Raw genomic sequence first — 54741 nt, 5'->3', positions numbered from 1 at the left:
AAACGCGCTAATGAAGCAATACACGGCCCCAGCAGGAACCGTGTATCCGAAAAGTCTACCACCGGACCGACCGGCAGTTTTCATGGTTTCGCAGTTCGCCGTTGGTTGCGCGGCCGGCTTTCAGGGCGCGACGAGGTACCCGGGCACGTCGGTTCCGCAGCCGTAGATATCGCCGACGAACGGCCGCTTGTACGACTTGACAGTGGTGGTGATCTGCACCGTTGCTGCCTCAGCGGGGGCAACCAGGATTTCGCGGCGGCCGGTCTCGGCGCCGTCGTGGGAGCGCACCCGCACGATGCAGTGCGCGGGACGCGACGGGTCCTTTCGGGTCACGCTGATCGTCACCGCAACAGTCTCGTCGTCGAGTACTTGATACGACGCGATCGTGCCCTCGACGGCGTTGCCCTCGAACCGCTGGTAGGCGATCAGTGCCAGCACGACACCGGCGGCGAGAACCAGCACACCCAGCGCAAATGCCACCCGCCGGCGGGTGGCCGGCGGCATCCCCTGGCGCCCGTACCGCGATTCGGGTAGCTGGGGCGGGCTTTGGGTCATGGTGTGCAGTGCATCTCTCGTGTGCGGGCGCAATTACGGGTATCCACGCCCCGGATGGAACTATTGGACTATAGGACGTGCTGAGAGCGTTACAGCACCACGTAAGGCACCTAACAGCGCAGACAAGTACAGGGGAGAAGTGACCGAACTGCGGTTGATGGCCGTCCACGCTCACCCGGACGACGAGTCCAGCAAGGGCGCGGCGACGCTGGCGCGTTACTCCGACGAGGGTCACCGGGTGATGGTGGTGACGCTGACCGGCGGCGAGCGTGGCGACATTCTCAACCCGGCGATGGACCTGCCGGAGGTGCGCGGACGCATCGCCGACGTGCGCCGTGACGAGATGGCCAAGGCGGCCGAGATCCTCGGCGTCGAACACCACTGGCTGGGCTTCGTCGACTCCGGACTGCCCGAGGGCGACCCGCTGCCACCCCTTCCGGAGGGCTGCTTCGCGACGGTGCCGCTGGAGGAGTCGGTAGCCGCGCTGGTCAAGGTGATTCGCGACTTCCGTCCGCACGTCATGACGACCTACGACGAGAACGGCGGCTACCCACACCCCGACCACATCAGGTGCCACCAGGTTTCCGTCGCCGCCTACGAAGCCGCCGCCGACTTCCGGCTCTATCCCGATGCGGGTGAGCCGTGGACGGTCAGCAAGCTCTACTACAATCACGGTTTCCTGCGCGCCCGGCTGCAGCTGCTGCAGGACGAGTTCGCCAAGAACGGTCAGGAAGGCCCGTTCGCCAGCTGGCTGGAGAAGTGGGATCCCGAGATCGACGTCTTCGCCGGCCGGGTCACCACCAGGGTTGCGTGCTCGGACTACTTCCAGCAGCGCGACGAGGCGCTCAAGGCGCACGCCACCCAGATCGACCCGAGCGGATTCTTCTTCGCGACGCCCATAGAGTGGCAGCAGCGATTGTGGCCCACTGAGGAGTTCGAATTGGCGCGCTCCAGGGTCCCTGCCCAAATACCTGAAGACGACCTGTTCGCCGGAATCGAGATCTTTGAGTGAATGACCTGCTGCTGACGGCCGTGTCGGTGCTGGCCGACGCGCCTAAGAACACCGGCCCGGACTTTGGCAAGGCCAGCCCGCTGGGGCTGCTGGTCGTGGTGATCCTGCTGATCGGTGTCTTCATCCTGGTGTGGTCGATGAACCGCCACCTCAAGAAGCTGCCCAAGAGTTTCGACTCCGAACCCGTCGAGGTGGCGTCCGAAGCGACCGACGACGCCGGCCCCGGGAAGTCCGCGGGTGAGTCCGGCGAGTAACGCACTGGCCGGGGCCACCAGCCCCTACCTGCGTCAACACGCCGACAATCCAGTCCACTGGCAGCAGTGGGCACCCGAGGCGCTCGACGAAGCCGTCCGCCGTGACGTGCCGATCCTGCTGTCGGTGGGGTACGCCGCCTGCCACTGGTGCCACGTGATGGCTCACGAGTGCTTCGAAGACGACGAAGTGGCTGCGGCGATGAACGCCGACTTCGTCTGCATCAAGGTCGACCGGGAGGAGCGCCCGGACCTCGACGCGGTGTACATGAACGCCACCGTCGCGATGACCGGTCAGGGCGGCTGGCCGATGACCTGTTTCCTGACCCCGGACGGCCGGCCGTTCTTCTGCGGCACCTACTACCCGAAGCCGCAGTTCCTGCAGTTGCTGACCGCGGTGGCCGGCACCTGGGCCACCCAGCGCGACGAGGTGGAGCAGGCCTCCGACCAGGTGGCCAGCGAACTTCGCCGGATGGCCGCCGGGCTGCCCGGCGGCGGGCCGGACATCGACCCCGCGCTGTGCGATCACGCCGTCGCGGCGATCCTGCGCGACGAGGACACCGAGCGCGGCGGCTTCGGTCGCGCCCCGAAGTTCCCGCCGTCCGCAGTGCTGGAAGCGCTGCTGCGCGCGCACGAACGCACCGGTTCGCCGGTGCCGCTGGCGGCGGCGGTCCGTACCGGCACCGCGATGGCGCGCGGTGGGATCTACGACCAGCTGGCCGGCGGCTTCGCGCGCTACAGCGTCGACGCCGACTGGGTGGTCCCCCATTTCGAGAAGATGCTCTACGACAACGCGCTGCTGTTGCGGGCCTACGCGCACTGGGCGCGGCGCACCGGTGATCCGCTGGCCCGCCGGGTCGCGCAGCAGACCGCGAGGTTCCTGATCGAGGACCTCGCCGACGGCGCGATGTTCACCTCCGCGCTCGACGCCGATGCCGCAGGTGTGGAAGGTTCGACCTATGTGTGGAACCCCGCGCAGCTCCGAGAGGTTCTCGGAGACGACGACGGGCTTTGGGCCGCAGAGGTTTTCGCAGTCACCGGAGCCGGCACCTTCGAACGCGGGATGTCTGTGTTACAACTGCCGGCCGAGCCCGGCGACGCCGAGCGCTTCGAGCGGGTGCGCGCCGCGTTACTGGCGGCCCGGCTCACCCGGGTGCAGCCCGTCCGCGACGACAAGATCGTCACCGGATGGAATGGGCTGGCGATTACCGCGCTAGCCGAAGCCAGTGTGGCCCTTGATGATCCGTCGCTACTGGCCGCCGCGGTGCGCTGCGCGGAGGCGTTGGTGGACCTGCACGTCGTCGACGGCCGGCTGCGCCGGGCCAGCCTCAGCGGTGTGGTGGGTGACAGCGCGGCGATCCTCGAGGACCACGCCGCGCTGGCGACCGGGTTGCTGGCGCTGTACCAACTCACCGCGGACGCGTCGTGGCTGAACATCGCCGCGGACCTCATCGGGGTGGCACTCGAGCACTTCGCCGACCCCGCTCAGCCGGGCCGCTGGTTCGACACCGCCGACGACGCCGAGCAGCTCATGGTCCGCCCCGCCGACCCGCTCGACGGTGCTACGCCATCGGGTGCGTCGTTGATCGCCGAGGCACTGCTGACCATCGCCCACATCGCTGACGGGGACCGTGCCGCCGAGTACGGGCCGGCCGCGCATGCCACCCTGGCGGTGCATTCGCCGCTGTTGGCGCGTGCGCCGCGTTCGGCCGGCCACTGGTTGACGGTGGCCGAGGCCGCGGTCCGCGGGCCGCTGCAGATCGCCGTCGCCGTCGACGGTCCGGACTCCGAATTGCTCGCCGCGGCAAGGCGAATGGCGCCCGGCGGCACGATCGTCGTCGGCGGCCCCGTCGACTCTGCGCCGCTGCTGGCCGGGCGCGACCGCATCGGCGGCCGCGACGCCGCCTACGTCTGCCGGGGCCGCACCTGTGACCTTCCGGTCACCGGCGCCGGGGAACTCGCCGACGTGCTCGGGGTGTCCGTGTAGCGTTCGGCGCATGAGCGATGCCCTCGATGTCGAAGCCCTCGTCAGGCGCTACCTGAACACCGTCGCTGCCGGCAATGCGGCCGATGTCGCCGCGCTGTACGCCGAGGACGCCACGTTGGAAGACCCGGTCGGCGGCGGTGAAGTCCACATCGGCAGGCACGCGATCGAAGGCTTCTACAAGGCTGTAGAGGGCGCGCCGGTCGAGGCGGAGCTGCTCACCTTCCGCTCCGGTGGACAAGAGGCGGCTTTCCTGTTCGCTCTGACGGTCGCCGGGGCAATGCGGATCGAGGTCATCGAGGTGATGACGTTCGACGGCGAGGGACAGGTCACGTCGATGAAGGCCTACTGGGGCCCCGAGAACGTCACGCAGCTGTAGCGCGGCCCCCGAACGTCGGGGACCTAGAAGACCGCAAACCACATCGCGATGTAGTGGCAGATCGCCGCCACCGCGGTGCACGCGTGGAAGAACTCGTGGTGGCCGAACGTGGTGGGCCACGGGTTGGGCCACTTCAGGGCGTAGAGCACGCCGCCGACGCTGTAGAGCGCGCCGCCGACGATCAACAGCACCATCGCCGCGACCCCGGCGCCGTTCATGATCGGCACGATGAACCACACCGCCACCCAGCCCAACAGCAGGTAGAGCGGAACACCCACCCACCGCGGCGCCGAGGGCCAGAAGCACTTCAACAGCACGCCGGCCAGTGCGCCGGTCCAGACGATGGACAGCAACACCGCGCCGCTGCGCTCCGGCAGCGCCAGCACCGCGAACGGCGTGTAGCTGCCGGCGATAAAGATGAAGATCATCGAGTGGTCGAGGCGCTTCATCCACTTACGGGCGTTCGGCGACGTCCAGTTCACCCGGTGATAGGTGCCGCTGACGGTGAACATCGCCACGATCGTCAGCGTGTAGATCAGGGTGGCGATACCGGCGTGGGTAGATTTCACCGACCACGACACCGACACCAGCGCCGCACCGGCGATGGCCGCGATCACGGCGGCGTAGACGTGAATCCAGCCGCGTAGCCGGGGTTTCCCGAAGAACTCGACCGCGGCGCCTACGACGGCCTCGGGGAAGTCTTCGGCGTCGCGACCCGAGGACTGCGACCGACGGGGATCGGTGGTGTCGACGCCTGCGGTCATGTCACCTCCATGTGCGCCCGGGGGTACCTGTTGGCCACAGTAGTCTGGATTTTCGTGGAGATCATTCCCCCGCGACTCAAGGACCCGGCCTACCGGCTCTACGAGATGCGGCTGCGTCACGAGCTGACGCGCTCGACGTCCGAGCTCCCGCGGCACATCGCGGTCTTGTGCGACGGCAACCGGCGGTGGGCTCGTGACGCTGGTCACGACGATGTCAGCTATGGCTATCGGATGGGCGCGGCCAAGATCGCCGAGATGCTGCGGTGGTGCGCCGAGGCGGGGATCGAGATGGCCACCGTCTACCTGTTGTCCACCGAGAATTTGCAGCGCGACCCCGATGAGTTGGCGGAACTGATCGAGATCATCACCGATGTCGTCGAGCAGATCTGCGAGCCGACCAATCACTGGAGCGTGCGCACTGTCGGCGATCTCGAGCTCCTGGGTGAGGAACCTGCGCGCCGGCTGCGCGACGCCGTCGACAGCACCGCCCTCACCGCCGCCACCGCACGCTTCCACGTCAACGTCGCCGTCGGCTACGGCGGCCGCCAGGAGATCGTCGACGCAGTGCGTGCCCTGCTCAGCAAGAGGCTCGCCGACGGCGCTACCGCCGAACAACTCATCGAGGCCGTCACCATCGACGGGATCTCGGAGAACCTCTACACCTCCGGCCAGCCCGACCCGGACCTGGTGATCCGCACGTCGGGGGAGCAGCGGCTGTCCGGATTCCTGCTGTGGCAGAGCGCCTACTCCGAGATGTGGTTTACCGAGGCGCACTGGCCGGCGTTCCGCCGCGTCGACTTCCTGCGCGCCCTGCGCGACTACAGCCGCAGACACCGCCGATTCGGCATGTAATTCCTGGTCGCCGCCGTGCCACACTGATGGGATGGCAGCGCTGTCGGCGGTGGTCTTCACGCTGAGCTGGTGGCTGGGCCTGTACCTGCTGGCCCGCGATCCCCGCAAGCTGGTGCTGGCGCTGGCCTCGGTCGGGCTGTGCGGCTTCGCCGCCGTGGTGGCCCTGGACGCGGTCCGGGTGGTCAGCGTGGCCCATGCTGAGCTGCTCAGTCGGGTCGAGGTCTACCTCGTCGCGGTGCCCGGGGTGGCGTGGTTCGCCGTCGTCCTGGAACTGGCCCGGGCCCTCGACACCTGGCGCAGCCGGGCCACCGAACTGTCACTCGTCGCGGTCGTCGCGGCGCTGACCCTGCTCGGTGCCGGCATGGCGGGCGGCGTCGACGGCCCGCTGCGGGCCGGGCACTGGGTGATGTTCGGCGCCATCTCGTTGTCGACCCTTGGTGCGATGGTGGTCGCGGTGCGCCGGCCGTGTCAGCCGGTGCGGGTCGCCGGGGTGGTGATCATCGCGACGCTGTTCTTCGCCCTGGGCAACGCGATCCTGGTGATCCCGCTGGGGCTGGTCCCGAGCTGGCTGGCCCTGGCCTCGACGGGGGTCGACGTACTGCTGCTCGGTGTGGCTGTCGCGTTGTGGGATGCGTTCGACGAGGGGCAGGCGCTGCGCTCGGACATGCTGCGCTCGATCGCCGGCACGCTGGTGGTCGCGGTGCTCTTCGGCGGGCAGGCGCTGATCGGGATGGCGGTGACCGGGACCGACGGGCCAGGGCGTACCGCACTGACCGTGCTGCTGTTCACCACCCTGGCCGTCGCCATCTCGATCAACGTGCTGGCCGATCCGCTGGCCGGCCTGCTGGACCGGTTGGCGTTCTCCCGCTCGCCGCGGCTGGCCGCCGAGCGTGCCGCGCTGCGCAGCACCGAGGCGGCGTTGCCGTTGGTCTCGCCCAACCCGCTTGACGATCTTGACGAGGAGACCTTCGTCCGGCTGACCCGCCGCGCGCTGGGCCACTACGGCGACCTGTCCAAGCTCGTCGCCAGCCCGCTGACACAGCTGCCGGAGATCGACCGCAGGCTGGTCGCGCGCGGGGGGCCCGACCAGCCGTTGGAACGGGCCAACGAACTCAAGGCTCTGCTCGCCGATCGCATCGGGCGGCTCAAGCCCCGCGACTCCGGGGAATTCGGCACCACCGAGCAATGGCGCTACTACAACTCGCTGTACTTCCCGTACGTCGTCGGTGTGCGCGCCTATGCGCAGAACGCCACCGCAGCCGGCCTCGACCCGGTGGCCAAGCAGGCCTGGCAGTGGTTCGTCACCGAAGTCCCGCAGCGCTCGCTGCACAACTGGCAGAACGCAGCGGCCCGGCTGATCGCCAACGATCTGCGGTCCCAGGAAGCCGTCACCCGCTCCTGAGCTGCGGTTGGCAGCAACTGGCAGCGCCGGGCGTCGATCTGGCAGTGCACCCTGAGCAGCGTCGAGGGTGTCCCACCCACTGCTCGACGAGGAGCCGCTCCCATGACCGCCGTCATCACCACCAGACCACTATCGGATTCCACCGATTCCCTGCTGCGCTTCGCGATGCGCCTGGACGCCACTATCACCGGCGTCCTGGGCCTGGGCATCGCCACGACGGCTGACCCACTGTCCCGGCTCAGCGGGTTGAGCGCCGTGCAGGAGTATGCCGTCGGTGCGGCGTTCGTGCTCTACGGACTCGTGGTGTACGCGTTGGCCGCCGCGCCCGAACTGCGCCGAGTCGGCACCGCGCTGGCGCTGTTCAACGTCGTCGGCACGGTCGGTTTCGTCGCCGCGGCCACCGCGGGGGTGTTGCCGCTGACCGCGTTCGGCGTGCTCGCCACGTTGGCCAGCGCGCTCTACTGCGCCGCGTTCGCCGCTGTGCAGTACCTCGGGCTGCGACGGCTGCGGACCTGACCGTGCGCCGCGTGCGCGACGACGTGCTGGCTAAGGTTGGCCGTACACAGGGGACGGTCATTAGGGAGGCAGCATGCAGGTCGTCGCATTCGCGCCAGCACGCAAGGCAGCACTGGAAGAGGCCGGCGGTGTCACCGCGGAGGGCTTCCCGATGACCAGCTGCTATGTGGAAAGCCTGCCGGCGCAGATCACCGTTCCGCTGGTGCTCGCGGTGCACACCCAGGGCGGCACCGACTACGAGCCGCGTCGCTACATCATTGCCAAGTCGCCGGAGGGGGAGCGGGTCGGGCTGCTGGAATTCGCCTGGCAGTGGCCCGACACCCCGGGGGTGCCGGTGAAATTCCGGGTCTTCGCCCACCACCTGCCGATGACGGTCTACTCGGCCGGGGTGTACTCGATCGGTCTGTACGACCGGCCCGAGGCGCCCGAACCCGAATTCTCGTTCCCGATGCCGGTGTCGCGGCTCAACCCGCTGACGGGCGCGCCGACCAACTGAATTGCCGCTAGAGCTTGCGCAGTCGCAGCCGGTTGATCGCGTGGTCGGCGTCCTTGCGGAGCACCAGCGTCGCGCGCGGGCGGGTCGGCAGGATGTTCTCGATCAGGTTCGGGCGGTTGATGGAGCGCCAGATGTCGCGGGCCGCGGCCACCGCCTGCTGATCGGTCAGTCCGGCGTAGTGATGGAAGTGCGACGCGGGGTCGGCGAAGGCACCGGCACGCATCGCCAGGAAACGCTCGACATACCAGTGCTCGATGTCCTCGATGCGGGCGTCGACGTACACCGAGAAGTCGAACAGGTCCGAGACCATCAGCGTGGGGCCGGTCTGCAAGACGTTGAGCCCCTCCAGGATCAGGATGTCGGGGTGGGTGACGACATGCTTCTCGCCCGGCACGATGTCGTAGATCAGGTGTGAATACACCGGGGCGCATACCTGGTCCGAACCCGACTTCACCGACGTAACGAACCGCATCAGCGCCCGTCGGTCGTAGCTTTCTGGAAAACCTTTGCGGTGCATCAGGTTTCGACGGGCCAGCTCGGCGTTGGGGTAGAGGAATCCGTCGGTGGTGACCAGGTCGACGCGGGGGTGATGCTCCCAGCGGGCCAGCAGCGCCTGCAGCACACGCGCGGTGGTCGACTTCCCGACCGCGACGCTGCCGGCCACCCCGATGATGAACGGCACCGGACGGTCGGGGTTGTGCTGCGGCTCGCCCGCCGAATCCCCGAGGAACTCCGCGGTGGCGGCGAACAACCGCTGCCGGGCCGCCACCTGTAGATGGATCAGCCGTGCCAGCGGCAGGTAGACCTCTTCGACCTCGAGCAGGTCGATCTGCTCACCGAGGCCGCGCAGCCCGACCAGTTCGTCCTCGGTGAGTTTCAGCGGGGTCGCCATGCGCAGCGAGCGCCATTGCCTCCGGTCGAACTCCACATAAGGGCTGGGTTCACTCAGCCGCGCCATGCTGTCAGTGTTGCAGTTAGCTTGGTTGCCATGCAGCCCGGCACCCTCATCCGCGACTACCTGACGCTCGGCCTGCGGTTCGACCGCATCGAGGAGGGGTACGTCGACGCCTTCACCGGCGACCCCCAACTGTGGCGCGCCGTCGCCGACGAACCCGCGCCCGAACCGGCCGAGCTGGCCCGACAGGCCGACCGCCTGCTCGCCGAACTGCCGAATGTTCCCCGCACCGAGGGGTTCACCGACCAGCGCGCCGACTTCATCGGTGCCCATCTGCGGGCGCTGGGCTTCTCGGCGCGCAAGTTCGCCGGTGAACCGGTCGGTTTCGTCGACGAGGTCCGCAACTACTTCGACGTCGAGATCTCCCGCGGTGACGAGGAGCGCTATCGCGCCGCCCATGCCCGCCTCGACGAGGTTCTCGGCGGGACCGGGCCGTTGGCCGAGCGGATGGAAGCCCACCGCCGCGCCGACGAGATCCCACCGCAGCGCCTGGAGGAGTGCATCCATGCCTTCTCCAGCGCGCTGCGCGACATCGTGCGCGCGACATACCCTCTGCCGGACGCCGAGACGATCACTTACGAAGTGGTCACCGACAAGCCCTGGTCAGGCTTCAACTACTACGAGGGCGACTATCGCTCGACGGTGGCGGTCAACGCCGACCTCAAGCAGCAGATGGCCAACCTGCCCCGGCTGGTGGCCCACGAGTCCTACCCGGGCCACCACACCGAGCACTGCCGCAAGGAGGCCGGCCTGGTGGCGGCGGGCGACCAGCAGGAGCAGACCATCTTCTTGGTCAACACGCCACAGTGCCTGATGGCCGAGGGGCTGGCCGACCTGGCGCTGCACGCCGCGGTCGGGGCCGGAGCGACGGGGGGAAACGGAGGTTGGGGGCGCTGGGCCGGCGAGATCTATGCCGATCTGGGGCTTCGGTTCGACGGGGAGCGCGCCGAGATTTTGGCGGACGCTGGGCTTCTGCTCGCTGATGTGCGTCAGGACGCGGCGCTGATGCTGCACGACGAACACCGCGACGTCGACGACGTCGTCGCCTTCCTGAAACGCTGGCTGTTGGTCGACGACACCCGTGCCCGCCAAATGCTGCGGTTCCTGTCCTCCCCGTTGTGGCGGGCCTACACCTCCACCTATGTCGAGGGCTACCGGTTGTTGCGGGCCTGGCTCGACGCCAGGCCCGCGGAGGTGGGTCTCACCGAGCGGTTCGGCCGATTACTGGACGAGCCGCTGATCCCGTCGGCATTGCGCGTCTGACCGGGCCGGACCGGGCAGTTCAACGGCGGTTGGCAGGGCCGATACGCTTGTGTCATGACCGCTGACTCGACGCTTTCCCCTTCGGCTGCCGCCCCGGGTGCCGACTACGCCGCTACCGCCAGCGAGGCCTACCGCGCGGCACTTCAGGTCATCGAGTCCGTCGAGCCGAGAATCGCCGCGGCCACCCGCAAAGAGCTTGCCGATCAACGGGATTCGCTCAAGCTGATCGCCAGCGAGAACTACGCCTCCCCGGCTGTGCTACTCACCATGGGCACCTGGCTGTCGGACAAGTACGCCGAAGGCACCGTCGGGCACCGGTTCTACGCCGGCTGCCAGAACGTCGACACCGTCGAGAGCCTGGCCGCCGAGCACGCGCGCGAGCTCTTCGGCGCCCCGTACGCCTATGCCCAGCCGCACTCGGGTATCGACGCCAACCTGGTCGCGTTCTGGGCGATCCTGGCCACCCGGGTCGAGGCCCCCGCCCTGAGCGATCTGGGCGTGAAGAACGTCAACGACCTCTCCGAGGCGGAATGGGAGCGGCTGCGCGCCCGCCTCGGCAGCCAGCGACTGCTGGGCATGTCACTCGACGCCGGCGGTCACCTGACCCACGGGTTCCGGCCCAACATCTCCGGCAAGATGTTCCATCAGCGCAGCTACGGCACCAATCCGCAGACCGGGCTGATCGACTACGACGCCGTCGCCGCCACCGCTCGCGAATTCAAACCGCTGGTCCTGGTCGCCGGCTACTCGGCCTATCCGCGCCGGGTCAACTTCGCCAAGATGCGCGAGATCGCCGACGAGGTCGGCGCCACGCTAATGGTCGACATGGCGCACTTCGCCGGCCTGGTCGCCGGCAAGGTCTTCACCGGTGACGAGGATCCGGTGCCGCACGCGCACGTCACCACCACCACCACGCACAAGTCGCTGCGCGGCCCGCGCGGTGGTCTGGTGCTGGCCACCGAGGAGTACTCGGCGGCCGTCGACAAAGGCTGCCCGATGGTGCTGGGTGGCCCGCTCTCGCATGTGATGGCGGCCAAGGCCGTGGCTTTCGCTGAAGCGCGCCAGCCGTCGTTCCGCGATTACGCCCAGCGGGTGGCCGACAATGCCAAGGCGTTCGCCGAGGGCCTGATGCGCCGCGGGGCCCGACTGGTCACCGATGGCACCGACAATCACCTGGTGCTGCTCGACGTCCAGTCGTTCGGGTTGACCGGGCGGCAGGCCGAGTCCGCCCTGCTGGACTCCGGCATCGTCACCAACCGGAACTCCATCCCGGCCGACCCCAATGGCGCCTGGTACACCAGCGGCATCCGGTTCGGCACCCCGGCGCTGACGACACGCGGTTTCGGGCCGGCCGAATTCGACCGGGTCGCCGAGCTCGTGGTGGAGGTGCTGTCCAACACCCAGCCGGACGGCAGCTCGAAGGCCAAATACGTGCTTGCCGACGGGACGGCGCAGCGGGTGCACGCCGCGGCCGCCGAGCTGCTGGCGGCGAATCCGCTATACCCCGGACTGACGCTGTAATCCGCGAAACGCCGGGCCTCACGGTTTTTCAACAGCCGTGTCGGTGAGTTACAGTAACCGCATGGCACAGAAACCTGTCCCTAATGCGCTGACCCTTGAGCTCGAGCCGGTTGTCGCCGACAATCTGGCCCGCTACCTGGACACCGCGGACGAGTGGTACGCCCACGACTACGTCCCGTTCGACCAGGGTGAGAACTTCGCCTTCCTGGGCGGAACCGACTGGGATCCCTCTCAGGTGACATTGCCCTCCGACGTCGTCGACGCCTGCGAGATCGTCCTGGTCACCAAGGACAACCTCGCGGGTTATCACCGCGAGCTGGTCGAGCACTTCATCCTCGAGGACAAGTGGGGCCGCTGGATGGGCCGGTGGACCGCAGAGGAGAACCTGCACGCCATCGCGATCCGCGAGTACCTGGTCGTTACCCGCAACTTCGATCCGACCGCCAACGAGGACGTCCGCGTCGCGCACGTCATGCGCGGCTACCGGGCCGACAACTACACCCAGATCGAGACGCTGGTGTTCATGGCGCTCTACGAGCGGGCGCACGCGGTGTTCCTGCGCAACCTCGAGGCCAAGGTCGACGAGCCGGTCCTCAAGGGCCTGATCGGCCGGATCGCCAACGACGAGGAGCGGCACGAGGAGTTCTTCCACAACCTCGTCGCGCACTGCCTCGAGACCCACCGCGACTCGACGATCTCCGCGGTGGCGCGCCGGGCCGGCGGACTCGGTGTCGTCGGCGGCGACATCTTCGAGTATCAGGACAAGCTGCACAACGTTGCCCAGGCCGGCATCTTCAGCTTCGACGACGCCCGCCAGGTGGTCTCCGACCGCATCAAGGCGTGGGGCCTCGACGGCGAGTCCGTACTGAAGAAGTTCGTCCTCGCCTGACACGGCGGCGCGCCTGAGCGGCGCGCGGGCGGGGACCGGAGTAGCGTCCCTGGTGATGGCTAGCGACATGCTCTGCTGTCCGGGCGGCACCTTTCGTTTCGACTACGACAGGACCGGCCCCGGTCCTGGTGCCGCAGTGTCCGCCGAGGGATTCGTGCGGGGCCGCGCGGGTCTGAGGAGCGCCCAGTGATCGATTCGCAGTCGCCCATTCGGACTTATGTGCTCGACACCTCCGTCTTGCTGTCCGACCCGTGGGCGTGCACCCGGTTCGCCGAACACGAAGTGGTGGTACCGCTCGTGGTCATCAGTGAGCTGGAAGCCAAGCGCCACCACCATGAGCTGGGCTGGTTCGCCCGACAGGCGCTGCGGCTCTTCGACGACCTGCGTCTGGAGCATGGTCGCCTCGATCAGCCGATTCCCGTTGGGACGCAGGGCGGAACGCTGCATGTCGAACTGAACCACAGCGACCCTGCGGTGCTGCCGGCCGGATTCCGGACCGAGAGCAACGACGCGCGGATCCTGACGGTTGCCGCCAACCTCGCCGCCGAAGGCAAGGCAGTCACGTTGGTCAGCAAGGACATTCCGCTGCGGGTGAAGGCCGGCGCGGTGGGCCTGTCGGCCGACGAATACCACGCCCAGGACGTCATCACGTCGGGCTGGACCGGGATGTCGGAACTCGACGTCGCCGCCGAGGACATCGACGCGCTGTTCGCCGAGGGGGAGATCGATCTGGCCGATGCCCGTAACCTGCCCTGCCATACCGGTATTCGGCTGCTCGGCGGCAGCTCCAGCGCGCTGGGCCGGGTCAACGCCGACAAGAAGGTTCAGCTGGTACGTGGGGATCGCGAGGTGTTCGGCCTCCGGGGAAGGTCGGCCGAACAGCGCGTAGCCCTGGATCTGCTGCTCGACGAGTCCGTCGGCATCGTCTCCCTCGGTGGTAAGGCAGGTACCGGTAAATCGGCGCTGGCGCTGTGCGCCGGATTGGAGGCGGTACTCGAGCGACGTACCCAGCGCAAGGTCGTGGTGTTCCGCCCGCTGTATGCCGTCGGCGGGCAGGAGCTTGGCTACCTGCCCGGCAGTGAGAGCGACAAGATGGGCCCCTGGGCGCAGGCCGTGTTCGACACCCTCGAAGGGCTGGCGAGCCCAGCAGTGCTCGAGGAAGTGCAGTCCCGCGGCATGCTCGAGGTGTTGCCGCTGACCCACATTCGCGGCCGGTCCCTGCACGACTCCTTCGTGATCGTCGACGAGGCGCAGTCGCTGGAGCGAAACGTGCTGCTGACCGTGCTGTCGCGCTTGGGCAGCGGCTCGCGGGTGGTGCTCACCCACGACGTGGCCCAGCGTGACAACCTGCGCGTCGGTCGCCACGACGGTGTCGCGGCGGTCATCGAGAAGCTCAAGGGCCACCCGTTGTTCGCACACATCACCCTGATGCGCAGCGAACGCTCGCCGATCGCCGCCCTGGTCACCGAGATGCTCGAGGAGATCAGCCCCGGCGCTCTGCCGTGACGCTGCTGCGGTCACCACGCCGCTAGCCGTACATCGCCGGTAGTGCCAACCCCCACTGCGCCGGTGCCAGGGATCGGTCAGCTACGGCCGGTAAACTCGGCGGCGTGCCACGCCGACAAGACAGCCCCTCCTGGTCTTATCTGCGGACCGTGATCGGCGTCTGCGCCGGCGTGGCCGTCGTCGTCATCGGGGGCTTCACCGGCCATGTCAAGGTGGCCAAGGCGGATTCGGTCGACTGTTCGGTGGTCAAGTGCGTCGCGCTGACTTTCGACGACGGCCCGACGCCCTACACCGACCGGCTGCTGGGCATCCTGAACGACGCCGACGCCAAGGCCACCTTCTTCGAGATCGGCAACAAGGTCGCCGCGAACCCGGCCGGCGCCAAACGGGTGGTCGACGCCGGTATGGAACTCGGCAGCCATACTTGGGAACACCCGAACATGACGACGATCCCGATCGAGGACGTTGCCGCCCAGTTCAGCAGGGCTAACGACGCGATCAAGGCCGCCACCGGGCAGACACCGAAGCTGTGGCGCCCGGCCGGTGGCCTGACCAACGACGCGGTCAACCAGATCGCCGCCCAATACGGCCTGGCGGCGATCCTGTGGGATGTCATCCCGTTCGACTGGATGAATGACTCCAATACCGCCGCTACCCGCTACATGCTGATGAGCCAGATCAAGCCCAACTCAGTGGTGCTGTTCCACGACACCTACTCGTCCACTGTGGATCTCGTGCAGCAGTTCATCCCGGTGCTCAAGGCCAACGGCTATCACATGGTCACGGTCAGCGAGATGCTCGGACCGCGCGCACCGGGCAGCGTGTACGGCTCGCGCGACAACGGGCCCCCGGTCAACCTGTTGCAGGACATCCCGGCCGCCGACATCCCGACGTTGCCGGCGACCCCGTCGCCCAAGCCGATGCCGAACATTCCGATCACCGACATCCCGGGGGCCAATTCCGGTGGCTCCAACAACGGTGCCTAGAGCCGCCGCTTAGGTGCATACCGCCACCTCGTTCGTCCTCACCCTGCTGATGCTCGGCTACGCGGTGGTCTCGGGTCTGGTCAGCCGCTGGTATGTCGCGCCGGCGCTGATCTTCGTCGGCCTTGGAATGGCATTGGGCCCATTCGGTTTCGACCTGCTCGACGCCGGGCCGGGCCCCCAGGACTACACCGTGTTGGCGCAGCTGGCGCTTACCGTCATCCTGTTCAACCAGGCGGCCAAGCTCGACCCAGCCAAGGTCTTCCGCCGCGGGCACGTCACCCGGGTCACCGCGACGGACTGATCACCCTGGAGGCGGCCCGCACGGCGGCGGCACGGCGACGTTCTCGCGTCGCAGCGTCGGCGGTCATTGCCGCGGGATCGGGCCAGTGCGCCCAGGCCAGTGCAATCCCGAACAGCACCACCAACAGCTCCTCGGGGTCCCACGACGGGTCGACGTGTCCGGCTGCCTGGGCTTCGATGATGGTGGCGAAGGCTCGCTCGGGGATCAGTTCGCCGTCGGCGGTCGGGGGGTCGAGCGCCAGACCTTCCAACCGGGCCCAGGTGACCATCCGGTGGTGCTCCGGTCGGCGGGCGGTGAGGTCGAACAAGTCGCCGACGAACTCGGCCACGGCGTCGGAGCGCATTGGCACGGCGTGGAAGAACTCGGTGACGTTGGCCGCAACCACGTCGCGGAACAGGGTCTCCTTGTCGCCGAAGTGGGCGTAGAGCCGTTCCTTGCTGGCGTTGGCGGACTTGGCTATGCGGTCGATGCGGGCACCCGCGAGACCGTATTGCGCGAACTCGGCGCGCGCAGCGGACATGATCTCGCCGCGAAGCTCATCTGTGGTCCGCACAGGACAATGATAGCCTGACGAACTAGTTCGTTTGTTAACCGGGTCTCGAGAACAGGGGAATGTCTCATGGACGATCGGTCCCAGCTGGAAGCGGTCATGCAGCACCCGCCGCGGGTCGAGGCTTTGCGCCGGGTTCTTGCCGCCTCCGGCAGTGTCGCCGATCTGATCGTCGACGGCATGCGCCCCTACGTCGACGGCACCGACAACCTGCCGGCAGACGGCCGATTCTTGTTGGTGGGCAACCATACTCAGGCCGGAGCCGAGATCTTCCTGATTCCGTACGCCGTCAACCGCGCGATCGGCGTGCGGGTCCGCCCGCTGGCCGACCGCAATCTCGGGCGGATGCGCGGACTGGCCGCCGATCTGGCCGCGGCCTACGGGGCGGTGGTCGGGGCGCCCGACGCGGCCGACGAACTGATGCGCCACGATCAGACCGTCCTCGTCTTTCCCGGCGGGGGCCGGGAAATACCCAAGTTCAAGGGCGAGGAGTACGCGCTGCGCTGGCAGGGCCGGGCCGGGTTCGCCCGGGTGGCGGTCGCCAACGGCTATCCGATTGTCCCGGTCGCCCTGGTCGGTGGTGATGACGTGTACCGCAGCGTGATCTCGCGCGACAGCGCAATGGGACGGCTCAGCGAAGCGATCGGCGGCAGGCTCACCGGCCGGTCCGGTATGGCGATGCCGTTGATGCGCGGCATCGGCCCGACGCTGATTCCCCGGCCGCAGCGGATGTACCTGCGCTTCGGCTCGCCCATCGACACGTCGACCCCGGTCGGGGTCGATACGCCGGGCTGGGTGACGGCGGTCAAGCAGAGTACCCAGGCCGCTCTCGAGGAGGCGTTGGCCGACCTGTTGGCGTTGCGCGAGGACGACCCGTTCCGCGACCTCAACCCGTTGGCGCGCCGCAGGGCGCGCCAACCGGCCTGAGGTCAGTCGCCGTCTGGCGCGTCACTCTTCGCGCAAGCGCTCATCGACCACCTTCGCCATGGCCAGCACGTCGAGGCGTTTGTCGAGTTCGGCTTCGGAGAGCTTGTCGCCGATCAGGCCGCGGTCGATGACCGTCTGGCGGATCGTCTTCTTCTCCTTGAGCGCCTGCTTGGCGACCTTGGCGGCCTCCTCGTAGCCGATCGCCGAGTTCAGCGGCGTGACGATCGACGGTGAGGACTCGGCGAGCTCGCGCAGGTGTGCTTCATTGGCGATCAATCCGTCGATGCACTTGGCGGCAAACAGCTTTGACACATTACTCAGCAGCGTGAACGACTCCAGCAGGTTGCGCGCCATCATCGGGATGTACACGTTCAGTTCGAACGCCCCGGACAGGCCGCCGACGGTGATCGCGGCGTCGTTGCCGATGACCTGGGCGGCCACTTGGGTCACGGCCTCGGGGATGACGGGGTTGACCTTGCCCGGCATGATCGAGCTACCCGGCTGCAGGTCGGGCAGCTGCAGTTCGCCCAGTCCGGTCAGCGGGCCCGAGCCCATCCAGCGGATGTCGTTGGCGATCTTGGTCAGCGAGGCGGCGATGGTCTTGAGCGCCCCGGAGGCCTCGACCAGTCCGTCGCGTGCCGCTTGAGCTTCGAAAGAGTCCTTCGCCGTGCGCAATTCGGCCAGGCCGGTCTGCGTGACGAGCACGTCGACGACCTTGGCGCCGAAGCCCTCGGGGGCGTTCAGTCCGGTGCCGACAGCCGTGCCTCCGATGGCGAGCTCACCCAGGCGGGGGAGGGTGGCCTTGACCCGTTCGATGCCTGCCTCGACCTGGCGGGCGTAACCGCCGAACTCCTGGCCGAGGGTCACCGGAACCGCATCCATCAGGTGGGTACGGCCGGACTTGACCACGGTGCGCCACTGACGAGCCTTGTTGGCCAGCGACTCGTGCAGCACCTCCAGTGCCGGAATCAGATGGCGCACAGCAGCTTCGGTGGCGGCGATGTGAGTGGCGGTGGGGAAGGTGTCATTCGAGCTCTGCGACATGTTGACGTCGTCGTTCGGGTGCACCGTCACGCCGTTGCGCTCACAGATCGAGGCGATCACCTCGTTGGCGTTCATGTTCGAGCTGGTGCCCGAGCCGGTCTGGAACACGTCGATGGGGAACTGGTCGTCGTGCAGCCCGTCGGCGATCTCACCGGCGGCGGCGATGATCGCGTCGGCCTTCTCCGCCGACAGCTTGCCCAAGTCCTTGTTCACCTGGGCGCACGCCGCTTTCAGCAGGCCCAGTGCGCGGATCTGGGTGCGCTCGAGGCCCCGGAACGAGATCGGGAAGTTCTCGACGGCCCGCTGGGTCTGCGCGCGCCACAGTGCGTTGATCGGAACCCTGACCTCGCCCATGGTGTCGTGCTCGATGCGGTATTCGCCCTCGACGCCGTTGCCAACAGCACTGTCGGTCATCAATTGCCTTTCTTAGGGAAGCGGGTAGGCCGCGGACTTGTCCCCGGTGAAGTCCACCGCGGAGTACTCGTTCAGTTTCGAAAGCCGGTGGTAAGCGTCGATCATCCGGACCGTGCCAGACTTCGAGCGCATCACGATCGACTGGGTGGTGCATCCGCCGCCGAAGTACCGGACACCCTTGAGTAGGTCCCCGTCGGTGACGCCGGTGGCGCAGAAGAACACGTTCTCCCCGGCCACCAGGTCCTTGGTGGTCAGCACCCGGTCAAGGTCGTGACCGCGGTCGATGGCCTTCTGGCGTTCCTCGTCGTCGGTGGGCGCCAGCTGGGCCTGGATCTCGCCGCCCATGCAGCGGATCGCGGCAGCGGTGATGATGCCCTCCGGGGTGCCGCCGATGCCGGCGAGCATGTCGGTGCCGGACTCGGGCCGGCAGGCCGAGATGGCACCGGCGACGTCTCCGTCGGAGATCAGCCGGATACGGGCACCGGCGTCGCGAACCTCGGCCATCAGCTTGGTGTGCCGCGGCCGGTCCAGGATGCAGACGGTGATGTCGGAGACTGATGCCTTGCGGACCTTGGCGAGGCGCTGGATGTTGGCCGCGATCGGCGAGGTGATGTCGATGAAGTCGGCGACGTCGGGGCCGGCGGCGATCTTGTTCATGTAGAACACCGCAGACGGGTCGAACATCGCACCGCGTTCGGCCACCGCGAGCACTGAGATGGCGTTGGGCATGCCCTTGCTCATCAGCGTGGTGCCGTCGACGGGGTCGACGGCGAAGTCGCAATCCGGCCCGTCGCCGTTGCCGACTTCCTCGCCGTTGTAGAGCATCGGGGCGTTGTCCTTCTCGCCCTCGCCGATCACCACGACGCCGCGCATCGAGACTGAGTTCACCAGCTCCCGCATGGCGTCGACGGCGGCGCCGTCACCGCCCTCCTTATCACCTCGGCCCACCCAACGGCCGGCGGCCATGGCGCCCGCTTCGGTGACCCTGACCAGTTCCAGGGCGAGGTTGCGATCGGGCGCTTCACGGCGACGGGCGTCTGGCATGGCTGAGATTGTCCCAGAAGCCGGTCAGCAGTCCAGACCTGGGATACTGGCAGTCGTGACGACCCCTCCACCAGCGGCTCCGGTTCCGAATGTCGCCGGCCCAGCGGCTCCGGTTCCGAATGTCGCCGGCCCAGCGGCTCCGGTTCCGAATGTCGCCGGCCCAGCGGCTCCGGTTCCGAATGTCGCCGGCCCAGCGGCTCCGGGCCCGAAAGAGGCCAAGCCGCGCCTGTTGCAGGACGGCCGCGACATGTTCTGGTCGCTGGCCCCGCTCGTCGTGGTCTGCATCGTGCTCGCTGGGCTGGTCGGGATGTGTTCGTTTCGGCCCAACGGCCCTGGGGACGGCGCGGTGCCGTCCTACGACGCTCCTGCCGCGCTGACGGCCGACGCGGCCGCGCTGGGCATCCCGATCCGGTTGCCGCAGGTACCGCAGGGGTGGCAGGCCAACTCCGGCAGCCGCGGTGGCATCGAGGCAGGCCGGGTCGATCCCAAGACCGGGCAGCGGGTCCGCGCGGTCACCTCCACCGTCGGCTACATCGCGGCGTCGAAGATGTTCGTGCGCCTGACGCAAAGCAACGCCGACGAGCAAGCGCTGGTCGGGTCGATCCATACGTCGATGTATCCGACCGGCGCCCAGGACATCGACGGGGTCAAGTGGATCGTCTACGAGGGCGGTGAGGACACCGAGCCGGTGTGGACCGCTCGGGTGGACAGTGCGGCCGGGCCTGCTCAATTGGCGATAACCGGTGCCGGAAGCAGTGCCGATTTCCGTACGCTGGCCGTCGCCACGCAGACCCAGCAGCCGCTGACGCCAAGCCGATAGGAGACGCCAATGCCCGCACCCGAAGCCGATCTCACCGGATGGAGGCGGGAGCCGTTCTCCGCGGCTGGCTTCACCCACGACGTGTACCGCAAGGGCGAAGGACCCGGAGTGGTGCTCATCCCCGAGATGCCCGGCGCGCATCCCGGTGTCCTGGCGCTGGGAAACTACTTGGTGGACAACGGTTTCACCGTGGCGAGTCCATCACTGTACGGAACGCCGGGAGCGCCGGCGATCAGAGTGGGCTCAATCGGCACGCTGGCTCGCGGGTGTGTGGCCAAGGAGTTCGCTGCCTTCGCCACCAACAGGGAGCGTCCGGTCTCGCACTACCTGCGGGCGCTGGCGCGCGATCTGAAACAGAAGACCGGCGGCAGGGGCGTCGGGGTGATCGGGCAGTGCTTCTCCGGCGGGTTCGCGCTGGCGGCCGCCGTCGACGACAGTGTGCTGGCACCGGTGCTCAGTCAGCCGTCGGTGCCGCTCGGGCTCACCGCCAAACAGAAGCGCGATCCCGGCTTGAGTGAAGGCGAGATGAGGGTCATCGAGAAGCGTGTCGCCGAGGACGGGTTGTGCGCGTTGGGCCTGCGGTTCAGCGCTGACCCGATGTCGCCGGCCGAACGGTTCAAGACGCTCAAGGACCGCCTCGGCGACGCCTTCGAAGTGATCGAGTTGGATTCTTCGCCGGGCAACAAGGACGGATTCGGGCGGATGGCGCACTCGGTGCTCACCCGCGAGGTCCGCGAAGTGGACGGTCAACCGGCCTACGAGGCGCGCAAGCGTGTAGTGGAGTTCCTCAAGGAACGGCTGACGTAACGCGGCCCATCCGCCTGTCTCTTGACGTCACTGTTCTCCAGGACGCGATATCACCGGCGATATCGCGTCCTGGAAAAGCCACCCATCCCCTGGTGAGGGCATCAGACTCCGCCGCCCTGCTGATCGGCGGTCGCGCCGGCCTCGGCTTTGGTCCGCCGTGTGAAGAGGCGACGGCGTTGCTCCGGCGGTTCGTGCGTGGTCATCTCCACGCCCTTATAGACGGCCAGGTACACCGAGATCGTGGTGACGATGATGATCATCAGCACCGGCCCCAGCACGATGCCCCAGAAGCCGAACATCGCGATCCCGGAGAAGACTGCCAGCAGCATCAGCGCGGGGTCCAGGCGTGCCTCGCGCGGCACCAGTATGGGTCGCAGGAAGTTGTCGACGTTGGTGACGGCGATGAGGTGGAACAGCACCACGAACAGGCCGCCGGGAATGTTGCCGAAGAACATCATCCCGATGCCGAACGGGATGGTGACGATCCCGCTGCCCAGCGGGATCACCGACAGCGCGGTCAGGAAGATCGCGAAGATGAAGAACCCGTTGTGGAATCCGCCGATATAGATCGACACCGCGCCGAGCACACCCTGAACCATCGCAATGATGAACTGCCCCTTGACGGTTCCCTTCACCATCGCACCCATCTTGGCCAAGTACAGGTCGGTGACCTCTTCGCCGAGCGGGTTGAGCCGGCGGATCAGCGTGAGCACCGACTCCTGGTTGGTCAGCAGTGAGACCAGGACGTACAAGAAGATGATCGCCGACGTGATCACCCCGATTGCCCCACCGGCCGCACCCTGAATGGCGTGCAACAGCCACTGTCCGACGCTCTGCGAGACGTTCACCATGGTGGTGCGCAGCGAGTCCGTCGTGACACTGAAATGACCGAACGGCAGCTTGGCCAGCAGCTGGTTGGTCAGGGCCAGCGACTTGTCGCCGAGGGTCGACAGGTCGGCGGTCTGCACCCACTCGGCGACGTGCACGACCATGTGCGAAATCTGAAGCACCGCAAGTGTCACCAGGGCGCCGATCGGGATGATTACCGTCGCCAGCGCGGCGAGCACCGTCAGCGTCGCCGACAAGCCGCTGCCGAATCTGTTGCGGCACCGGTTGTACAGCGGAGTGAACAGATACGCCACGATCGCCGCGATCACCACCAGGATGAAGTAATGCCGCAGGAAGTAGGCCCCCAGCAGCAGGGCGATCACCGTGATGATCGCCAGTGCCCGCTTCTGGGGCTGGGTGAACTCGGTGTTCAGAACGACCTCATTGGCTCATCAATCGGGTCAGGTGATCGTGGATGTTGGGATAGCGCTTGAGGTGCGCGCCGCCGTTGAGGTCGAGAATCTCCCCGGTCAGCCAGGACGACTGCGGAGAGCACAGGAAAGCGACCGCCTCGGCGATGTCCTGGGGGGTCCCCGGCCGGCCCAGCGCGGTGTTCTCGACGTACTCCTCGATCACGCCGGGAATCGCCGCCGCACCCTCGGTCAGTGGAGTGTGCACGAACCCCGGCGCCACCGCATTGACCCGGATGCCGCGCGGCCCCAGTTCCAGGGCGGCGACCTGGGTCAGCATCGACAAGCCCGCCTTCGCGGCGCAGTACGCGCTCATCCCGATCGCCGGCTGACGGGCGTTGAGCGACGTCAACGACACTACGGCGCCGCCGTCGCCGAGATGTCGCCCGGCATGCTTGATCACCAGGAACGCCCCGTTGAGGCAGACGTCGATCACCGAGCGGAACTGCTCGGCATCCAGCTCCGTGATCAACCCGAATCCGCTGAAGCCCGCGCAGTTCACCACCACGTCGAGCCTGCCGTTCTGAGCCACCACACCGTCGAAAAGAGCGGCGACCGTGGCCTCGTCGGTGACCTCCACCTTCGCCCAGGTATGCGGATCACCCAGTTCGGCGGCCCGCTGACGGGCCAGATCGATGTTGCGGTCTGCGATCGTCACCCGGTGGCCCCGGTCGGCCAGGGTCTGCGCCGTTGCCCAGCCGATACCGGAGGCGCCGCCGACGATGACGGCCACCGCCTCAGTCATGTTGTCTTTGCATCGGATTCGGGGGCGCCCCACTTGCTGCGCACGGCCTCCCACGGATCGGCGTACTGACCCGGCTGGCCGTAGTAGGGCGACTGGCGGCGCAGGTACTCGCGGGCCAGCGGTGCGACGAGCCGGAACACGTAGCGTTTCCAGCCGACGTTTTCCGCCGTCTCTTTCAGCATGTCCGGCCACGAGTGGTGCTGGTGCTTGAGCACCTCCTGAGCCGTCGCGGAGTCCATCCAGTCGGTGGCGAACCACGCGTTGTCGTCGTCGGGATTGCCCTTGCGCCCGGGGGGCAGAGCGCCGACCAGACCCATCGCCGCCGCGGTGGACGACGCGATGTCCCCCTGCACCAGTCGGTGCGAACTGTCGCCGCCGATCAGCAGCGTCCGGCCGACCACGTCGGCGGTGGTGGCTGCGCCGAAGGCGTGCGCGACGTCGCGGACGTCGACGGTCTGCAGCCGCCCGTCGGCGGGCAGCACCCCCTCGAAAAAGATCAGGTTGGGGTCGATGCTCAGATTGAGCGCGGTGGTCAGCACCCCGCCCAGCCGAAGGATCACCCAGTCCAGGCTGGATGCCCGGACGACGGCTTCCGCTTCGACCTTGTGCTGGCCGTAGATGTCGTAAGGGCTGACCGGGGTATCCGCGGTCAGCACGTCGGTGATGTGGTGCGGGTTGCGGGGCCCGTAGACGGCGATGCTCGACGCCTGCACGAGGCGAGGCGGAACATCCATCGCCTCTGCGGCTTTCACCAGATTGGCCGTCGCATCCACGTTCACCTTGCGAGCCAGCGCGGGCTTGGCGTAACACAGCGGCGGGATCACCGCGGCCAGGTGGATCACGGCAGCCGGCGCGACGTCGGCGAGCAGTCGTGAGACGGCAGCCGCGTCGGTCAGGTCCGCCCAGCGCACCGTCACCCCGGGGGACAGGGCCGCGGCGGCCTTGCGGGTGGCCGGCGTGTCCAGATCGGTGGCCACCACGTGCCGTCCCGCGGCGGCGAGGTGCTTGACCGTCGTGCTGCCCACCATGCCGAATGCACCCGTCACCAGAACAGCGTCGGACATCGAACTCCCTTCCCGGCCGGACCGTGTTGGTGGAAACGTACCCGGTACGGCGACGTGACGGTGTGATCCGGCCTTCGTGGTCTCTGCCGGGGCGGAACTCAGGACGCGCAGGCCTCGTAACGCGCTATCAATGACCGCTCTTGCGGGATGGGCAGGTACACCAGCGGATCGTGCGGGGTGCAGCCGCCGACGGTGACCGCCACCGGTCCGCGGGCGAAGCCGCGGCCGCCGATGTGCCCGGAGAGCTGGTCTCCGGCGGTGTACAGCACCGGACCCGGCAGCGCGGCGACGATCGGCAGGTGCTCGCGGGCCAGCTGCAGCGCCGTCTCGACGGCGTGAGAGGCGGCCGTCTTCTCGGAGAACCAGACCGGCGGCGTCACCGGACCGTTGATGCGCAGCCGGTCAACGTGCGGAATCGACTGGTCGGCGTTGAGCCGGTCGAAGACCTGTAGTTCGGCTGGGGAAGGCAGCCGCCGTGAAGTCGCGATCTCCGCCGGGTGGTCCTTGCCGGCGTCGATCACCCAGTCGAGACCGGCCAGCGGACCGAATCGATCGACGAGCCGCCGTGCGGCGGCATCGACGGCCCGGTAGTCGGCAGGATCGGCCAGCTGAAGGGTGGCCAGATTGGAATGACCGGCCTCCCGGTCGCTGATCCGGCCGCCAGGATGGCGGATGGTCGCTCGCAGTCTGACTGTGGCACTGTGGAACTCGCGGCGAAGTGCCACCCAGGCACGAGCTTGCGAGACGATCTGTTCCCGGTTGGTGATCGGGAGCTCTCCACTGTCTACGGCGAACACGTTCCAGCCGTGACGTAAGTCCAATTCGACGCGGTATCCGGGGTACCTGCCGCCGTCGATACCGTGTAGATAGCGCGCCGTCACCGCAGCGGCTTGGTCGGCGGTGATGTCGTCGGCCACGTCGGCGTAGAGCCGAAAGAACACCATCCCTTGGGCCTGGTTGTGCGCGATGTCACTGCTGACCCCGACGACGCCGGGAAAGTGTCCTATCTCGATCCTCAGTGCGGCGGCTTCCGCGGAGCGATCCGGTACGCCCCGGCCGCAACCCATCAGCAGCAACGCTGCGGCGACCAAGATCGCGATCGTGCGACGGCTCGACACGACTGCAGAGTGTAACGATGACGAGCTTGGAGGTTTGCTGTGAGTTCTGCCGACGGCTCACACGGCTTGCATGGCTACGCTCGAAGCATGCCGGTGCCGCAACTGCAACAGGTGGGAAGACGGTTGGCGATCGCGCTCGTTGCAGTTGCCGCTCTGGCGGGCTGTGGCCCGAACTCGAACGTACCGGCGCCGTCCACTGCCGCGGCAGGCCCGGTCGTCCTGAACGACGTCTCCGTGGCTGCCGTGTTGGACGCCATCGGCAAGGCCAAGCTGCCGGCAGCGAACCCGCGCGACGCGACGGCATCGAAGTGCCCCACCGCCGGTTGCGTGCAGGCCACCGATACCGACACGGTGTCCATTCTGAAGTTTCCCAGCACTGGCCGTGCCGAGCTGTACGCGGCGACGATGCCCGACATGCTGCAGGCCGAGGACGTCGTCGTCATCTTTGCCCCAACGCTGACCGACGAGCAGAGGGCCGCCTACCGACGGGCGGTCAAGAGTGTGGTCAGCGGATAGCCGCTCGCTCAGGCTTCCGGTAAACAGATGGCTTTCAGGATGGTGCTGCGTCCCTGCCGGAAGAATTCGATCAGGTCGCCGGCGACCGCCCGCACGTGGTCCTCGCCGACGTCCTTCTCGCCCAGCAGGGCGGTGACGCCCGCCGCGAAGACCCTGAACACATCGACGCCGGCGGTCACGGTCGGACGGCCCAGCGCCATCATGATCCCGCCGGTGAGCGCCATCAGGGCCACGGCTTGCTCGTCGGGATCCCAGTCGGTTCGCACCATGCCGTGGGCGCGCCAGGAGGGCAGTGCCACGTGCAGCATCGGGCGGGGGCCGACCGCGGCGTCGAGTTCCGCAGCGCGCGGATGCGTGGTCAGCAGCCCCAGGATGTCGTCGTTGTGATCGTGCAGAGCGGTCATCAGCGGCCGACTACGGGCTGTGCCCAGCATCAGCGGGCAGAACCGCGACGGCCGCGCGGCGCCGGGATCGGCGGTCAGTCGCTCGATCAATTCGTCTGCGGTGCTGAGAAAGTCGCGGCCGATCAGGCCGATGAGCAGATCTTCCTTGGTGGGCCAATAAAGGTAGACAGTGCCCTTGCCGACGTAGGCCCTCTGCGCGACGTCGGCGATGGTGAGGCCCTTGAAGCCACGGTTAAGCAGCAGTGTCGTCGCCGATTCGAGGATGCGGGCCGCTTTGGGAGAGTGTGACTCAGGCAGTACTGCCGCGTCTGCGGCGGGCTCGCTCTCGGTCTTCGGCTTCATCCTGGCTCTCATCGTTGGTCTTGGTGCACGCTCAGCAACCACGCGAGTATCGGTGCCTCGAACTCCATCTCATCGGACCAGCCCGGGCGACGGATACGGGCCGGCCTGATGTGGTCGATGGACCAGTTCCGGCCGATCATCTCGCCCAGGGCCGCCGGCGCCGGAGACTGCGCATCGGTCGGCACGGATTCGGAGTCGAACTCGACGGCGAAGCGGGCGACACCTTCGTTCGATACCGGCAGCTGACTACCGAGCGTCGCCGTCCAGCGTTCGCCGTATCCCAGGAGCTGGCTGATCTCTGCGACGTCGATGGACACGCAGTGCGAGGGCTCGCGGTGGGCCTGCCGGCACGCGGCCTCTACCGATTCGGGCAGGATCTCCAGGGCGATGACCGCGCAGTCGTTCGCGACGCGCACAACGAGCAGGACGGCGTCGGACCGCCCGATGTCCAAGATGTCGCCGAAGAACCGGCCCGGTTCGGTGAGCGCCAGCACCTCGCCACCGCCATCGAGACCCCCGACGACGGACATCACTTGTCCGCCTTCGCCGTCTCGGGCTGCAGCGCCGAACGCCAGGCTGCGGGGTTGAGGCTGCGATAAGGGTCGCGGCTGCGGATCTCCTGTAGTTCGGCGAGGTCCTTCTCCAGCTGCGTCTGAACGCGGTCTTTGACCTGCTGGGTCCAATCGTCGGCGGCGACATTGCGGGGCCGGACGGTGGGTACGGGTTTGCCGAAGCGAAGGTACATCCGCTGGGGGCGCGGTATGAGCGTCGGCCCGACGCCACGAACGATCGGGATCGCCATGTCACTGCGGCCGCTGAATCGAGTGGAAAGCCAGGTGCTGGCCTTGCCCCACAAGCTGTCTCGCTCGGTGACGCTGACGTAGACATCGTCGCCGCCGACCAGCGCGGCGGTGACGATCGGATAGTTGTGCGCGATGGCGACGCGGGCGAAGCCGGCGCGGTTCTCCCACCGCAGCCTGTATTCCTCGCCCTTGAACTTGGCGATCTCACGCCCGCCGCCGGGGAACACCAGAACCGGCTCGTCAGCGTTCATCAGTGCTGCGGCAGCTTCGGGCGACCCGATGACGCCGCCAAAGGCGTCCATCAGGTGGCGTTGCGGGCCGCCCATCTGACCGAATTGTCGATCCGCCAAGGGGCGCAATCGTTTTCCAACCTGACGCCGGACGAAGTAGGGGATCAGCACGATCTCACACGCCGACATCTGGGTGTGATTGCCGACCACGAGAACGCGGCCATCGGCAGGCAGGTTGTCCAAGCCCTCGACGTAGGGCCGGTAAAGATCGATCAGCGGCTGTGCGTTATCGGCACCGGCTTTCAGTGCGTGTCGCCACACGGATACCTGCAGGTCAGCCAAGCGTGACACGGCGACCACCTCTCTTGAGTCAATAAGCACAATACTGACCGTTTTGGTCGATTGGTCAGTTGGTGAAGTAGATCACATGTGAGACAGGCTACCGTGATCGCGCATAAACGGATTGACCTCATCCGCTTTGTCGGCTACCGTCACGGTACTGCCGAACTCGAGGAGGCGCAGATGACTGCGGGCACCATGAAAGCCGTTCGGATCCAGCGGTATGGCGGGCCTGAAGCGCTGGCTTACGAGGAGCTGCCCAAGCCGCGCCCGGGCCGTGGCCAGGTGCTCATCCGCAACGAGGCTGCCGGCCTCAATTTCGCCGACATCGAGCAACGCCGCGACAACTACCCGGTCCGGCCGGCTCTGCCGCACATTCTTGGTGCCGAATTCGCCGGTGTCGTCGAAGAACTCGGAGATGGCGTCGACGGTCTGACGGTGGGGCAGCGCGTTTTCGGGATCATCGGACCGGCGCTGCCCGGTGCCTATGCGCAGTACGTCGTCACCGACCATGACACCGTCTATCCGCTGCCCGACGACATCGGCTTCGCCGAGAGCACGGCTCTGCTGATCCAGGGGCTCACGTCGTACTTTCTCTTGAAGGACGGGGTACGGCTCAGGCCGGGGGATTCGCTGCTCGTCCTGGCCGCAGCCGGTGGACTGGGTTCGTTGAGTGTGCAGCTGGGCAGGATCATGAAGGCCGGCAAGGTGTTCGGCGCTGCCAGCACGGAGGCCAAGCGTGCGTGGATCCTGGAACTGGGTGCCGATGCGACCATTGACTACACCGACGAGAACTGGGGCAGTGCGGTCCTGGACGCCACGTACGGCCGAGGGGTGGATGCCGCCTTGGTGAACGTCGGCGGCTCCGCGTTCGACCAGGCCATCGCATGCCTTGCGCCGTTCGGGCGGCTGAGCGCCTACGGATCGGCAGACCAGACCAGTCCCGTCGTGGACTTCGGTGCCCAGCTGCAGGCGGGTCGGCTCAATGCGAACCAAACTCTCGGGTTCTTCAGCCTCTACCCGTACCAGGGGCAGGGCAGCCAGGCGCTGGGGCCGGCGCTGGATGAGTTGACCAGCTACGTGTCCAGCGGGCAGTTGACGGTGAATATCGGTCTGCAGCTTCCGCTTTCACATGCCGCCGAAGCCCACCACCTGGTCGAGACGCGGCAGACCACCGGCAAGGTTGTCCTGCTGCCGTGGGCGGACTGACCGCCGCTAGGCGTTGACCGGCGCTTTGGCCCGACTCTTCATCTCGGCATAGAGATCGGTGTAGTAGGACAGGCAGTGCTCCAGCGCCTGCGCTGTGGTGTAGAGCGGCTCATAGCCGAGGTCGCGGCGGGCTTTGTCGATCGAGAAATAGTTGTCCACCGAAACCCGCTCCACTGCAAGCGGTTCCAACGGAGGCTGCGGCAGGCCGAAGCGAAAATGCAGCCACTGCCATGCGCTGAGCACCGCGTGCACCGGTCGGCCGGGCACACGGAGCAACGGCCACCGCTCGCCGCAGGCCTCGACGACGGGCCGGGAGAAGTCGAACATGTTGATCGGCTCACCGTCATTGATGAAGTACGCCTGCCCCGGTGCGGTTCCGCCGGGCACCAAATGCTCAGCCGCAAGGATGAATCCGTACACCAGGTTGTGCACGTAGGAGTTGTCGAGCCTGGCGTGTTCACTGCCCACCAGCACCTTGACGTGCCCGGCCAACACCCGCTCGAAGAGCTTGCGGAACATCGTCTGATCGCCGCGGCCCCAGATGCCGGACGGCCGGATCGAACATGTCAGCAGCCCGCCGACGTCGTTCTGGCCCAGTACGAACCTCTCGGCGGCCACCTTGGTTTCGGTGTAGAGATCGTTGAAACGCGATGTGTAGGGCAGGGTCTCGTCGCCCGCGGTGATCCGCTGGCCACCCATCACCACGCTGTTGGAGGCGGTGTAGACGAATCGCTTGACTCCGGCGGCCTGCGCGGCCTGGACCAGGTTCTTGGTGCCGCCGACGTTGACGTCGAAACTGCGCTTGCGGTATTCCTCGGTGACCGAGGCGCCGCCCATCAGGTCGATGATCGCGGCGGTGTGGATGATGGTGTCGATTCCGGCGACGGCAGATGCGACGGTATCGATGTCGCAGATGTCGCCCACGACGACCTCGAGGTGGGCGTGGGCCGGCAGCCGCGACGGCGCCCGGTCGAAAGCGCGGACGAGGTGGCCGCGGTCGAGCAGTTCGGTCACGAGGTTGGCGCCGACGAACCCGGCCCCTCCGGTCACCAGGACGCGGCCCAGGTCGGTCGTCAGTGTGGCATCACCCATGCGGCCGACAATAACTGAAACACGTTCCAATTTTCCAGCGTCGCTGGTAATCGCCTACTCGTCGGCGGTCTCCCGGGCGGCGAGTGCGTCCTCGATGCGCTTGCGTGCACCGGCTAAGTGCTCCTCGCACCGTCGTGCCAGTTCCTCGCCTCGCTCCCACAGTTTCAGCGACGCGTCGAGATCGAGGCCGCCGTGTTCGAGCACGCGCACCACCTCGGTGAGTTCGTCGCGGCACTGTTCGTAGCCGAGCTTACTAATGGGCGTCGTCTCTGCATGGTCGGTCATGCGGCTCCATCCGTCGGGCCGGTACTGGTGGCGCCCACCGCGCCGTCGGCAACCCTGATCCGCAGCGCGGCCCCGGCGGGAGCATCGGCGGCTGAACGCAGGATGGCACCGTCCTGCATCGTCTGGACGACGGCATACCCTCGGGCCAGCGTGGCAGCCGGTCCGAGGGTGGCCAGCCGTGCGGCCAGGTGGCCGATCCGGTCCGATTCGGAGTTCACCATGCGGTTGATGTCGCGGCGCAGCGCGGTACGCGCTCGCTGGACCTCCTCGCCGCGCTGGGCGAGCCCACGCAGGGGATCGGCGAGGACCGGGCGGCTGCGCAGATGGTCCATGGCGCGCTGCTCACGGCCGACCCAGTTGCGCAGCGCCTGCGCGCTGCGGTGCCGCAGTTCACGCACCAGGCCCAACTCGGCCGCGGTATCGGGGACGACCTTCTTGGCGGCGTCGGTCGGCGTCGCCGCCCGAAGATCGGCCACCAGGTCGCACAACGGGTTGTCCGGTTCGTGGCCGACCGCGCTGACCACCGGCGTGGTGCACGCCGCGATGGCCCGGCACAGTGTCTCGTCGGAGAACGGCAGCAGGTCCTCTACGCTGCCGCCACCGCGGGCGATGATGATGACGTCGACGTCGGGATCGCGGTCCAACGCCGCCAAAGCTTCCACGATCTGGGCTACCGCGTTGACACCCTGGACTGCGGTGTTGCGGATAGCGAACCGGACCGCCGGCCAGCGCGCCGCGGCCACCGTCGTCACGTCGTGCTCGGCCGCGCTGGCCCGCCCGGTGATCAGCCCGACGGTCGAGGGTAGGAAGGGCAACGGCCGCTTCAGCCTGGCATCGAAGAGCCCCTCGGCCTCCAGCAATCGGCGCAGCCGCTCGATGCGGGCGAGCAGCTCACCGACGCCGACCGCGCGAATATCGCTGACCCGCAACGAGAACGAGCCGCGCACGGTGTAGAAGCTGGGCTTGCCGCAGACCACGACCTGGGTGCCCTCGGTGAGCTTGACCGGCGCCGCGGCGACCAGCTCCCTCGAGCAACTGATGTCCAGCGACATGTTGGCGGCCGGGTCGCGCAGCACCATGTAGGCGGTCGAGCTGCGCACGTTGATCTGGGTGAGCTGACCCTCCACCCACACGGTGCCGAGCTTGTCGATCCAGCCGGCTATTCGGATGGCCACCGCGCGGACCGGGTAGGGGTTCTCCGCGGAACTGCCCTGCGCGCTCACTTGGCTGACGCGCGGGTGATCCTGTTGGCCAGCAAGGTCTGGAACGGGGCGCGCGCTTTGGAGGCTTCCTCGTAGGCGAGCAGCGTCTCGAGATCGGCGACGCTCAGTGACTGCATTCGGGCCCGCAGCTGAGCCAGGGTCAGCGACTCGTAGTCGAGTTCCGCCGCGATGGCCGGCGCGGTGACGGTGGCCGTCGGCGCGGGTGTGGCGCTGGCCTCCGCGGGGGGCGCATCGCCACCATCGGTGACCGAGTAGAGCGCGAAGCGGCCCTCGGTGCGGCGCTCGCCGTCGCCACCTGGAATCACGGCACCGTCCTGGTTCCGGTCGATGTCGCGGCCTTCGGCGTCCTCGTCGAACGTCGCCCACTCCGGCTGCTCGTCCCTGGGCGGGAAGATGTTCTCCAGCGCGGAGTCGCCCTTGATCACCAGATCGGCCAGGTCCTGCTGGACCTTCATCACGATGTGCGCGACGGAGCTGACGACCGTCATCGGGTACATCAGGATGGTCTGCGGTAGCTTGCGGGTCTCCTCGATGGCGGTCACGGCGGCGCCGACCAGCAGACGAACCCCGTACGGTGCGGTTGCCATGTGGCACAGCCTACGGCTGGCCCGCCGAGTGCGCGGGAACGTACCCTGAAACCATGGCGCCAACTGTGAACATGGGGATACCCGGTGCGTCGAGCACGGCGACCGACCGTGCCCCCGGCAAGCGGGTGCTGTTGGCCGAGCCGCGTGGGTACTGCGCCGGGGTCGACCGCGCCGTGGAGACAGTGGAGCGGGCGCTGGAGAAGCACGGCGCCCCGGTGTACGTGCGCCACGAGATCGTCCACAATCGCTACGTCGTGGACACCCTGAGCAAAGCCGGGGCGGTGTTCGTCGAGCAGACCGACGAGGTGCCCGAGGGCGCCATCGTCGTGTTCTCCGCCCACGGCGTCGCGCCGACGGTCCACGAAGAGGCCGCCGCGCGCAATCTGCAGACCATCGACGCCACCTGCCCCCTGGTCACCAAGGTGCACAACGAAGCCAAACGGTTCGCCCGCGACGACTACGACATCCTGCTGGTCGGCCACGAGGGCCATGAAGAGGTCGTCGGCACCGCCGGTGAGGCACCTGAGCACGTTCAGGTCGTCGACAATCCGGACGCGGTGGACAAGGTGACCGTGCGGGACCCGAACAAGGTCATCTGGCTGTCGCAGACCACGCTGAGCGTCGACGAGACCATGGAGACCGTGCGGCGGTTGCGGGAGCGCTTCCCGACGCTGCAGGACCCGCCCAGTGACGACATCTGCTACGCCACCCAAAACCGGCAGAGCGCGGTCAAGGCCATGGCGCCGGAGTGCGACCTGGTGATCGTGGTCGGCTCACGCAACTCGTCGAACTCGGTGCGCCTGGTCGAGGTGGCGTTGAATGCGGGGGCGCGGGCCTCCCACCTGGTGGATTACGCCGAGGACATCGACCCGGCCTGGCTCGACGGGGTCACCACGGTCGGCGTCACCTCGGGTGCGTCGGTTCCCGAGGTGTTGGTCCGCGGGGTGCTGGAGCGGCTCGCCGAATCCGGCTACGACACCGTTCAGCCGGTGACGACCGCCAACGAGACGCTGGTGTTCGCCCTGCCGCGCGAGATCCGTCCGGCCCGTACCTGACTCGACCGGGCCACAGGTCAGCGGTCGTAGCGCCAGGACGGCTGGTCTTCTCGGCCTGGTCCGTCGCCCCGATACCGCACCCGCGACACCGGGTGGTGGCTGCTGTCCTCGTTGGGCGCAGGGGAGGACGGCCGGCGCCGCGGCGGCGGCTCGTAGGACGGATACGGCTCGTAGGGCGGGTACGGCTCGAACCGGCTGCCGTTGCGGGGCCGCGGGCCGTAGGGATCGCGGCGTTCCCGTGATTCACGCGGTTCCCGTGGCTCGCGGCGCGACGGAGGCGGCGTGCGGGACCCGGGATCGCGCGGTTGGCGGGGGCGGCGCCGGGGTTCGGCGTCGTCGCGCCCGGGCAGATCGGCGTCCGGGCGTCGGCGAGGTGGCTGACGGCGCGGACGATCCACCGGTGCCTCGGTGATGTCCTCCAGCGGTGGACGGGCATGACGGGACCGGGTGGGCGCAGGACGCTTGGCGGGACGGCCCGAGCGCGGCCGCTTCTCGGCGGTGGCCGGCCGGTCGATGCTGTGCTTGCGTTGGGGCTTCGCCTCGTCGAGGTCGACATCCGCGGGCTCGCCACGGTTGAACGCCGCGGTGACCTTGGCCGCCAGGCCGGCGAGCAGGCTGGGCCCGGCCGCGGCGTCGTCGTCGGCGGTAGGTGCGGTCACCGTGCGGGCCGACATCGCGAAGTACCAGCGCACCAAGCCGATCAGCAACACGCCCGCGGTGGTGAACAACATGAGCGGAAAGCGTTCGACCAAGGGATAGCCGCAGTTGATCAGAGTGTCTTTGACGCCGGTGAACTCCGCGCCGTGGAACAGGAAGTACGCACCGGGCACGGCGACGAACAGGATCAACGGCGGCTGGATGATGGCGGTGAACAGGCCGGACTGGCGCACGGCCAGAACCGCGACCACGCAGCCCAGCGCGTACATCGCGGAGAACACACCGCCGAGGTCCTTGCTGCCGGAGCCGGCCTCGAAGACGAAGCCAATTGTGGTGGCGATCACAGCAATCAGGACAGCCGCCCACCACGGCACACCGGCGAGGTTCGGGTGCGCGGAGCGATTCGCGGCCGTCACCGACGACCTGGCCCGCTGTGCTGACACACGTAGACCGTACCGTTTCCGGCGAGAACTGGACCGGCGGCGGGGCCGCGCGCCGGACGTGCCCGGCGCGCGTTCTCCTACACTGTGGACCCTGTGAGCCTCAGCCTCGGAATCGTCGGTCTGCCCAACGTCGGTAAATCGACCCTGTTCAATGCGTTGACCCGCAACAACGTGCTGGCGGCGAACTATCCGTTTGCCACGATCGAGCCGAACGAGGGCGTCGTCCCGCTGCCGGACCCGAGGCTGGACAAGCTCGCCGAGATCTTCGGCTCAGAGCGGACCCTGCCGGCGCCGGTGACGTTCGTCGACATCGCCGGCATCGTCAAGGGCGCCTCGGAAGGGGCGGGGCTGGGCAACAAGTTCCTGGCCAACATCCGCGAGTGTGACGCCATCTGTCAGGTGGTGCGGGTGTTCGCCGACGATGACGTGGTGCACGTCGACGGCAAGGTGGATCCCAAGTCCGACATCGAGGTCATCGAGACCGAGCTGATCCTGGCCGATCTGCAGACGCTGGAGAAGGCGATGCCGCGGCTGGAGAAGGAAGGCCGCACCAACAAGGACCGCAAGCCGGTCCACGAGGCGGCGGTGGCCGCCCAGGAGCTGCTCAACGGCGGGACGACGTTGTTCGCCAGCGGCAAGGACTGGTCGGTGCTGCGCGAGCTGAACCTGATGACCATCAAGCCTTTCCTGTACGTGTTCAACGCCGACGAGTCGGTGCTCACCGACGAAACCAAGCAGGCCGAGTTGCGTGCGCTGGTGGCCCCGGCCGACGCGGTGTTCCTGGACGCCAAGATCGAGTCGGAGCTGATCGAACTCGACGACGAGTCTGCGGCCGAGCTGCTTGAGTCGATCGGGCAGAGCGAGCGTGGCCTGGATGCCTTGGCGCGGGCCGGTTTCCACACCCTGAACCTGCAGACCTATCTGACGGCCGGCCCGAAAGAGGCGCGCGCTTGGACGATTCACCGCGGCGACACCGCCCCGAAGGCGGCCGGGGTGATCCACACCGACTTCGAGAAGGGCTTCATCAAGGCCGAGATCGTCTCCTTCGACGACCTCGTCGAGGCGGGGTCGATGGCGGCGGCCAAGGCCGCGGGCAAGGTGCGCATGGAGGGTAAGGACTACGTCATGGCCGACGGCGACGTGGTCGAGTTCCGGTTCAACGTGTAGCCAACGCTGCTCACGACAAACGGCCAAGCAAGGAGTCCGCCACGATGTCAGATCAGTTGCCGCCGTGCCCGGCGTGCGGCGAGGGGTTCACCTACGAGCAGGGGGCGCTCCTGGTGTGCCCGATGTGCGGTCACGAATGGTCGGCTGATGAGGTGTCCGACGTTGATTCTGTGGACGCCGGGGCCGCGATCACCGACTCGGTCGGCAACGTCCTCGCTGACGGGGACACTGTGATCGTCGCGACGACTGTAAAGGTCAAGGGCGGCGGTGGCGGGGTCATCAAAGCCGGCACGAAGGTCCGTGGCATCCGGCTCATCTCCGATGGCGTCGGAGATCACGACATCGACGCGAATGTCCCCGGTTTCGGTCGCATGCAGCTCAAGTCGAGCGTGGTCAAGAAGGTCGTCTGATCGCGTCGAGCGTGGGGGTTATGCGCGCGATCGGGCCTAAGGTCTGTACATAGGGCCCACAGTCGTGAGTGTGCACTCACGACTGGTCTCCATCCGCATCATCACCGCCGACGTCGGTCGTCTCGTCGACTTCTACGAGATGGTCACCGGGGCCGACGCCATCTGGGGCAACGATCTGTTCGCGGAGATCCCCACGCCAGCCGGCACGCTGGCCATCGGAAGCGACAAGACCGTGCCCTTGTTCGGCATGGGATCCGCCGAGCCGGCGGCCAACCGAAGCGCCATCACCGAGCCGACGACGATGCCGTGGGGCAACCGCGCACTGCTGTTCCGCGACCCGGGCGGCAACCTGGTGAACCTGTTCACGCCGGTCACCGAGGAAGCGCGGGCCAAGTTCGGGGTCGCTCAGTCGTAGACCACGTCCAATCCCCGCCGTGCGAGATCGGCCAGCGCCGCGCGCATCCGCGCCAGCTCGTCGGGGGAATGGCCAACCCAGTCGGTGATCTCCCCAACGACCCGCACCGGTTCGCGGGTTCGGAAGGAGCGTGTGGGATTGCCGGGCAGCCGCTTGTCGGTGACATTCGGATCGTCCTCGAGTGCACCGGTCGGCTCCACGATGTAGATCCGCCCACGCCCCTCGCCCACGGCCAGCTCCGCGCCCCAGGCGGCCGCGTCCACTGTCTGCGTGAAGTAGATGTGGTTGGCGCGGCGCTCCCGGTCATGGTTCATCCGGTGCCCGGGAGCCAACAGATCGCCTATCGCAAGGTCGGCCTTGGTTCCGTGGAGATACGCGCCGGATCCATGTGGCTCAAAGGGTTTCGGTGTTGTGGGCACGCTGTCCTCCGTCCCGTCGGTGCTCTGGTCGGATGAGTCTGCGCCGGCCCCCGGGCCTTGCCGCAAGCCCCGGTGTCTGCCATAGTCTGAGAAGGGAAGGGGCAGCGGGCTACTATCCGCGGATGCGCGAATCACTGTCGACCACGGTGCTCGTCGGCGGCATCGCCGTGGCCCTCGTGACGGCCGGATGTGCCGGATCCCCGTCCACTTCGCCGGAGAGCTCCGCGACCCAGGCGGCGGAGTCCACCACCGCGGTCCCCGTGCAGCAGGCATCTGCGTTCGGCACCCCGGTCGACATCGCCTCATCGAGCGGTACGGCGGCCTACACCGTGGACAACCTGCGCCCCGTGCCGGCCGCCGCCCAGATCATCCCGGCCAAGGGCGCGATGTTCGCCGTCGACGTGACCATCGTCGCCAAGGCCGGAACCATCGCCTACAACGGCTTCTACTTCGTGGCTCGTGGAGCCGACGGGTCCACCATCGCGCCGGCCGTCGGAGCGGTGCGCCCCGGCATCACCTCAGGGCAGCTCGCCCAAGGCCAGCAGATCGCCGGCCACGTCGCCTACGACGTGCCGCAGGGCCAGACCATCACCGCGATCGCATTCCGCGACCCGCACGGCAAGACGCTGGCCGTGTGGGCAGCGGACTGACCGAATCAGTCCGGGATCACCGCGATCTCGGCGCCCAGCCGATAGCCGGCGATCAGCGGCAGGGTATCGCCGCTCCAGAAGCGGCCGGGGTCGAACCAGTTCTCGTTCTTCTCGGTCTTCAGAAGGCCCATCTCCTCGTAGGTGATGGCCACCGTCTCGGCGCAGTAGGCCGTCTCCAGCCCACCCTCCCGCTGCGCCTGCTTTCGTCGCTCGGCGGATTCGCGAACCTTCTTGTGTACCAACGGGATACCGCGAGTCCAGTCGCTGACAGTGGGCAGCCGGCCTCGCAACCACCGCCCGGTCAGTCGGGCTGTCGACGGAAAGGAGGTGCCGTCCATCCGGGCGATCACCTTCAGCAGCTGGTCCTCCTGCTCACGGGTGGCGTGCGGGGTGAGCTGGCGCAGCCAACAGCGCTGCCCGTAGGTGCCCAGCCACTGCTCGACGGCCTCGCGGGCGTCATTGAGTTGCACGCCGCGATGGTTGGTGCCCGTCCACAGGTCGAGCAGCTTGTGGCCCAGCTCGGCATGCCACATCAGCGGCGGCAGGTCTTCGAGCGCCACCGTCATCCCGACGTGGTTGACCGGTGCGTTGGTCAGGGCCTGGATGGCGCGGTCCGGGCCGGAACCACCCCGGAACAGCCAGACGTCACCGGTGCGCGTTTCGTTCAGCGCCTGTGTCAGCGACACGGTGTGCTCGACCATCAGCGCAGCTTAGTGTGATGTCCCATGCGCAGTATCTGGAAGTGGATCGGGCTGGCCGGTGCGGCAGGCGTCGTCGCCGGTGGCGTGCTGGTGGCCCGGGATGAGCGGCGGCGCAGGGCCTATACCCCTGACGAGATCCGCGCCCGGCTGCACCAGCGCCACGACGAGGTGTCAGCCGCCCAGCTAGCCACCGACAGCTAGTTGGTATGGGCGGCCGTCGGCGTTGAGTTGGGGGTTGCGGGCCGGGGCCTCACTCACCCATGTTCGTGGGTTACCGAGTGGTGAGGCCCTGCTTACCTCATCGAGGCCGGTGGTGGCAGCGCGTGGATAGTCGAAACGCCTTCCTGCGGTCGCCAATCCGCGTCTATCAGTCTGACCGCGCGTCGCCAACGACACGCTCACCGGCCGGGAGGGTGTTGACGGTCGGGTCAGTTGGTCGACGTGAGAGCGCAGAGGCGATGCTTGGTCTCGCTGAGCACGGTCTGCTGCCGGTCGATCCGAACGGAGATCTTGTCTACTTCCGCCCGAAGGTCTGGGCACATCTCCAGCGTGACGCCGTGATGTCCCGCCCTGACGCAGTCGATGTACTGACGGATGATTCCCGTTCCGAGGCCTGCGTCGATCATTGTCTTGATCTGTAGCACCCGCACAATGTCGGACTCGGCATAGTGCCGGTAGCCGTTGGCATCTCGTTGCGCGACCAGTAACTCACGATCTTCGTAGTGGCGCAGCGCCCGAGCCGAGACCCCTGTCCGGGCAGCCAACTCGCCGATCAGCACGTTCACTCCTTTGAACTTGACCTTCACCCTAGCGTCAACGCTTATCGTCCAGCCCCGTGACGTTGACAACTTCAAGACGAGCCGCGATCTTCCACGGATACCGCGCAACACCGGAAGATCACTGGTTCGGATGGCTCGCTAGACAGCTGAACCACGCAGGAATACCCGCGCAGATCCCTGCCTTGCCAGATCCCGCGGCTCCGCGTCGGGACAGCTGGCGCGAGGCGGTCTCGGCTGCACTCGGAGTGCCGCGGCGTGAGTCCGTTGTGATCGCGCACAGCCTCGGTTGTCTCGCCGTGCTCAGCCATCTTGCTTCGCTAGACGGGCCGTGGTCGCTCGGGACCCTCGTGCTCGTCTCGGGTTTCGTCGACAGGCTGCCCGCGCTACCCGTCCTCAACAACTTCATCGGCGATGGTGTGGACTTGTCGGGGATACGGGATCGTGTCGGGTCCCTCACGATTTTGCGGTCTGACGATGACCCGTATGTCCCGGTCGGACATACGGATCGTCTCGCCCAGCTCCTGCAAACGTCGGCGGTCGTTGTTCCCGGAGCGGGCCACTTTCTAGCGACCGACGGAATCACATCGCTGCCCCCTGCGCTTGAGGCAATCACGCGATGCTCGGGTGCTCGACCGGAGTGATCGCAAGGTGACCCATCGCAACGCACCTCTTAGGCGTCGAAGGACGCCGACACCGTAACGCCAACCCACCGGGCACAACCGCGCCCGCTCGACCCGACCCTTTCCTCATCGACGGCATGCGTAACCACCGAACACGCGTGCACGTCCAAACCGGCACTCGTACCACCCCGAAACTCACCGGAGGCCTTCTGCGTGCAACTGTGGCCCTACCGGAGCCTAGGCAGCCACGGCGAAGAGGCGATGCGTACCGGCGAACCCCTTGAGCTCGACCTCCCGGCCCGCGTCGAAAGCCTGACCGTTGCCCAGCGCAGTGCGCACCGGCTCGCTGACCAGGATCTCGCCGCCGTCGGCCTGAGCGGCGACGCGGGCCGCCATCGCCACGTTGCGGCCGAACACGTCATCGCCGCGCAGCACCGACTTGCCCATATGGATGCCGATCCGCACACGAATACTGTTGTGTCGTATTCGCTTCGCGTCGCGAGCCAGTGCGCGCTGAATCGCCCTGGCGCACTCCACCGCCGCGCCGGGGTCGGCGAAGGCCACCATGAATCCGTCGCCCTGGCTCTTGACGACATGCCCGCCGTGCATCCTGACCAGGCTCCGCACCAGCCGGTCGTGACTGCCGATGAGCTTGACCCAGGCGCGGTCACCGATGCGCTCGTTGAGCGCCGTGGACTCCTCGATGTCGGAGAACATCACCACCAGGTTGCCGTCCGGAGCCAGCCGCGCCAGGTCGGGACGTTCCACGTCGGCCCAGTCGGCGAGATCCTCGATCGAGGACCGCACCGCCCCGCCGAAGCCATGCATGCGCACCAGGTTGGCGGTCTGCCAGACGGTCTTGACCGCCTCGCGACCGCCCGTCCACAGCATGTTGCGGGTCTCTAGACGTGCACGAAGATCCTCGGCTTCGCCGCGGCTGGCCTGCAGCCGCGACCGAAGCACCAGCAGCACCACCGCCTCGGCGATAGCCACTAGGGCCAGCGCCGCGATCGCGATCGTCCAACCCACCCCTGCACCGCCCTCGCGTCGGGAATCTTGAAGTTATGATGCCTCTTTATTACGAGAGCAGGTTCATTCGCGCCAACCATTCCGACCGCGCCCAGGCGATATGGCTGCGCTGGATGCTGCTGACCGGGCCTACGAACCCTTCACCTGGTCGTTCGGCGGTCGCGTCGGCTACAACTCGACCCTGGCGGACCGTCGAATCACGTTGTCCGGCAAACGGGTTCAATACCGAATTGCGGGCATCGCAGCGGGCGATGTTCGAGATCCTCGCCAATCGGCCCCAGGGCACCGTGCCGCTGCTGGTGTAGCAGACTGGTTGCATGGCTATTCTCGCCGTCGGCAGCCTCGAACCGTCATTGGAGATGGAGCTGGCCGGCCGCTACCCGCTTCTCCGCGAGCCTGGGGCGGAGGTCACCGTCTGCGGCGGGCGGCCCGGCGTGGATGCCGCGCTGCGCCCGTCGGACAACGTGGTGCTGCTGCCGCACATGGGCAGCGCCACCGCCCGAACCTGCGACGCAATGGCCCGGCTGGCCGGTTGGTCACGCCGGTGACCTAGCCAAGGCAGCCAGCGCTGAACGGACGACCAACGAAGGAGGCCCGCATGACCACAGCCAGCACGCCCGCCCGCAGCACCCACACCGTGTCCCTGAACGACGGTGAGATCGTCGAGGAGAACGACTTCGGGTCGATGCGCCGGGTTACCGTCGATAACCTGCCCGTCCTGAAGAACCTGTCGATCAAGCGGGTGTTGCTCAACCCCGGCTCCATGCGGACCCCGCACTGGCATGCCAACGCCAACGAGCTGACCTACTGCGTCTCGGGCACCGCGCTGGTGTCGGTGCTCGACGACCACAGCCGCTTCGCGAATTTCATTGTGACCGCGGGCCAGATGTTCCACGTCGACTCCGGTTCGCTGCACCACATCGAGAACATCGGCACCGACGTCGCCGAGTTCATCATCGCGTTCCGCAACGAACGGCCCGAAGACTTCGGACTCGGTGCGACGTTCGGCGCCTTCAGCGATGCCGTGCTCGGCAACACCTACGATTTACCGTCCTCGGACTTCGCCAAGATTCACCGCGACACCACCGACCGCAAGCTGGCCAAGCGGATCGGCGATCCGGTGGTGCCCGAGGCCGCCCACTTCAACGACCCGCACAAGTTTGACGTCGAGGCGTCAGCCCCGGGGCTCAACTACGTCAGTGGCAGCGCGCGTTTCGCCCGCGACCAGTTCTGGCCGGCCTTGAAGGACATGTCGATGTATTCGCTGCGGGTGTCCGAAGACGGTATGCGCGAACCACATTGGCATCCGGTCACCGGTGAGATGGGCTACGTCAAGCACGGCGACGCCAGGATGACCGTGATGAATCCCGATGGGACGCTGGACACCTGGACGATGACAAGCGGCGACATGTACTTCATTCCGGCGGCCTATCCGCACCACATCGAGAACATCGGCACCGAGGACTGGCATTTCCTCATCTTCTTCGACCAGCCGTTCCCGGCGGACATCGGCTACCGGGCCTCGGCGAGCGCCTACAGCCGCGAAGTGCTGGCCGCCGCATTCAACACCCACATCGGCGACCTACCGGACTTTCCGTTCACCCCCGCCGATCCGCTGGTGGTCAGCCGGGTGAACCCGGTCGACTGAGCCGTGGGCGCCCGGTCACACCGGCGTCCCATCGAGCCCTGGCGCGTCGCGCGATGATCACCGTCGCCGCGATCAAGAGTCCGGTGACCGACAGCGAGATCGCCGTGTTCACGCCCTTGGCGACATCGACGGACACCGTGAAGATCAGGTACAGGCTGACGATCGTTCCCAACAGCAGGCCGACTCCCCACACGGCGGACAGGACGACGTGCACCCGGTGTTTGAAGGCGGCCTCGCCCGGCTGCAAGGATCCGTCGTCGGGCCGGACCCGATTCGCGACGACCTGCGTCAACGGGGTGCGCAGAAAGCAGCTGCCGAGAAATATCAGCGCGCCGATGCCGCCGACTAGGGTGTCGCCGGCCATCAGCATGCGAGCATCCGACGTGGCCAGGCCAACGGCCAGGCTGAGTCCGAAGTTCAGCATCAGGTAGCCGGCGAAGGGGTCGAGCCTGCGCGCCCGGACGGCGTCGTGGCAGACCTTGATCCCGGCCAGCACCGTGGCCGCAAGCAGCGCGATGTATTCCGAGACACCAAGGGCGCGAAGGCCGTAGTAGGCAATCAGCGGTGGTGCGATGTCGAGTAGGACGCCGCGAACGAATGGATGAAGCGAGCGCTCACCGGTCATCCGACAGACGGTAGCCAACCAACCTTGGAGGGAACTCTTGGCGGCTGGCGAGCCGCGGGCCCGCACTCAGCCGGTGACGAAGGCGACGACGGCTTCGCTGAAGGCGTCGTTGTCATCACCGGCGGCGGTGTGGCCGGCGTCGGACAGTTCGACGAACTCCGCCCGCGGCACCTTGGCCAGGAAGTCCTCGACACCTTGCGCACTGACGACGTCGGAGAGCTTGCCGCGGATCAGCAGGATCGGAATGGTCAGGTTCGTCGCGGACCGCTCGAGCCGCTCGACGTGGACGAACGGATCGTCGGTGGGAGTGAGGAACGCCGGATCCCAATGCCAGAACCAGCGTCCGTCGCGGTGGCGGAGATTCTTCTTCAGACCGTCCAGATTCTTCGGACGCTGGCGGTGCGGCAGGTAGGAGGAGATGGCGTCGGCGGCCTGCTCTAGGGTGTCGAAGCCGTGTACGTGGCTGAACATGAAGTCGCGGATCCGGTCGGTGCCCTGGGGCTCGACGCGCGGTACGACGTCGACGAGCACCAGCTTGGTCACCTTCTGCGAGCCGGCCAGTTCGGCGACCGCGATGCCGGTCAGCCCACCCATGCTGGCCCCGATCAGCACGACGGGGCGCCCGATCTGCTCGATCACCCGCAGCACATCCTGGGCCAGCGCGTCGACGGTGTACTCGGCGTTGGGCGCGCGATCGCTGTCGCCGTGCCCACGGGCGTCGATCGCGATGACGTGGAATCCGGCATCGGCGAGTACCTGACCGGTGTTCTTCCACGAGAGTCGGTTCTGTCCGCCGCCGTGCAGCATCAGGATGGTGGGCCGGTCGCCGACCGACTCCGGCGTCCACTCGTCGGCCACCAGCGTCAGGTCTTTCTCGCCGCGGAACTCCACGGTGTGCGAACCGCTGTTCGTGCTGCTCACGGGCATCCTCTCGGCCGAACCTGGTAGGGACGTTACCCAAGCGGTCTACGCGACGGTTTTCGGCACCCCACCCCGCTGTTGGTGCCGCTGTCCTATCGGGACGGGGCCCGAGCGGCTGCGGCGACCCGGGCGGTGGTCGGTATGCGGCGAATCGTCGTCGCGGAGCTGGAGGCCGCCGCCGCCAACCCGTGACGACCCTCACAGCCGCTACCGGTACCCTTTCGCCGGAGTGCCGGTGATCCGGCCCAGTAGTACGCAGAGGAGAAATATGGCCGACGAGCCCGCCGTGCCCGACGACGAGGCCGAGGCAACCACCGCAGCCGAGACGGGTGACGCCGTCGAAGCGACCGACACCGCAGAAGCGACCGAAAGCGCCGAAGACTTCACCGAAAGCGACGCGGAGGCGACGACGCCGAAGACCGGGCTCTCGCACGTCCGGCTTGCGCTGATGGTCGGGCTGGTCGTGGTCGTCGCTCTCGGCGCGCTCACCGGCTGGTTGGGCTACCGCGCGTGGGAGGTCAGGAAGGCCGACCAACTCGACGCGCTCTTCGTCGGTGTCGGGCGCCAAGGTGCCATCAACCTCACCACCATCGACTTCGAGCACGCCGACGCCGACGTGGCACGCATCCTGGACTCCGCGACCGACCAGTTCTACGACGACTTCGCCAAGCGGTCCCAACCTTTCATCGACGTCGTCAAGCAGGCACAGTCCAAATCGGTGGGCACCGTCACCGAGGCGGGCCTCGAATCGGTCACCGGCGATGAGGGCCAGGTATTGGTCGCCGTCACCGTCCAAACGTCCAATCGTGGTGCGCAGGAACAACAACCGCGGTCATGGCGGATGCGCCTGACGGTCAAGAAGACCGGCGACGAAGAAGCCAAGGTCTCGAAAGTGGAGTTCGTACCGTGACGACTGACGACAAATCCGAGCCTGTCGAGGAAGAGACCACCGCGGTCGAACTCACCGACAGCGACACCCCGGCCGACAGCGACACCCCGGACGCACCGGACGCACCGGACGCACCGGCGGATCCGGTGGACAAACCGGGCTTCAGTCTGGCCCGTGTGGTGGCTTTCGGGCTGCTGCCGATCCTGGCGCTGCTCCTTGGCGCCGGTGCCGGGTTCCTGAAGTGGCAGGACTCGTCGCGCCGCGACGCCGACACCGCCCGCACCCAGTCCGTGCAGGCCGCCAAGGACTCGACCGTCGCCCTGCTGAGCTACAAGCCGGACACTGTCGAAAAGGATCTCGGTGCCGCACGGGGTCGGCTCACCGGAAGCTTCCTGGACGCCTACACCCAACTGGTCAACAACGTCGTCATCCCCGGCGCCAAGGAGAAGAAGATCTCCGCCGTCGCCCAGGTGCCCGCCGCCGCGTCGGTGTCGGCCAAGCCCGACCACGCCGTGGTGCTGTTGTTCGTCGACCAGACTGTCGTCGTCGGAACCGGCGCGCCGAGCAGTACCGCCTCCAGCGTCCGGGTGACCCTGGAGAAGGTCGGCGACCGCTGGCTGATCTCGGGGTTCGATCCGATCTAGGTGGGGGAGGGGAACGCGGTGACCGAGCCACGCTGGATTGACGTCTCAGCGCCGGCGGTCCAGCTGCGCGCACTCACCTGGGGACCTGCCGACGGCCCGATCGCGTTGTGCCTGCACGGCTTTCCCGATACCGCATGGGGATTCCGCAAGCTCGCCCCGCTGCTGGTGGCGGCGGGTTATCGGGTCGTCGCCCCATTCATGCGCGGTTACGTGCCCTCGTCGGTTCCCACCGACGGCAGCTACCACATCGGTGCGCTGATGGACGACGCTCTGCAGGTGCGCGCCGCCAGCGATCCCACCGACTCCGACGTCGTGATCGGCCACGACTGGGGTGCGATCGCGGCCACCGGCCTGGCCGCGATGCCAGACAGCCCGTTCGCCAAGGCGGTCGTCATGTCGGTGCCGCCGTCGGCGGCACTGCGCCCGAACGGCCCGGTGCCCAATCGCGGCCGGCTGCTGCGCCTGCTGCCCGCGCAGGTGCTGCGCAGCTGGTACATCAGCTACTTTCAATTGCCGGTCCTGCCGGAGCGGTCGCCGTCATGGATCGTTCCGCTGCTGTGGCGGCGCTGGTCGCCGGGTTACGACGCCACCGAGGACCTGCGCCACGTCGACGCCGCGATCGGATCGCCGGACCGCTGGCGTGCGGCGCTGGGCCCGTACCGGGCGACCATCCGCAACACCCGCCCGCCGGCCCGCTACGCCGAATTGCACCGCTGGTGGACCGAAGCGCCACAGTTGCCCACCCTCTATCTGCACGGCAACGACGACGGTTGTATGACACCGGAATTCACGCCCTGGGTCTGCGACGTGCTGCCGCCGGGAAGCGACGTGGCGATTGTCGAGCACGCCGGGCACTTCCTGCAGCTCGAGCAGCCCGAGGCGGTTGGTCGGCGGATCGTGGACTTCCTCGGGGCTAGGTCCTAGGAGTGTGGCTCTAGGAGTCCTGGGAGTCCTGGGAGTCCTGGGACAATGGCAGCCATGCCCGCCAGCAGGAGAATGACAGCCGTCGACGCGCAGATGGCGTGGCTGTCGGCCGTGATCCCCAACGACCAGTTCCTGCTGTACGCCTTCGCCGGCTCGCCGGTGGACACCGACGCCGCTGTCGACGAACTGCGGCGCCGCGCCGAGGTGTGCGACGAGCTGCGCCTGCGAATCGTCGATGACGGCCGGTGGCGGTACCCGCGCTGGCAGCACGGTCCGGTGGGCCCGGACCTGTTCTCCGTTCATCACGGCGGTCTGGACTGGCAGGGCTGCCTGGACACCGTGACCCGGCTTGCCGCCAACCAGCTCGACCTGCATCGAATGAGTTGGCGTGCACACGTTTTCCCACATGTTCGCGATATTCCCGGTGTGGCTGGCGCCGGCTCGGTGGTGGTGGTGCAGCTCGGGCATGCCCTCGGCGACGGCACCCGGTCGGCGGCGCTGGCCGGTGCACTGCTGGGCCGCGAGCAGCCGGTGGCGGTCCCCGCCACCCCTAAGCGCGGGTTCCTGCCCGCGCGGGCCGTCGCCGCCACCCGCGCGCACCGGATGCTGACGCGAGACATCGCGGCGGGCCGGATCGCGCCGCCGGTCCCGGGGAGCCGGGTGCTCAGCATCAACCGCCGGCCCCTGGCGACGCCGGCGCTGCGCACCCTGGTGTTGGACCGGGAGTGCCTGGGCGGCCCGACGGTGACGGTCGCGGCGCTGGTGGCGATCGCCGAAGCACTGGCCGGCTACCTCACTCGCCGCGGTGAGGACCCCTCGGCGCTACGTGCCGAGGTTCCGATGGCCGGTGCGCCAAATCCGGTTACCCACAACAATTTCCGCAATGTTGGCATCGGCCTGCACCCGGAGGCCGGCCGGGTCCGGCGCGCGGAGCTGATCGCCGCCGAGCTGGCCGCACAGCGCCGTCGCGGCCAACACCCGGCGACGCTCACCTCGGCGGCCGCCTTCGGCGCGGTGCCGGCACCGCTGCTGCGATGGGGTGTGCGGCAGTTCGATCCCGACATCCGCTCCGAGACCGTCACCGGTAACACCGTCGTCTCCAGCGTCAACCGCGGAGCGGGCGACCTGTCCTTCGGCGACTGCCCGGTGGTGCTCACCGCCGGCTATCCGGCGCTATCGCCGATGATGAGCCTGACCCACGGCGTGCACGGTATCGGCGATGTCGTCGCAATCAGCGTGCATGCCGATTCGGCGAATATCGACGTCGATGACTATGTGGCCAGGTTGCGGGCCGTTCTCCAGCCCTGAAAAGGGTGTTGCGGCAATGCCGCGGTAACGCGGGTCAGAAACGTTCCCGCAGCGGACGGTCGTCGGGGTCGGCGCGATAGATCCCGCGGTCGATCAGCCGGGGAACCACCTCGTCGATGAACTCGCGGATGGACCATGCACCAGCCGCGAACATCAGGTTGAAGCCGCCGACGTAGCCGTCGGCGTGCCAGGCCGCGAAGTCCTCGACGATGTCGTCGTAGGAGCCCACGAACTTGCGGTGTGTGGCCCCGCCGCGTCCGACGGCCTGAGCGACGACGTCACGAACTGTCGCCCCGGGATGCTCCTGGATCCACGAGTACAGGCTGACGTAGTTTCCGAACGTGCTCGAGATGGTCGCCTCGACGTCCTCGGGGCGCGGCAGGGCGGCGAACGGGAACGGGTCGTCGATGTCGTCGTAGGGAATGTCGAACCCGAACTGCCCCAACGCAAACGGGGCAACCTGTTCCCACTGCACATAGTTGTCCAGATCGCGCACCATGTCCTCGGCTTCCTCCGTGGTACGCGCGAGGTACGGGATGAGGCCGGGTATCGCCGGAACCGATCCGGGACGGCGGCCCGCGTCGGCGAGTGCCGTGTCCAGAGTTTCGCGGTAGGCCGCCGCACTGTCACGGGTAGAGGCGTTGGTGAAGACCATGTCGGCGTACTTTGCCGCAATGCCGATTCCGGCGGCGGAGCTACCCGCTTGGGCGATCAGTGGCCGGCCCTGCCGGCTCGGTGCGACGTTGAGAGGTCCGGTGACGTGAAACAGGTTGCCGCGGTGATCGATTGGTTTGGCATAGAAACGGGTCAGCCCGTCGGGATCGCGGCGTAGCTCCCGGTTGTCCCACAGCGCTCGCAGCACGGTGAGGAACTCGTCGGCCCGCTCGTAGCGAGTTTCGCGATCCAGATGCTGGTCCAGGCTGTAGTTCAGCGCGAACTTGTCGATCACCGACGTCACCGCATTGTATCCGGCGCGACCGTCCGATGCCTGGTCCAGCGACGCCAGCAGCCTGGCCAGGTTGTAGGGGTCGTAGAACGTCGTCGATGCGGTGGCGATGAGTCCCACGTGCTGGGTGTGCTGGGCGATGGCGGTCAGTGCGGTGATGGGTTCGGCGGGCCCGCCGTCGAAAGCGGGTGAGCTCTGCATCCCGGGGATGTCACCGATGAACAGCGCGGTGAAAAGGCCCTCATCCCCGAATCGCCCGTATTCCACGAGGCGTTCGAACGCGCCGCGTTCGGCGATACCGCGAGCCTGTTCGTAGCCGCGCGCACCCTGGTGCAGGTTGATGTCGTTGGCTACCAGGTTCAAATGCAGGTACCGGTGATTCGCCATCAGGATCTCCGTGTTGTGGCGCGTCTTCAGCGCATGGTGGCGTACAGGGCGTCGGTCATCGCCTCGATGGCGGCGTCGTGGTCCAGTGGCCAGCCCTCGACCAGCCACAGGTGCATGAACGAGTCGACCATCGTGTACATCATCGCGATGGCTAGGCGCAGTTGAGTTTCCGTGGCGTCTGCCATGACGTCGCGGCGAATCCAGTCCTCGACATCGGCTTCCATCGTGTCGCGATGGGCGGCAGCGAAATCCGGATCGGCTGCGCGGGCCTGATGCAAGACCTTGTACAGATCGGGTGCCGCAGTGTAGAAGACCACCAGTTTCTCGAAGAACGCCCGAATCGACGGCCGCCCGGATTCACCCCCGCGCGGAGCGTCCTCCATGGACCACACCTGCATCCGGGTGTCGCGAATCTCCCGCAGGACCGCCGCCTTGCTGTCGAAGTGGAGATAGAACGTCGCCCGGCCGATACCCGCCCGCTTGGCGATGTCGTCGATCGTCACCGCGACGTAGCCGCGCTCGGCGAACACCTCCAGCGCGGCCGCCAGAATGTGCTCACGGGTGAGGAGCCGATGCCGATCGCGCATCGTCAGCTTGGTCGGGGTCTGCGTCATCTACGTGAAGATAACCCCGTCAAGGTGACCCGTGCTGCGCCACTTGTCCAGCATCTCGAAGAACTCCACCGGCTTGCCGCCGTAGTTGGTCGACAGCATGCCGTGCGGGTTGTCGCGGTCGCCCTCCGAACTGAGGTAGCTCGGCGTGCACTCGGCGTAGAAAGCCTTGGGGATCTCCGAAGCCTCCTCCATCGCGGCCAGCCACTGGTCCTCGGCCTCCCGGGTGGCCTCGATGGTGGCCGCACCCTTCTGGGCCCATTGGGTGACCAGGTAGGCGAAATGCCGGGCGCGCTCTTCGGCGGTATGGGTGTAGTTGGGCGACACCCCAGACTGGGTGTAGCCGAGGAAGAAGCAGTTCGGAAAGCCGTGGGTCTGCAACCCGTGCAGGGTGCGCATGCCCTTGGCCCACTTATCACTCAGCCGCACTCCGTCTCGGCCCACGATCTCGAATCCGAGCCGCCGGGTGTAGGAGGTGCCCACTTCGAAGCCGGTGGCGAAGACCAGGGCGTCGAGCTCGTAGTGCACCCCATCGACGACGACGCCGGTTTCGGTGAAGGCCTCCACGCCGCGACCGTCGGAATCGACGAGTTCGACGTTGTCGCGGTTGAACGTCGGCAGGTACTCGTCGTGGAAGCCGGTGCGCTTGCAGTTGAGCCGGTACCAGGGTTTGAGCGATTCGGCGGTCTTGGGGTCGCTGACTACGTCGTCGATGCGTGCCCGCAGCCGCTCCATCACGTTCCAGTCGACTTCGTAGAGGAACTCGGCGACCTCTTCGGGTGTCATCTCCCGACCGCGGCGCGCGTTCTCCCGGAGGACGGCAGGGTCACCTAATGTCAACGCATTGCGCGTCCAGCCGTCGTCGACGAGATCGTCGACCGGCTCGAGGCCGGCGGTCACCCGGGTGAAGTTCTCCATCCGCTCGCGCTGCCAGCCCGGCTGCAGGCCGGCCGCCCACTGCGGATCGGTGGGACGATTGCCACGTTCGCCGACGGTGCTCGGGGTGCGCTGGAAGACGTAGAGCTGCTTGGCCCAGCGCCCCAGGTGCGGTACGCACTGCAGACTGGTGGCACCAGTTCCGATGATCCCGACCCGCTTGTCGGCCAGGCGGGTCAGCCCGCCGGTTTCGTCGCCGCCGGTGTAGTCGTAGTCCCACCGGCTGGTGTGGAAGGTGTGCCCACCGAACTCGTTGATACCGGGGATGCCGGGCAGTTTGGGCCGGGTCAGCGACCCGGGTGACACCGCGACCAGCGTGGCGGTGAACTCGTCGCCGCGGTCGGTGGACACCCGCCACAGGGAGGCGTCCTCGTCCCAGGTCATACCGGTAACCGTGGTCTGCAGCAGGGCGTTGCGGTACAGCCCGAAGTGGCGGGCGATGTTCTGCAGGTGGGTGCGGATCTCCGCACCGTGCGCGTACCGCTCGGTCGGTATGTAGCCGACCTCTTCGAGCAGCGGCAGGTAGATGTAGGACTCGATGTCGCACTGAATGCCCGGATAGCGATTCCAGTACCAGGTGCCGCCGAAATCACCCGCGGTGTCGACGATCCGGATGTCGTCGATGCCGGACTCTTGCAGCCGCACCGCGGCGATCAGGCTGCCGAGACCGCCGCCGATGATCAGCACTTCGACGTGGTCGCTGACGGGGTCGCGTTCGACCCGCTCGACGTAGGGGTCATCGGCGTAGTGGGAGAAGTCGGCGGTGACCTCGACGAACTGCCCGACTCCCTCGGGGCGGATGCGCTTGTCGCGTTCGAGGTCGTACTTGGCGCGGACCCACGCCGGGTCGTACTGCGCGGGTTTGGGCCCTAGGTTCTCGGCCATCTCGCTACGCTCCTGGTCGTGTCATCTCGCTAGACGCTGTGTCTTGTCAATAGGCACTCTGTCGGTGTCGAGGCATAGCGTATGCAATCGCGGCGGTATTGCGAAAGGTGCAGGCGCAAAAAATGTCGGGGCCTCTTCTCGCGTGGCGCCGAGGATGTGGGAGATGCCGCGCCGGCCAGCGCCGATCTCGGCTGGTCACTTGCACAGCATCGGCGACGATGCTCTAGGTTTACCTCCGTGACTGCCTACGACATCGGACTGCTGATCTTGCGACTCGTGCTCGGCCTGACGATGGCCGCCCACGGCTATAACAAGTTCTTCGGGGGCGGCCGGATTAAGGGCACCGCCGGCTGGTTCGACAGCATCGGCATGAAGCCGGGTACCTTCCATGCCCGGGTGGCGGCGACCACCGAGGTGGCTGCCGGGCTGGGGCTGGCGGCCGGATTGCTCACCCCTGTGCCGGCCGCCGGGTTCGTGGCGCTGATGCTGGTCGCGGCCTGGACTGTGCACCGGCACAACGGTTTTTTCATCGTCAAGGAGGGCTGGGAGTACAACCTGGTGCTGGCGGCCTCGGCCGTGGCGATCGCCGCGACGGGCGCCGGACGGCTGAGTCTGGACTACGCCCTGTTCTCCGGCACTGGTATCTACAGCTTGCTGCACGGGTGGTGTGGATTGCTCATCGCGGTAGTCCTCGGCCTCGGCGGTGGCATCGGACAGCTGGCGATCTTCTACCGCCCGCCCGCCAAGGCCTGAGGGCCTGACTTCTCCAGCGCGAGCAGACGCGAAGTTATTCGACACGCCGGGCTAAGCGGTAACTTTGCGTCTGCTCGCGGGGCAGAGCCCGGGCAAAGCGCTCCGGCAAGACTGGAACACGTTCTAGTCTTGCCGCCATGGGATTTCTGAAGCAAGAAACGCCCGTCATCGACTTCGAGACGTGGAGCAAGGGCACGCGCGCGGAGAAGATCAAGCCGATGGCCCGGCACTGGGCCGAAGTCGGGTTCGGAACCCCGGTGGCCCTGCACCTGTTCTACGTCGTCAAGATCCTGCTCTACGTCTTCGTCGGCGCGCTGTTCGGGTTGGCCACCAAGGGAATCGACGGGCTGACCAACATCGGGTCATGGTGGTCGGAGCCGATCGTCTATGAGAAGGCCGTGCTCTACACGATGCTGTTCGAGGTCGTCGGACTCGGCTGTGGCTTCGGACCGTTGAACAATCGCTTCTGGCCGCCGATGGGCTCGATCCTGTACTGGTTGCGTCCCAACACGATCCGGCTGCCGCCGTGGCCGAACCGGGTGCCCCTGACCAAGGGCGACAGCCGTGGGCCCGTCGACGTACTGCTCTATGGGGCGCTGATCGTCATACTGGTCGTCGCGCTGTTCTCGGACGGCACCGGGCCGATCCCGGAACTGGGCACCACTGTCGGGTTGCTGCCCACCTGGCAGATCGCGACGGTCGTGGCGCTGCTCGCACTGGCCGGGCTGCGCGACAAGGTGATTTTCCTGGCCGCCCGCGGCGAGGTGTACGGCGCCTTCGCGGTTGCGTTCCTGTTCGCCGGAGCCGACATCATCGTGGCCGCCAAACTCGTCTGCATGGCGATCTGGATCGGCGCGGCGATTTCCAAGCTGACCCGGCACTTCCCGTTCGTCATCTCCACGATGATGTCCAACAGCCCGGTGGTGCGGCCGCGGTTCCTCAAGCGGATGTTCTTCAAGAAGTTCCCCGACGATCTTCGGCCTGGGCCGATGTCGCACGCCCTGGCCCACATCAGCACCGCCATCGAGATGCTGATTCCGTTGGCGCTGTTCTTCTCCCACGGCGGGTGGCCGACGACGATCGCGGCCATCGTCATGGTGTGCTTCCACCTGGGCATCCTGTCGGCGATCCCGATGGGGGTGCCGCTGGAGTGGAACGTCTTCATGATCTTCTCGGTGCTGTCGCTGTTCGTCGCGCACGCCCAGATCGGAATCGCCGACCTCGCCACACCGTGGCCGATCGTGTTGTTCCTGGCGCTGGCGACGACCGTGTTCCTGGGCAATGTGATGCCGCGCAAGGTGTCCTTCCTGCCCGGGATGCGCTACTACGCGGGCAACTGGGACACCACGCTGTGGTGTGTGAAGCCCTCGGCCGAGGCCAAGATCGAGAAGAACCTGGTGACGATCGCCAACATGCCGGCCGCCCAGCTCGAGAAGTTCTACGGCAGCAAGGAAGCCGCGCAGATCCCGATCTTCATGGGGTATGCCTTCCGCGCCTTCAACACCCACGGCAAAGCGTTGTTCACGTTGGCGCATCGCGCGATGGCTGGACAGAACGAGGACGACTACTCCATCACCGATGGCGAGCGCATCTGCAGCATGGCGATCGGCTGGAACTTCGGCGACGGGCACATGCACAACGAACAGCTGATCGAGGCCATGCAGAAGCGCTGCGGATTCGAACCCGGCGAGGTCCGGGTGGTCCTGCTCGACGGCCAGCCCATCCACCAGCAGCGCCAGGAGTACCGGCTGGTCGACGCTGCCACCGGTCAGTTCGAGACGGGGTATGTCGCCGTCGCGGACATGGTGACCCGTCAGCCCTGGGACGACACCCTGCCGGTGCACGTCACCAGCGGTCGATAGGCGACTGACCGAACGGTTGGTTGACCCCGCTGCGTGGCGGCGCGAGGTCCGGTGCTAAGAATCGAAGACCAACTATTCGTCTCACAAAAGGAGAAGCCGGTGGCGGAAGCGGTCATTGTCGAAGCGGTACGGTCAGCGGTCGGCAAGCGCAACGGCGCACTGTCCGGCGTGCACCCCGCGGAGCTCTCGGCCCAGGTGCTCAACGGTCTGGTCGAGCGGGCCGGTGTCGACCCGGCTCTGGTCGACGATGTGATCTGGGGCTGCGTCATGCAGGCCGGCGAGCAGGCGCTCGACATTGCCCGCACCGCGGTGCTGACCGCGGGCTGGCCGGAGACCGTTGCCGGCGTGACCGTCGACCGCCAGTGCGGTTCGAGCCAGCAGTCGCTGAATTTCGCGGTGGCCGGCGTCATCGCCGGTCACTATGACGTCGTCGTCGCCGGTGGCGTCGAGTCGATGTCGCGGACCCCGATGGGCTCCTCGCTGGCCAACGGTGGCAACCCCTACTCGGAGAACTTCAAGGCGCGCTACGCCAAGACCCCGAACCAGGGCATCGGCGCCGAGATG

Annotated in this window: 61 protein-coding genes and 1 pseudogene (1 of these 62 cut by a window edge); 35 read left to right on the top strand and 27 right to left on the bottom strand. The window is 67.3% G+C overall.

Features of this window, described 5'->3' with window-relative positions:
• Nucleotides 1-120 precede the first annotated feature (120 nt).
• Entirely contained in the window at nucleotides 121-555 is a 435-nt protein-coding gene (locus tag ACXDF8_RS17075; RefSeq protein WP_457224462.1) for a DUF4307 domain-containing protein, read from the bottom strand.
• 139 nt (nucleotides 556-694) lie between these two features.
• On the opposite strand from ACXDF8_RS17075, the gene mca reads away from it, so the two are divergent.
• Genes mca through ACXDF8_RS17055 form a run of 4 tightly spaced genes read left to right on the top strand, consistent with a single transcriptional unit; the run spans nucleotide 695 to nucleotide 4181 of the window.
• A complete protein-coding gene (mca, locus tag ACXDF8_RS17070; RefSeq protein WP_457224461.1) occupies nucleotides 695-1567 on the top strand; it encodes a mycothiol conjugate amidase Mca in 873 nt (290 codons plus the stop codon).
• Nucleotides 1564-1821: a hypothetical protein gene (locus tag ACXDF8_RS17065; RefSeq protein ID WP_457224460.1), complete on the top strand. Its 258-nt coding sequence runs from the start codon at nucleotides 1564-1566 to the stop codon at nucleotides 1819-1821. Before mca ends, ACXDF8_RS17065 begins: the two co-directional genes overlap by 4 nt.
• Nucleotides 1805-3805, top strand: coding sequence for a thioredoxin domain-containing protein (locus ACXDF8_RS17060; RefSeq protein WP_457224459.1), 2001 nt, complete (start codon nucleotides 1805-1807; stop codon nucleotides 3803-3805). Before ACXDF8_RS17065 ends, ACXDF8_RS17060 begins: the two co-directional genes overlap by 17 nt.
• A 10-nt stretch (nucleotides 3806-3815) precedes the next feature.
• Entirely contained in the window at nucleotides 3816-4181 is a 366-nt protein-coding gene (locus ACXDF8_RS17055; protein WP_457224458.1) for a nuclear transport factor 2 family protein, read from the top strand.
• A gap of 23 nt (nucleotides 4182-4204) precedes the next feature.
• Here ACXDF8_RS17055 and trhA read toward each other — a convergent pair whose 3' ends face one another.
• Nucleotides 4205-4945 (bottom strand): PAQR family membrane homeostasis protein TrhA, encoded by a 741-nt coding sequence (gene trhA, locus ACXDF8_RS17050; protein WP_457224457.1) that lies wholly within the window; start codon nucleotides 4943-4945, stop codon nucleotides 4205-4207.
• A 54-nt stretch (nucleotides 4946-4999) separates the two neighbouring features.
• Between trhA and ACXDF8_RS17045 the strand changes: the two genes are divergently transcribed.
• The 4 genes from ACXDF8_RS17045 to ACXDF8_RS17030 all read left to right on the top strand — a co-directional run bounded on the left by ACXDF8_RS17045 (nucleotide 5000) and on the right by ACXDF8_RS17030 (nucleotide 8211).
• The gene (locus ACXDF8_RS17045; protein WP_457224456.1) at nucleotides 5000-5797 is read left to right on the top strand and encodes a (2Z,6E)-farnesyl diphosphate synthase; all 798 of its coding nucleotides are present in this window, start codon (nucleotides 5000-5002) and stop codon (nucleotides 5795-5797) included.
• Nucleotides 5798-5828: 31 nt separating this feature from the next.
• On the top strand, nucleotides 5829-7199 hold the full coding sequence (locus ACXDF8_RS17040; protein ID WP_457224455.1) for a hypothetical protein: 1371 nt from the start codon (nucleotides 5829-5831) through the stop codon (nucleotides 7197-7199).
• A gap of 102 nt (nucleotides 7200-7301) precedes the next feature.
• A complete protein-coding gene (locus ACXDF8_RS17035; RefSeq protein WP_457224454.1) occupies nucleotides 7302-7715 on the top strand; it encodes a hypothetical protein in 414 nt (137 codons plus the stop codon).
• Nucleotides 7716-7788: 73 nt separating this feature from the next.
• Nucleotides 7789-8211 carry a hypothetical protein gene (locus tag ACXDF8_RS17030; protein WP_457224453.1) on the top strand — a complete coding sequence of 141 codons (423 nt, stop codon included), beginning with the start codon at nucleotides 7789-7791 and terminating at the stop codon, nucleotides 8209-8211.
• A 7-nt stretch (nucleotides 8212-8218) separates the two neighbouring features.
• On the opposite strand, the gene coaA is transcribed toward ACXDF8_RS17030, so the two are convergent.
• Nucleotides 8219-9169, bottom strand: a complete 951-nt coding sequence (coaA, locus tag ACXDF8_RS17025) for a type I pantothenate kinase (RefSeq protein ID WP_457224452.1) — start codon at nucleotides 9167-9169, stop codon at nucleotides 8219-8221.
• A 30-nt stretch (nucleotides 9170-9199) separates the two neighbouring features.
• Here coaA and ACXDF8_RS17020 point away from each other — a divergent pair, with 30 nt between their 5' ends.
• The 6 genes from ACXDF8_RS17020 to ACXDF8_RS16995 all read left to right on the top strand — a co-directional run bounded on the left by ACXDF8_RS17020 (nucleotide 9200) and on the right by ACXDF8_RS16995 (nucleotide 15632).
• Nucleotides 9200-10429, top strand: coding sequence for a DUF885 domain-containing protein (locus ACXDF8_RS17020; RefSeq protein ID WP_457224451.1), 1230 nt, complete (start codon nucleotides 9200-9202; stop codon nucleotides 10427-10429).
• A 54-nt stretch (nucleotides 10430-10483) separates the two neighbouring features.
• On the top strand, nucleotides 10484-11950 hold the full coding sequence (locus ACXDF8_RS17015) for a glycine hydroxymethyltransferase (protein WP_457224450.1): 1467 nt from the start codon (nucleotides 10484-10486) through the stop codon (nucleotides 11948-11950).
• 61 nt (nucleotides 11951-12011) lie between these two features.
• A complete protein-coding gene (locus ACXDF8_RS17010; RefSeq protein ID WP_457224449.1) occupies nucleotides 12012-12839 on the top strand; it encodes an acyl-ACP desaturase in 828 nt (275 codons plus the stop codon).
• A 186-nt stretch (nucleotides 12840-13025) separates the two neighbouring features.
• Complete coding sequence (locus tag ACXDF8_RS17005) at nucleotides 13026-14345, top strand: RNA 5'-3' helicase PhoH2 (RefSeq protein ID WP_457224448.1); 1320 nt, start codon at nucleotides 13026-13028, stop codon at nucleotides 14343-14345.
• A gap of 104 nt (nucleotides 14346-14449) precedes the next feature.
• Entirely contained in the window at nucleotides 14450-15331 is an 882-nt protein-coding gene (locus ACXDF8_RS17000) for a polysaccharide deacetylase family protein (RefSeq protein WP_457224447.1), read from the top strand.
• A gap of 13 nt (nucleotides 15332-15344) precedes the next feature.
• A complete protein-coding gene (locus ACXDF8_RS16995) occupies nucleotides 15345-15632 on the top strand; it encodes a cation:proton antiporter domain-containing protein (protein WP_457224446.1) in 288 nt (95 codons plus the stop codon).
• On the opposite strand, the gene ACXDF8_RS16990 is transcribed toward ACXDF8_RS16995, so the two are convergent.
• Nucleotides 15616-16185 (bottom strand): TetR/AcrR family transcriptional regulator, encoded by a 570-nt coding sequence (locus tag ACXDF8_RS16990; RefSeq protein ID WP_457224445.1) that lies wholly within the window; start codon nucleotides 16183-16185, stop codon nucleotides 15616-15618. The genes ACXDF8_RS16995 and ACXDF8_RS16990 overlap by 17 nt on opposite strands.
• Before the next feature lie 66 nt (nucleotides 16186-16251).
• Here ACXDF8_RS16990 and ACXDF8_RS16985 point away from each other — a divergent pair, with 66 nt between their 5' ends.
• The gene (locus ACXDF8_RS16985; RefSeq protein ID WP_457224444.1) at nucleotides 16252-17109 is read left to right on the top strand and encodes a 1-acyl-sn-glycerol-3-phosphate acyltransferase; all 858 of its coding nucleotides are present in this window, start codon (nucleotides 16252-16254) and stop codon (nucleotides 17107-17109) included.
• 21 nt (nucleotides 17110-17130) lie between these two features.
• On the opposite strand, the gene ACXDF8_RS16980 is transcribed toward ACXDF8_RS16985, so the two are convergent.
• Both ACXDF8_RS16980 and glpX read right to left on the bottom strand, forming a co-directional pair.
• A complete protein-coding gene (locus ACXDF8_RS16980; protein ID WP_457224443.1) occupies nucleotides 17131-18567 on the bottom strand; it encodes a class II fumarate hydratase in 1437 nt (478 codons plus the stop codon).
• Between the two features lie 12 nt (nucleotides 18568-18579).
• On the bottom strand, nucleotides 18580-19611 hold the full coding sequence (gene glpX, locus ACXDF8_RS16975; RefSeq protein WP_457224442.1) for a class II fructose-bisphosphatase: 1032 nt from the start codon (nucleotides 19609-19611) through the stop codon (nucleotides 18580-18582).
• Between the two features lie 55 nt (nucleotides 19612-19666).
• Here glpX and ACXDF8_RS16970 point away from each other — a divergent pair, with 55 nt between their 5' ends.
• On the top strand, nucleotides 19667-20431 hold the full coding sequence (locus tag ACXDF8_RS16970; RefSeq protein WP_457224441.1) for a DUF4245 domain-containing protein: 765 nt from the start codon (nucleotides 19667-19669) through the stop codon (nucleotides 20429-20431).
• Between the two features lie 9 nt (nucleotides 20432-20440).
• Complete coding sequence (locus tag ACXDF8_RS16965; protein WP_457224440.1) at nucleotides 20441-21238, top strand: dienelactone hydrolase family protein; 798 nt, start codon at nucleotides 20441-20443, stop codon at nucleotides 21236-21238.
• Nucleotides 21239-21339: 101 nt separating this feature from the next.
• Here ACXDF8_RS16965 and ACXDF8_RS16960 read toward each other — a convergent pair whose 3' ends face one another.
• From ACXDF8_RS16960 to ACXDF8_RS16945, 4 genes are all read right to left on the bottom strand, one after another.
• Nucleotides 21340-22500 carry an AI-2E family transporter gene (locus ACXDF8_RS16960; RefSeq protein ID WP_457224546.1) on the bottom strand — a complete coding sequence of 387 codons (1161 nt, stop codon included), beginning with the start codon at nucleotides 22498-22500 and terminating at the stop codon, nucleotides 21340-21342.
• Nucleotides 22501-22507: 7 nt separating this feature from the next.
• Nucleotides 22508-23281, bottom strand: coding sequence for an SDR family NAD(P)-dependent oxidoreductase (locus ACXDF8_RS16955; RefSeq protein ID WP_457224439.1), 774 nt, complete (start codon nucleotides 23279-23281; stop codon nucleotides 22508-22510).
• Nucleotides 23278-24345: an NAD-dependent epimerase/dehydratase family protein gene (locus ACXDF8_RS16950; RefSeq protein ID WP_457224438.1), complete on the bottom strand. Its 1068-nt coding sequence runs from the start codon at nucleotides 24343-24345 to the stop codon at nucleotides 23278-23280. Before ACXDF8_RS16950 ends, ACXDF8_RS16955 begins: the two co-directional genes overlap by 4 nt.
• A 98-nt stretch (nucleotides 24346-24443) precedes the next feature.
• Complete coding sequence (locus ACXDF8_RS16945; RefSeq protein WP_457224437.1) at nucleotides 24444-25463, bottom strand: hypothetical protein; 1020 nt, start codon at nucleotides 25461-25463, stop codon at nucleotides 24444-24446.
• An 87-nt stretch (nucleotides 25464-25550) separates the two neighbouring features.
• Between ACXDF8_RS16945 and ACXDF8_RS16940 the strand changes: the two genes are divergently transcribed.
• Nucleotides 25551-25979 (top strand): hypothetical protein, encoded by a 429-nt coding sequence (locus ACXDF8_RS16940; protein ID WP_457224436.1) that lies wholly within the window; start codon nucleotides 25551-25553, stop codon nucleotides 25977-25979.
• A gap of 8 nt (nucleotides 25980-25987) precedes the next feature.
• Here ACXDF8_RS16940 and ACXDF8_RS16935 read toward each other — a convergent pair whose 3' ends face one another.
• The 3 genes from ACXDF8_RS16935 to ACXDF8_RS16925 are packed head-to-tail and all read right to left on the bottom strand — an operon-like array spanning nucleotide 25988 to nucleotide 28109.
• Nucleotides 25988-26725, bottom strand: a complete 738-nt coding sequence (locus ACXDF8_RS16935) for a TetR/AcrR family transcriptional regulator (protein ID WP_457224435.1) — start codon at nucleotides 26723-26725, stop codon at nucleotides 25988-25990.
• Nucleotides 26726-26733: 8 nt separating this feature from the next.
• Nucleotides 26734-27255, bottom strand: a complete 522-nt coding sequence (locus tag ACXDF8_RS16930; protein ID WP_457224434.1) for a hypothetical protein — start codon at nucleotides 27253-27255, stop codon at nucleotides 26734-26736.
• Nucleotides 27255-28109 carry a lysophospholipid acyltransferase family protein gene (locus ACXDF8_RS16925; protein ID WP_457224433.1) on the bottom strand — a complete coding sequence of 285 codons (855 nt, stop codon included), beginning with the start codon at nucleotides 28107-28109 and terminating at the stop codon, nucleotides 27255-27257. The genes ACXDF8_RS16930 and ACXDF8_RS16925 overlap by 1 nt, the downstream gene beginning before the upstream one ends.
• 171 nt (nucleotides 28110-28280) lie before the next feature.
• On the opposite strand from ACXDF8_RS16925, the gene ACXDF8_RS16920 reads away from it, so the two are divergent.
• Entirely contained in the window at nucleotides 28281-29306 is a 1026-nt protein-coding gene (locus ACXDF8_RS16920; RefSeq protein WP_457224432.1) for a quinone oxidoreductase family protein, read from the top strand.
• A gap of 6 nt (nucleotides 29307-29312) precedes the next feature.
• Here the strand turns inward: ACXDF8_RS16920 and ACXDF8_RS16915 are convergent, their stop codons facing one another.
• The 4 genes from ACXDF8_RS16915 to ACXDF8_RS16900 are packed head-to-tail and all read right to left on the bottom strand — an operon-like array spanning nucleotide 29313 to nucleotide 32493.
• Nucleotides 29313-30410 (bottom strand): 3-beta-hydroxysteroid dehydrogenase, encoded by a 1098-nt coding sequence (locus ACXDF8_RS16915; protein WP_457224545.1) that lies wholly within the window; start codon nucleotides 30408-30410, stop codon nucleotides 29313-29315.
• Nucleotides 30411-30452: 42 nt separating this feature from the next.
• Nucleotides 30453-30683, bottom strand: coding sequence for an exodeoxyribonuclease VII small subunit (locus ACXDF8_RS16910; RefSeq protein ID WP_457224431.1), 231 nt, complete (start codon nucleotides 30681-30683; stop codon nucleotides 30453-30455).
• Nucleotides 30680-31906, bottom strand: coding sequence for an exodeoxyribonuclease VII large subunit (gene xseA, locus ACXDF8_RS16905; RefSeq protein WP_457224430.1), 1227 nt, complete (start codon nucleotides 31904-31906; stop codon nucleotides 30680-30682). Before xseA ends, ACXDF8_RS16910 begins: the two co-directional genes overlap by 4 nt.
• Entirely contained in the window at nucleotides 31903-32493 is a 591-nt protein-coding gene (locus ACXDF8_RS16900; protein ID WP_457224429.1) for a lipid droplet-associated protein, read from the bottom strand. The genes xseA and ACXDF8_RS16900 overlap by 4 nt, the downstream gene beginning before the upstream one ends.
• Nucleotides 32494-32546: 53 nt before the next feature.
• Here ACXDF8_RS16900 and ACXDF8_RS16895 point away from each other — a divergent pair, with 53 nt between their 5' ends.
• On the top strand, nucleotides 32547-33548 hold the full coding sequence (locus ACXDF8_RS16895; protein ID WP_457224428.1) for a 4-hydroxy-3-methylbut-2-enyl diphosphate reductase: 1002 nt from the start codon (nucleotides 32547-32549) through the stop codon (nucleotides 33546-33548).
• Nucleotides 33549-33565: 17 nt separating this feature from the next.
• Here ACXDF8_RS16895 and ACXDF8_RS16890 read toward each other — a convergent pair whose 3' ends face one another.
• Nucleotides 33566-34648: a DUF6542 domain-containing protein gene (locus ACXDF8_RS16890; RefSeq protein ID WP_457224427.1), complete on the bottom strand. Its 1083-nt coding sequence runs from the start codon at nucleotides 34646-34648 to the stop codon at nucleotides 33566-33568.
• 93 nt (nucleotides 34649-34741) lie between these two features.
• Between ACXDF8_RS16890 and ychF the strand changes: the two genes are divergently transcribed.
• The 3 genes from ychF to ACXDF8_RS16875 all read left to right on the top strand — a co-directional run bounded on the left by ychF (nucleotide 34742) and on the right by ACXDF8_RS16875 (nucleotide 36640).
• The gene (ychF, locus tag ACXDF8_RS16885; protein ID WP_457224426.1) at nucleotides 34742-35815 is read left to right on the top strand and encodes a redox-regulated ATPase YchF; all 1074 of its coding nucleotides are present in this window, start codon (nucleotides 34742-34744) and stop codon (nucleotides 35813-35815) included.
• A gap of 44 nt (nucleotides 35816-35859) precedes the next feature.
• Nucleotides 35860-36225, top strand: a complete 366-nt coding sequence (locus ACXDF8_RS16880) for a zinc ribbon domain-containing protein YjdM (protein ID WP_457224425.1) — start codon at nucleotides 35860-35862, stop codon at nucleotides 36223-36225.
• Between the two features lie 70 nt (nucleotides 36226-36295).
• Entirely contained in the window at nucleotides 36296-36640 is a 345-nt protein-coding gene (locus ACXDF8_RS16875; RefSeq protein WP_457224424.1) for a VOC family protein, read from the top strand.
• Here the strand turns inward: ACXDF8_RS16875 and arr are convergent.
• Nucleotides 36631-37059, bottom strand: coding sequence for an NAD(+)--rifampin ADP-ribosyltransferase (gene arr / locus ACXDF8_RS16870; protein ID WP_457224423.1), 429 nt, complete (start codon nucleotides 37057-37059; stop codon nucleotides 36631-36633). The two genes, ACXDF8_RS16875 and arr, sit on opposite strands and share 10 nt — an antisense overlap.
• A gap of 122 nt (nucleotides 37060-37181) precedes the next feature.
• Here arr and ACXDF8_RS16865 point away from each other — a divergent pair, with 122 nt between their 5' ends.
• A complete protein-coding gene (locus ACXDF8_RS16865; protein WP_457224422.1) occupies nucleotides 37182-37709 on the top strand; it encodes a DUF1942 domain-containing protein in 528 nt (175 codons plus the stop codon).
• A gap of 5 nt (nucleotides 37710-37714) precedes the next feature.
• On the opposite strand, the gene ACXDF8_RS16860 is transcribed toward ACXDF8_RS16865, so the two are convergent.
• On the bottom strand, nucleotides 37715-38410 hold the full coding sequence (locus tag ACXDF8_RS16860; RefSeq protein WP_457224421.1) for a guanylate cyclase: 696 nt from the start codon (nucleotides 38408-38410) through the stop codon (nucleotides 37715-37717).
• Nucleotides 38411-38434: 24 nt separating this feature from the next.
• Between ACXDF8_RS16860 and ACXDF8_RS16855 the strand changes: the two genes are divergently transcribed.
• Nucleotides 38435-38611 carry a hypothetical protein gene (locus tag ACXDF8_RS16855; protein ID WP_457224420.1) on the top strand — a complete coding sequence of 59 codons (177 nt, stop codon included), beginning with the start codon at nucleotides 38435-38437 and terminating at the stop codon, nucleotides 38609-38611.
• Nucleotides 38612-38838: 227 nt separating this feature from the next.
• Here ACXDF8_RS16855 and ACXDF8_RS16850 read toward each other — a convergent pair whose 3' ends face one another.
• Nucleotides 38839-39189, bottom strand: a complete 351-nt coding sequence (locus ACXDF8_RS16850; RefSeq protein ID WP_457224419.1) for a MerR family transcriptional regulator — start codon at nucleotides 39187-39189, stop codon at nucleotides 38839-38841.
• A gap of 56 nt (nucleotides 39190-39245) precedes the next feature.
• Here ACXDF8_RS16850 and ACXDF8_RS16845 point away from each other — a divergent pair, with 56 nt between their 5' ends.
• Nucleotides 39246-39830 carry an RBBP9/YdeN family alpha/beta hydrolase gene (locus ACXDF8_RS16845; RefSeq protein WP_457224418.1) on the top strand — a complete coding sequence of 195 codons (585 nt, stop codon included), beginning with the start codon at nucleotides 39246-39248 and terminating at the stop codon, nucleotides 39828-39830.
• Nucleotides 39831-40046: 216 nt separating this feature from the next.
• On the opposite strand, the gene ACXDF8_RS16840 is transcribed toward ACXDF8_RS16845, so the two are convergent.
• On the bottom strand, nucleotides 40047-40838 hold the full coding sequence (locus ACXDF8_RS16840; protein ID WP_457224417.1) for an adenylate/guanylate cyclase domain-containing protein: 792 nt from the start codon (nucleotides 40836-40838) through the stop codon (nucleotides 40047-40049).
• Nucleotides 40839-41236: 398 nt separating this feature from the next.
• On the opposite strand from ACXDF8_RS16840, the pseudogene ACXDF8_RS16835 reads away from it, so the two are divergent.
• A pseudogene (locus tag ACXDF8_RS16835) lies at nucleotides 41237-41368 on the top strand (2-hydroxyacid dehydrogenase); the annotation flags it as partial.
• Between the two features lie 68 nt (nucleotides 41369-41436).
• Nucleotides 41437-42486, top strand: a complete 1050-nt coding sequence (locus ACXDF8_RS16830; protein WP_457224416.1) for a cupin domain-containing protein — start codon at nucleotides 41437-41439, stop codon at nucleotides 42484-42486.
• Here ACXDF8_RS16830 and ACXDF8_RS16825 read toward each other — a convergent pair.
• Both ACXDF8_RS16825 and ACXDF8_RS16820 read right to left on the bottom strand, forming a co-directional pair.
• Entirely contained in the window at nucleotides 42461-43111 is a 651-nt protein-coding gene (locus ACXDF8_RS16825) for a VC0807 family protein (protein ID WP_457224415.1), read from the bottom strand. The genes ACXDF8_RS16830 and ACXDF8_RS16825 overlap by 26 nt on opposite strands.
• A gap of 66 nt (nucleotides 43112-43177) precedes the next feature.
• Entirely contained in the window at nucleotides 43178-44032 is an 855-nt protein-coding gene (locus ACXDF8_RS16820) for an alpha/beta fold hydrolase (protein WP_457224414.1), read from the bottom strand.
• 268 nt (nucleotides 44033-44300) lie between these two features.
• On the opposite strand from ACXDF8_RS16820, the gene ACXDF8_RS16815 reads away from it, so the two are divergent.
• From ACXDF8_RS16815 to ACXDF8_RS16800, 4 genes are read left to right on the top strand one after another with little or no spacing between them, the layout of a single operon-like run.
• A complete protein-coding gene (locus tag ACXDF8_RS16815) occupies nucleotides 44301-44942 on the top strand; it encodes an Rv1363c family protein (protein WP_457224413.1) in 642 nt (213 codons plus the stop codon).
• Complete coding sequence (locus ACXDF8_RS16810) at nucleotides 44939-45565, top strand: hypothetical protein (protein WP_457224412.1); 627 nt, start codon at nucleotides 44939-44941, stop codon at nucleotides 45563-45565. Before ACXDF8_RS16815 ends, ACXDF8_RS16810 begins: the two co-directional genes overlap by 4 nt.
• A gap of 18 nt (nucleotides 45566-45583) precedes the next feature.
• Nucleotides 45584-46489, top strand: a complete 906-nt coding sequence (locus ACXDF8_RS16805) for an alpha/beta fold hydrolase (protein ID WP_457224411.1) — start codon at nucleotides 45584-45586, stop codon at nucleotides 46487-46489.
• Between the two features lie 54 nt (nucleotides 46490-46543).
• Nucleotides 46544-47797, top strand: coding sequence for a DUF1298 domain-containing protein (locus ACXDF8_RS16800; RefSeq protein WP_457224410.1), 1254 nt, complete (start codon nucleotides 46544-46546; stop codon nucleotides 47795-47797).
• Nucleotides 47798-47831: 34 nt separating this feature from the next.
• Here the strand turns inward: ACXDF8_RS16800 and ACXDF8_RS16795 are convergent, their stop codons facing one another.
• The 3 genes from ACXDF8_RS16795 to ACXDF8_RS16785 are packed head-to-tail and all read right to left on the bottom strand — an operon-like array spanning nucleotide 47832 to nucleotide 51562.
• Complete coding sequence (locus tag ACXDF8_RS16795) at nucleotides 47832-49130, bottom strand: NtaA/DmoA family FMN-dependent monooxygenase (protein WP_457224409.1); 1299 nt, start codon at nucleotides 49128-49130, stop codon at nucleotides 47832-47834.
• Nucleotides 49131-49156: 26 nt separating this feature from the next.
• Complete coding sequence (locus ACXDF8_RS16790; RefSeq protein ID WP_457224408.1) at nucleotides 49157-49744, bottom strand: TetR/AcrR family transcriptional regulator; 588 nt, start codon at nucleotides 49742-49744, stop codon at nucleotides 49157-49159.
• Nucleotides 49745-51562: a flavin-containing monooxygenase gene (locus tag ACXDF8_RS16785; RefSeq protein ID WP_457224407.1), complete on the bottom strand. Its 1818-nt coding sequence runs from the start codon at nucleotides 51560-51562 to the stop codon at nucleotides 49745-49747. It abuts the gene before it with no gap.
• A 237-nt stretch (nucleotides 51563-51799) separates the two neighbouring features.
• Here ACXDF8_RS16785 and ACXDF8_RS16780 point away from each other — a divergent pair, with 237 nt between their 5' ends.
• The 3 genes from ACXDF8_RS16780 to ACXDF8_RS16770 form a co-directional block, all read left to right on the top strand.
• Nucleotides 51800-52315, top strand: a complete 516-nt coding sequence (locus ACXDF8_RS16780) for a DoxX family protein (protein WP_457224406.1) — start codon at nucleotides 51800-51802, stop codon at nucleotides 52313-52315.
• 137 nt (nucleotides 52316-52452) lie between these two features.
• A complete protein-coding gene (locus ACXDF8_RS16775; protein ID WP_457224405.1) occupies nucleotides 52453-54177 on the top strand; it encodes a DUF3556 domain-containing protein in 1725 nt (574 codons plus the stop codon).
• Between the two features lie 99 nt (nucleotides 54178-54276).
• Nucleotides 54277-54741: the start of a thiolase family protein gene (locus tag ACXDF8_RS16770; protein ID WP_457224404.1), read on the top strand. The gene runs 693 nt beyond the window's last position; the window shows 465 of its 1158 coding nt (coding positions 1-465); the start codon lies at nucleotides 54277-54279; its stop codon lies beyond the right edge, outside the window.

It is taken from the genome of Mycolicibacterium sp. CBM1 (assembly GCF_054073305.1).
Note: the sequence above shows the minus strand (reverse complement) of the source record. Positions and strands in the feature narration are given on the sequence as shown.

Excerpts from the sequence above, each read along its gene's own strand:
- ACXDF8_RS17075 (WP_457224462.1), bottom strand. The coding sequence starts at position 555 with ATGACCCAAAGCCCGCCCCAGCTACCCGAATCGCGGTACGGGCGCCAG.
- ACXDF8_RS17055 (WP_457224458.1), top strand. The coding sequence starts at position 3,816 with ATGAGCGATGCCCTCGATGTCGAAGCCCTCGTCAGGCGCTACCTGAAC.
- trhA (WP_457224457.1), bottom strand. The coding sequence starts at position 4,945 with ATGACCGCAGGCGTCGACACCACCGATCCCCGTCGGTCGCAGTCCTCG.
- ACXDF8_RS17040 (WP_457224455.1), top strand. The coding sequence starts at position 5,829 with ATGGCAGCGCTGTCGGCGGTGGTCTTCACGCTGAGCTGGTGGCTGGGC.
- ACXDF8_RS17035 (WP_457224454.1), top strand. The coding sequence starts at position 7,302 with ATGACCGCCGTCATCACCACCAGACCACTATCGGATTCCACCGATTCC.
- ACXDF8_RS17030 (WP_457224453.1), top strand. The coding sequence starts at position 7,789 with ATGCAGGTCGTCGCATTCGCGCCAGCACGCAAGGCAGCACTGGAAGAG.
- coaA (WP_457224452.1), bottom strand. The coding sequence starts at position 9,169 with ATGGCGCGGCTGAGTGAACCCAGCCCTTATGTGGAGTTCGACCGGAGG.
- ACXDF8_RS17020 (WP_457224451.1), top strand. The coding sequence starts at position 9,200 with ATGCAGCCCGGCACCCTCATCCGCGACTACCTGACGCTCGGCCTGCGG.
- ACXDF8_RS17015 (WP_457224450.1), top strand. The coding sequence starts at position 10,484 with ATGACCGCTGACTCGACGCTTTCCCCTTCGGCTGCCGCCCCGGGTGCC.
- ACXDF8_RS17010 (WP_457224449.1), top strand. The coding sequence starts at position 12,012 with ATGGCACAGAAACCTGTCCCTAATGCGCTGACCCTTGAGCTCGAGCCG.
- ACXDF8_RS16985 (WP_457224444.1), top strand. The coding sequence starts at position 16,252 with ATGGACGATCGGTCCCAGCTGGAAGCGGTCATGCAGCACCCGCCGCGG.
- ACXDF8_RS16980 (WP_457224443.1), bottom strand. The coding sequence starts at position 18,567 with ATGACCGACAGTGCTGTTGGCAACGGCGTCGAGGGCGAATACCGCATC.
- glpX (WP_457224442.1), bottom strand. The coding sequence starts at position 19,611 with ATGCCAGACGCCCGTCGCCGTGAAGCGCCCGATCGCAACCTCGCCCTG.
- ACXDF8_RS16965 (WP_457224440.1), top strand. The coding sequence starts at position 20,441 with ATGCCCGCACCCGAAGCCGATCTCACCGGATGGAGGCGGGAGCCGTTC.
- ACXDF8_RS16955 (WP_457224439.1), bottom strand. The coding sequence starts at position 23,281 with ATGACTGAGGCGGTGGCCGTCATCGTCGGCGGCGCCTCCGGTATCGGC.
- ACXDF8_RS16950 (WP_457224438.1), bottom strand. The coding sequence starts at position 24,345 with ATGTCCGACGCTGTTCTGGTGACGGGTGCATTCGGCATGGTGGGCAGC.
- ACXDF8_RS16940 (WP_457224436.1), top strand. The coding sequence starts at position 25,551 with ATGCCGGTGCCGCAACTGCAACAGGTGGGAAGACGGTTGGCGATCGCG.
- ACXDF8_RS16935 (WP_457224435.1), bottom strand. The coding sequence starts at position 26,725 with ATGAAGCCGAAGACCGAGAGCGAGCCCGCCGCAGACGCGGCAGTACTG.
- ACXDF8_RS16930 (WP_457224434.1), bottom strand. The coding sequence starts at position 27,255 with ATGTCCGTCGTCGGGGGTCTCGATGGCGGTGGCGAGGTGCTGGCGCTC.
- ACXDF8_RS16920 (WP_457224432.1), top strand. The coding sequence starts at position 28,281 with ATGACTGCGGGCACCATGAAAGCCGTTCGGATCCAGCGGTATGGCGGG.
- ACXDF8_RS16910 (WP_457224431.1), bottom strand. The coding sequence starts at position 30,683 with ATGACCGACCATGCAGAGACGACGCCCATTAGTAAGCTCGGCTACGAA.
- ACXDF8_RS16900 (WP_457224429.1), bottom strand. The coding sequence starts at position 32,493 with ATGGCAACCGCACCGTACGGGGTTCGTCTGCTGGTCGGCGCCGCCGTG.
- ACXDF8_RS16895 (WP_457224428.1), top strand. The coding sequence starts at position 32,547 with ATGGCGCCAACTGTGAACATGGGGATACCCGGTGCGTCGAGCACGGCG.
- ACXDF8_RS16880 (WP_457224425.1), top strand. The coding sequence starts at position 35,860 with ATGTCAGATCAGTTGCCGCCGTGCCCGGCGTGCGGCGAGGGGTTCACC.
- ACXDF8_RS16865 (WP_457224422.1), top strand. The coding sequence starts at position 37,182 with ATGCGCGAATCACTGTCGACCACGGTGCTCGTCGGCGGCATCGCCGTG.
- ACXDF8_RS16860 (WP_457224421.1), bottom strand. The coding sequence starts at position 38,410 with ATGGTCGAGCACACCGTGTCGCTGACACAGGCGCTGAACGAAACGCGC.
- ACXDF8_RS16855 (WP_457224420.1), top strand. The coding sequence starts at position 38,435 with ATGCGCAGTATCTGGAAGTGGATCGGGCTGGCCGGTGCGGCAGGCGTC.
- ACXDF8_RS16830 (WP_457224416.1), top strand. The coding sequence starts at position 41,437 with ATGACCACAGCCAGCACGCCCGCCCGCAGCACCCACACCGTGTCCCTG.
- ACXDF8_RS16825 (WP_457224415.1), bottom strand. The coding sequence starts at position 43,111 with ATGACCGGTGAGCGCTCGCTTCATCCATTCGTTCGCGGCGTCCTACTC.
- ACXDF8_RS16815 (WP_457224413.1), top strand. The coding sequence starts at position 44,301 with ATGGCCGACGAGCCCGCCGTGCCCGACGACGAGGCCGAGGCAACCACC.
- ACXDF8_RS16800 (WP_457224410.1), top strand. The coding sequence starts at position 46,544 with ATGCCCGCCAGCAGGAGAATGACAGCCGTCGACGCGCAGATGGCGTGG.
- ACXDF8_RS16795 (WP_457224409.1), bottom strand. The coding sequence starts at position 49,130 with ATGGCGAATCACCGGTACCTGCATTTGAACCTGGTAGCCAACGACATC.
- ACXDF8_RS16790 (WP_457224408.1), bottom strand. The coding sequence starts at position 49,744 with ATGACGCAGACCCCGACCAAGCTGACGATGCGCGATCGGCATCGGCTC.
- ACXDF8_RS16785 (WP_457224407.1), bottom strand. The coding sequence starts at position 51,562 with ATGGCCGAGAACCTAGGGCCCAAACCCGCGCAGTACGACCCGGCGTGG.
- ACXDF8_RS16775 (WP_457224405.1), top strand. The coding sequence starts at position 52,453 with ATGGGATTTCTGAAGCAAGAAACGCCCGTCATCGACTTCGAGACGTGG.